54 protein-coding genes and 1 tRNA gene (2 of these 55 only partly in view) are annotated in these 56147 nt (G+C 71.6%); 14 read left to right on the top strand and 41 right to left on the bottom strand.

Annotated elements, in window-relative coordinates; translation table 11 throughout:
• Window positions 1–1405, bottom strand: the 5' portion of a protein-coding gene (locus tag LO762_RS06230; RefSeq protein WP_230613235.1) for an alkaline phosphatase. It extends 200 nt beyond the left edge of the window; 1405 of the gene's 1605 nt are visible here — the first part of the coding sequence; it begins with the start codon at window positions 1403–1405; the stop codon falls past the left edge of the window.
• A gap of 157 nt (window positions 1406–1562) precedes the next feature.
• Here LO762_RS06230 and LO762_RS06225 point away from each other — a divergent pair, with 157 nt between their 5' ends.
• Genes LO762_RS06225 through LO762_RS06210 form a run of 4 tightly spaced genes read left to right on the top strand, consistent with a single transcriptional unit; the run spans window position 1563 to window position 6310 of the window.
• Window positions 1563–2378 (top strand): hypothetical protein, encoded by an 816-nt coding sequence (locus LO762_RS06225; protein WP_230613234.1) that lies wholly within the window; start codon window positions 1563–1565, stop codon window positions 2376–2378.
• Complete coding sequence (locus LO762_RS06220; RefSeq protein ID WP_230613233.1) at window positions 2375–3484, top strand: hypothetical protein; 1110 nt, start codon at window positions 2375–2377, stop codon at window positions 3482–3484. The genes LO762_RS06225 and LO762_RS06220 overlap by 4 nt, the downstream gene beginning before the upstream one ends.
• Window positions 3481–5016 carry a hypothetical protein gene (locus LO762_RS06215; RefSeq protein WP_230613232.1) on the top strand — a complete coding sequence of 512 codons (1536 nt, stop codon included), beginning with the start codon at window positions 3481–3483 and terminating at the stop codon, window positions 5014–5016. The genes LO762_RS06220 and LO762_RS06215 overlap by 4 nt, the downstream gene beginning before the upstream one ends.
• The gene (locus tag LO762_RS06210) at window positions 4997–6310 is read left to right on the top strand and encodes an AAA domain-containing protein (RefSeq protein WP_230613231.1); all 1314 of its coding nucleotides are present in this window, start codon (window positions 4997–4999) and stop codon (window positions 6308–6310) included. Before LO762_RS06215 ends, LO762_RS06210 begins: the two co-directional genes overlap by 20 nt.
• Here LO762_RS06210 and LO762_RS06205 read toward each other — a convergent pair.
• The 4 genes from LO762_RS06205 to LO762_RS06190 form a co-directional block, all read right to left on the bottom strand.
• Entirely contained in the window at window positions 6307–7557 is a 1251-nt protein-coding gene (locus tag LO762_RS06205) for a threonine/serine exporter ThrE family protein (protein ID WP_255685136.1), read from the bottom strand. The two genes, LO762_RS06210 and LO762_RS06205, sit on opposite strands and share 4 nt — an antisense overlap.
• Before the next feature lie 230 nt (window positions 7558–7787).
• Window positions 7788–7964 carry a DUF397 domain-containing protein gene (locus LO762_RS06200; protein WP_230613230.1) on the bottom strand — a complete coding sequence of 59 codons (177 nt, stop codon included), beginning with the start codon at window positions 7962–7964 and terminating at the stop codon, window positions 7788–7790.
• An 86-nt stretch (window positions 7965–8050) separates the two neighbouring features.
• On the bottom strand, window positions 8051–8227 hold the full coding sequence (locus tag LO762_RS06195; protein WP_230613229.1) for a DUF397 domain-containing protein: 177 nt from the start codon (window positions 8225–8227) through the stop codon (window positions 8051–8053).
• Window positions 8224–8988, bottom strand: a complete 765-nt coding sequence (locus tag LO762_RS06190; RefSeq protein WP_230613228.1) for a helix-turn-helix transcriptional regulator — start codon at window positions 8986–8988, stop codon at window positions 8224–8226. Before LO762_RS06190 ends, LO762_RS06195 begins: the two co-directional genes overlap by 4 nt.
• 451 nt (window positions 8989–9439) lie before the next feature.
• On the opposite strand from LO762_RS06190, the gene LO762_RS06185 reads away from it, so the two are divergent.
• Complete coding sequence (locus LO762_RS06185) at window positions 9440–10546, top strand: hypothetical protein (protein ID WP_230613227.1); 1107 nt, start codon at window positions 9440–9442, stop codon at window positions 10544–10546.
• Here LO762_RS06185 and LO762_RS06180 read toward each other — a convergent pair.
• The 5 genes from LO762_RS06180 to LO762_RS06160 form a co-directional block, all read right to left on the bottom strand.
• Window positions 10537–11097, bottom strand: a complete 561-nt coding sequence (locus LO762_RS06180) for a hypothetical protein (protein WP_230613226.1) — start codon at window positions 11095–11097, stop codon at window positions 10537–10539. The genes LO762_RS06185 and LO762_RS06180 overlap by 10 nt on opposite strands.
• Before the next feature lie 105 nt (window positions 11098–11202).
• Window positions 11203–11415, bottom strand: a complete 213-nt coding sequence (locus LO762_RS06175) for a DUF2277 family protein (RefSeq protein WP_230613225.1) — start codon at window positions 11413–11415, stop codon at window positions 11203–11205.
• A gap of 7 nt (window positions 11416–11422) precedes the next feature.
• Window positions 11423–12475: an acyltransferase family protein gene (locus LO762_RS06170; RefSeq protein ID WP_230613224.1), complete on the bottom strand. Its 1053-nt coding sequence runs from the start codon at window positions 12473–12475 to the stop codon at window positions 11423–11425.
• Complete coding sequence (locus tag LO762_RS06165) at window positions 12472–13938, bottom strand: hypothetical protein (protein ID WP_230613223.1); 1467 nt, start codon at window positions 13936–13938, stop codon at window positions 12472–12474. Before LO762_RS06165 ends, LO762_RS06170 begins: the two co-directional genes overlap by 4 nt.
• 123 nt (window positions 13939–14061) lie before the next feature.
• The gene (locus LO762_RS06160) at window positions 14062–14784 is read right to left on the bottom strand and encodes a protein phosphatase 2C domain-containing protein (protein WP_230613222.1); all 723 of its coding nucleotides are present in this window, start codon (window positions 14782–14784) and stop codon (window positions 14062–14064) included.
• Between the two features lie 89 nt (window positions 14785–14873).
• Here LO762_RS06160 and LO762_RS06155 point away from each other — a divergent pair, with 89 nt between their 5' ends.
• Window positions 14874–15197: a PLD nuclease N-terminal domain-containing protein gene (locus tag LO762_RS06155; RefSeq protein WP_230613221.1), complete on the top strand. Its 324-nt coding sequence runs from the start codon at window positions 14874–14876 to the stop codon at window positions 15195–15197.
• 106 nt (window positions 15198–15303) lie between these two features.
• On the top strand, window positions 15304–15657 hold the full coding sequence (locus LO762_RS06150; RefSeq protein WP_230613220.1) for a hypothetical protein: 354 nt from the start codon (window positions 15304–15306) through the stop codon (window positions 15655–15657).
• Between the two features lie 44 nt (window positions 15658–15701).
• Here LO762_RS06150 and LO762_RS06145 read toward each other — a convergent pair whose 3' ends face one another.
• The 9 genes from LO762_RS06145 to LO762_RS06105 form a co-directional block, all read right to left on the bottom strand.
• A complete protein-coding gene (locus tag LO762_RS06145) occupies window positions 15702–17324 on the bottom strand; it encodes a CocE/NonD family hydrolase (protein ID WP_230613219.1) in 1623 nt (540 codons plus the stop codon).
• Between the two features lie 187 nt (window positions 17325–17511).
• Window positions 17512–18054: a hypothetical protein gene (locus tag LO762_RS06140; protein ID WP_230613218.1), complete on the bottom strand. Its 543-nt coding sequence runs from the start codon at window positions 18052–18054 to the stop codon at window positions 17512–17514.
• Between the two features lie 62 nt (window positions 18055–18116).
• Window positions 18117–18962 (bottom strand): efflux RND transporter periplasmic adaptor subunit, encoded by an 846-nt coding sequence (locus LO762_RS06135; protein ID WP_230613217.1) that lies wholly within the window; start codon window positions 18960–18962, stop codon window positions 18117–18119.
• On the bottom strand, window positions 18959–19408 hold the full coding sequence (locus LO762_RS06130; RefSeq protein WP_230613216.1) for a hypothetical protein: 450 nt from the start codon (window positions 19406–19408) through the stop codon (window positions 18959–18961). The genes LO762_RS06135 and LO762_RS06130 overlap by 4 nt, the downstream gene beginning before the upstream one ends.
• Window positions 19405–19722, bottom strand: a complete 318-nt coding sequence (locus LO762_RS06125; protein ID WP_230613215.1) for a hypothetical protein — start codon at window positions 19720–19722, stop codon at window positions 19405–19407. The genes LO762_RS06130 and LO762_RS06125 overlap by 4 nt, the downstream gene beginning before the upstream one ends.
• Window positions 19723–19729: 7 nt before the next feature.
• Window positions 19730–20971 (bottom strand): ABC transporter permease, encoded by a 1242-nt coding sequence (locus tag LO762_RS06120; RefSeq protein WP_230613214.1) that lies wholly within the window; start codon window positions 20969–20971, stop codon window positions 19730–19732.
• Window positions 20968–21702: an ABC transporter ATP-binding protein gene (locus LO762_RS06115; protein WP_230613213.1), complete on the bottom strand. Its 735-nt coding sequence runs from the start codon at window positions 21700–21702 to the stop codon at window positions 20968–20970. The genes LO762_RS06120 and LO762_RS06115 overlap by 4 nt, the downstream gene beginning before the upstream one ends.
• Entirely contained in the window at window positions 21699–22802 is a 1104-nt protein-coding gene (locus LO762_RS06110) for an efflux RND transporter periplasmic adaptor subunit (RefSeq protein ID WP_230613212.1), read from the bottom strand. The genes LO762_RS06115 and LO762_RS06110 overlap by 4 nt, the downstream gene beginning before the upstream one ends.
• Window positions 22803–22882: 80 nt before the next feature.
• On the bottom strand, window positions 22883–23230 hold the full coding sequence (locus LO762_RS06105) for a PaaI family thioesterase (RefSeq protein ID WP_230613587.1): 348 nt from the start codon (window positions 23228–23230) through the stop codon (window positions 22883–22885).
• Between the two features lie 128 nt (window positions 23231–23358).
• Between LO762_RS06105 and polA the strand changes: the two genes are divergently transcribed.
• Entirely contained in the window at window positions 23359–26040 is a 2682-nt protein-coding gene (gene polA, locus LO762_RS06100) for a DNA polymerase I (RefSeq protein ID WP_230613211.1), read from the top strand.
• Between the two features lie 270 nt (window positions 26041–26310).
• Here the strand turns inward: polA and LO762_RS06095 are convergent, their stop codons facing one another.
• The 9 genes from LO762_RS06095 to LO762_RS06055 form a co-directional block, all read right to left on the bottom strand.
• Window positions 26311–27078, bottom strand: a complete 768-nt coding sequence (locus LO762_RS06095) for an amino acid ABC transporter ATP-binding protein (protein ID WP_304523615.1) — start codon at window positions 27076–27078, stop codon at window positions 26311–26313.
• Window positions 27078–28019: an amino acid ABC transporter permease gene (locus tag LO762_RS06090; protein ID WP_230613210.1), complete on the bottom strand. Its 942-nt coding sequence runs from the start codon at window positions 28017–28019 to the stop codon at window positions 27078–27080. Before LO762_RS06090 ends, LO762_RS06095 begins: the two co-directional genes overlap by 1 nt.
• Window positions 28019–28915, bottom strand: a complete 897-nt coding sequence (locus LO762_RS06085) for an ABC transporter substrate-binding protein (RefSeq protein ID WP_230613209.1) — start codon at window positions 28913–28915, stop codon at window positions 28019–28021. The genes LO762_RS06090 and LO762_RS06085 overlap by 1 nt, the downstream gene beginning before the upstream one ends.
• Window positions 28916–28977: 62 nt before the next feature.
• A complete protein-coding gene (locus LO762_RS06080; protein WP_230613208.1) occupies window positions 28978–29739 on the bottom strand; it encodes an ABC transporter ATP-binding protein in 762 nt (253 codons plus the stop codon).
• Window positions 29729–30520: an ABC transporter ATP-binding protein gene (locus tag LO762_RS06075; RefSeq protein ID WP_230613207.1), complete on the bottom strand. Its 792-nt coding sequence runs from the start codon at window positions 30518–30520 to the stop codon at window positions 29729–29731. Before LO762_RS06075 ends, LO762_RS06080 begins: the two co-directional genes overlap by 11 nt.
• Window positions 30517–31731, bottom strand: coding sequence for a branched-chain amino acid ABC transporter permease (locus LO762_RS06070; RefSeq protein WP_230613206.1), 1215 nt, complete (start codon window positions 31729–31731; stop codon window positions 30517–30519). Before LO762_RS06070 ends, LO762_RS06075 begins: the two co-directional genes overlap by 4 nt.
• Window positions 31728–32693, bottom strand: a complete 966-nt coding sequence (locus LO762_RS06065; protein WP_230613205.1) for a branched-chain amino acid ABC transporter permease — start codon at window positions 32691–32693, stop codon at window positions 31728–31730. The genes LO762_RS06070 and LO762_RS06065 overlap by 4 nt, the downstream gene beginning before the upstream one ends.
• Window positions 32694–32772: 79 nt before the next feature.
• A complete protein-coding gene (locus LO762_RS06060) occupies window positions 32773–33945 on the bottom strand; it encodes a branched-chain amino acid ABC transporter substrate-binding protein (RefSeq protein WP_230613204.1) in 1173 nt (390 codons plus the stop codon).
• 193 nt (window positions 33946–34138) lie between these two features.
• The gene (locus LO762_RS06055; RefSeq protein ID WP_230613203.1) at window positions 34139–34747 is read right to left on the bottom strand and encodes an ANTAR domain-containing response regulator; all 609 of its coding nucleotides are present in this window, start codon (window positions 34745–34747) and stop codon (window positions 34139–34141) included.
• 93 nt (window positions 34748–34840) lie between these two features.
• On the opposite strand from LO762_RS06055, the gene LO762_RS06050 reads away from it, so the two are divergent.
• Window positions 34841–34917, top strand: a tRNA-Leu gene (locus LO762_RS06050).
• 112 nt (window positions 34918–35029) lie between these two features.
• Here LO762_RS06050 and LO762_RS06045 read toward each other — a convergent pair.
• The 8 genes from LO762_RS06045 to LO762_RS06010 all read right to left on the bottom strand — a co-directional run bounded on the left by LO762_RS06045 (window position 35030) and on the right by LO762_RS06010 (window position 46750).
• Window positions 35030–35242: a hypothetical protein gene (locus LO762_RS06045; RefSeq protein ID WP_230613202.1), complete on the bottom strand. Its 213-nt coding sequence runs from the start codon at window positions 35240–35242 to the stop codon at window positions 35030–35032.
• Between the two features lie 77 nt (window positions 35243–35319).
• On the bottom strand, window positions 35320–37692 hold the full coding sequence (locus LO762_RS06040; RefSeq protein WP_230613201.1) for a serine/threonine-protein kinase: 2373 nt from the start codon (window positions 37690–37692) through the stop codon (window positions 35320–35322).
• Between the two features lie 72 nt (window positions 37693–37764).
• On the bottom strand, window positions 37765–39192 hold the full coding sequence (gene pyk / locus LO762_RS06035; protein ID WP_230613200.1) for a pyruvate kinase: 1428 nt from the start codon (window positions 39190–39192) through the stop codon (window positions 37765–37767).
• Between the two features lie 53 nt (window positions 39193–39245).
• Window positions 39246–40460, bottom strand: a complete 1215-nt coding sequence (locus LO762_RS33380) for an MFS transporter (RefSeq protein ID WP_230613199.1) — start codon at window positions 40458–40460, stop codon at window positions 39246–39248.
• Window positions 40461–40588: 128 nt separating this feature from the next.
• Window positions 40589–43207, bottom strand: coding sequence for a PEP/pyruvate-binding domain-containing protein (locus LO762_RS33375; protein WP_230613198.1), 2619 nt, complete (start codon window positions 43205–43207; stop codon window positions 40589–40591).
• Window positions 43204–45030: an AfsA-related hotdog domain-containing protein gene (locus LO762_RS06020; RefSeq protein ID WP_230613197.1), complete on the bottom strand. Its 1827-nt coding sequence runs from the start codon at window positions 45028–45030 to the stop codon at window positions 43204–43206. Before LO762_RS06020 ends, LO762_RS33375 begins: the two co-directional genes overlap by 4 nt.
• Window positions 45031–45431: 401 nt before the next feature.
• Entirely contained in the window at window positions 45432–46328 is an 897-nt protein-coding gene (locus LO762_RS06015; protein WP_230613196.1) for a helix-turn-helix transcriptional regulator, read from the bottom strand.
• 185 nt (window positions 46329–46513) lie between these two features.
• Complete coding sequence (locus LO762_RS06010; protein WP_230613195.1) at window positions 46514–46750, bottom strand: DUF397 domain-containing protein; 237 nt, start codon at window positions 46748–46750, stop codon at window positions 46514–46516.
• 214 nt (window positions 46751–46964) lie between these two features.
• On the opposite strand from LO762_RS06010, the gene LO762_RS06005 reads away from it, so the two are divergent.
• On the top strand, window positions 46965–47420 hold the full coding sequence (locus LO762_RS06005) for an ATP-binding protein (protein ID WP_230613194.1): 456 nt from the start codon (window positions 46965–46967) through the stop codon (window positions 47418–47420).
• Between the two features lie 160 nt (window positions 47421–47580).
• The gene (locus LO762_RS06000; protein ID WP_230613193.1) at window positions 47581–48486 is read left to right on the top strand and encodes a hypothetical protein; all 906 of its coding nucleotides are present in this window, start codon (window positions 47581–47583) and stop codon (window positions 48484–48486) included.
• A gap of 74 nt (window positions 48487–48560) precedes the next feature.
• Here the strand turns inward: LO762_RS06000 and LO762_RS05995 are convergent, their stop codons facing one another.
• Together LO762_RS05995 and LO762_RS05990 are read right to left on the bottom strand one after the other, a co-directional pair.
• Entirely contained in the window at window positions 48561–49208 is a 648-nt protein-coding gene (locus tag LO762_RS05995) for a response regulator transcription factor (protein ID WP_308103418.1), read from the bottom strand.
• Window positions 49209–49210: 2 nt separating this feature from the next.
• On the bottom strand, window positions 49211–50221 hold the full coding sequence (locus LO762_RS05990; RefSeq protein ID WP_230613192.1) for a sensor histidine kinase: 1011 nt from the start codon (window positions 50219–50221) through the stop codon (window positions 49211–49213).
• 183 nt (window positions 50222–50404) lie between these two features.
• Here LO762_RS05990 and LO762_RS05985 point away from each other — a divergent pair, with 183 nt between their 5' ends.
• The 3 genes from LO762_RS05985 to LO762_RS05975 all read left to right on the top strand — a co-directional run bounded on the left by LO762_RS05985 (window position 50405) and on the right by LO762_RS05975 (window position 53433).
• Window positions 50405–50872 carry a CBS domain-containing protein gene (locus tag LO762_RS05985; RefSeq protein ID WP_230613191.1) on the top strand — a complete coding sequence of 156 codons (468 nt, stop codon included), beginning with the start codon at window positions 50405–50407 and terminating at the stop codon, window positions 50870–50872.
• 148 nt (window positions 50873–51020) lie between these two features.
• Complete coding sequence (locus LO762_RS05980; RefSeq protein WP_230613190.1) at window positions 51021–52307, top strand: SLC13 family permease; 1287 nt, start codon at window positions 51021–51023, stop codon at window positions 52305–52307.
• A 256-nt stretch (window positions 52308–52563) separates the two neighbouring features.
• Window positions 52564–53433, top strand: a complete 870-nt coding sequence (locus LO762_RS05975; protein WP_230613189.1) for a flippase-like domain-containing protein — start codon at window positions 52564–52566, stop codon at window positions 53431–53433.
• 9 nt (window positions 53434–53442) lie between these two features.
• Here LO762_RS05975 and LO762_RS05970 read toward each other — a convergent pair whose 3' ends face one another.
• From LO762_RS05970 to LO762_RS05960, 3 genes are all read right to left on the bottom strand, one after another.
• Window positions 53443–54117: a hypothetical protein gene (locus LO762_RS05970; RefSeq protein ID WP_230613188.1), complete on the bottom strand. Its 675-nt coding sequence runs from the start codon at window positions 54115–54117 to the stop codon at window positions 53443–53445.
• A gap of 163 nt (window positions 54118–54280) precedes the next feature.
• Window positions 54281–55453, bottom strand: a complete 1173-nt coding sequence (locus LO762_RS05965; RefSeq protein ID WP_230613187.1) for a CdaR family transcriptional regulator — start codon at window positions 55451–55453, stop codon at window positions 54281–54283.
• Window positions 55454–55591: 138 nt separating this feature from the next.
• Window positions 55592–56147 carry the final stretch of a cation acetate symporter gene (locus LO762_RS05960; protein WP_230613186.1) on the bottom strand. The gene runs 1079 nt beyond the window's last position, so only the last 556 of its 1635 coding nucleotides appear in the window; the start codon falls outside the window, past its right edge; its stop codon occupies window positions 55592–55594.

Here is a 56147-nt window from a genome sequence, read left to right as displayed (position 1 = left end):
CCGATTCGATGGCGAGCGAGGCGGTCCGGGGCGCGGTGCCCAGGATGTCGTCGATGTTGTCGCTCGTGACGGACGGGACGACGAACTCCGTCGCGACCGACTTGCTCACCGGGTAGGTGCCGGGCTTCAGCGGGATCTCGTTAGCCCAGCTCGTGTGGATGTCGCCGGTCAGGAACACCGTGTCGCCCGTGCCGCGCGCCTGGAGCGCGGCGTACAACTCGGCCCGGTCGGCGGTGTACCCGTCCCACTGGTCGGGGTTGAGGGTGAGGCCGTTCGCCGGGATGCCGAGCAGCTTGGCGAGCGGGCCGAGCGCCTGCGCGGAGAGCGCGCCGAGGACGAGCGGGCTGATCATCACCGACGTCCCGACGAGCCGCCAGCGCGTCGTGGACGCCGCCAGGGTGTCCTTGAGCCAGGACATCTGGGCCGCGCCCGTGATGGTCCGGGACGGGTCGTCCACGGCGAGGCCGCCCGCCTGCTGGGAGCGGTAGGAGCGCAGGTCCAGGAGGACGATCTCGGCCAGCGTGCCGAAGCGCAGCGACCTGTACAGGGTGCCTTCCGGCGAGAACCTTACGGGCATCCACTCCTGGTAAGCCTGGAGCGAGGCCGCCTTGCGCGCCGCGTAGGGGCCTTCAGTCTCCGGCGTGTGGTTCTCCGCGCCGTCCGCCCACGCGTCGTTCGCGATCTCGTGGTCGTCCCACACGATGAGCCACGGATGCCTCGCGTGGGCGGCCTGGAGGTCGGGGTCGGTCTTGTAGGACGCGTGCCGGATCCGGTAGTCGGCGAGCGTGACGATCTCGTGCTCGGGCGCGGTCTTGCGCGGCACGGTGCCGCCCGCCGCGTAGCTGCCCGTGCCGTACTCGTAGATGTAGTCGCCCAGGTGGATGACGCCGAAGACGTCGTCGCGGGCGGCCAGGTGCCGGTAGGAGGAGAACCAGCCCGCCTCCCAGTTGGAGCACGACACGACGCCGAACTTGAGGGACGACACGGAGGCGTCCGTCGCGGGCGCGGTCCGGGTCCGGCCTGTGGGCGAGTAGGTACCGGCGTAAGCGAAGCGGTAGTAGTAGCCCGTGCCAGGGGTCAGCCCGCCGACGTCCACCTTGACCGTGTGGTCGCGGTCGGGCCCGGTGGTGACGGTGCCGGAGGCCGTCACGGAGCTGAAGGACGGGTCTGTCGAGAGCTGCCAGGAGACGTCGGCCTGCGGTCCGGTCCCGCTTCCGGGGACGGCCTCGGGCACGGGCGTCACCCTGGTCCACAGGATGACGCCGTTGGGCAGGGGGTCGCCTGAGGCGACTCCGTGCGCGAAGTACGGGGTCGGGTCGGCGTGCGCGGCGGCCGGGGCCAGGACGGCCAGGGCCGCGCCCGCGCCGCCGAGCTTCAGCGCGTCACGGCGGTTCAGGTGGGTCACAAGCGCCGAAGGTAGTCAGCGGGGCGGATCTGACAACAGGGACGGCCGTAAAGGGCCATCCGCCGTTTACCGAACTTTCTTCGTGATAGCCGGGCGACACGCCTGAGGTCACTGGAAAACCCTGGAACTCCTGGGAACTTCCGGTACGCTCCGCTGCATGTCGCCTTCCCCCGGACTTCCCCCGGCCGAGGCAGCCGAGCCCGAGTCCGCCGACCTGCTGGAACAGCGCATCGCCGCGCTGCGCGCCGAGGTGCGCCGCGCCGTCGGCCGCGGCGACCGGGCGGGCGCCCGGGTCCTGCGCGCCGAGCTGCGCCGCCTGGAGCACGCCTGGGACACCGCCGTGATGGCCCCGGCCGCGCCCGCGCCGCAGCGGATGATCCCGGTGCGCGACCAGGTGCACCACGCGCTGACCCTGCTCGGCGTCCCGGCCGCGCCCAAGCTGATCCTCGGCGTGCACGAGGCGTTCTTCTCCGGCGCGCTGGGCTCCGGCCAGCTCACCAGCCTGCGCCGCGACGAGGAGCGCTCGTTCCGCTCGGGCCCGCACACCAGGCCGTTCTACCTCTGCGCGGCGCTCACGTCCGATCTGCTGGCTCCGGCGCGCGGGCTGCTCGCGGTGAGCACCTGGCCCGCCGCCACCCGCATGGTCGGCCCGCTGAGCCCCCGCGTGGACTTCCTCACGGCCGCCGTCCGGGTCACCGAGCAGCTGGAGCGGCTCGACGCCGAGCCGGGCCCCGCCGCGCGACGGCTGCTGTGGCGCTTCGCGGCGGGCATCCCGCGCGCGACGGGCGCGCAGGGCACCGTCGACCTCTCGGCCGTCAGGGCCGCCGCGCACGCCGAGTTGGACGTGCACCGCGACGCCGACGCCGAACACCGGGCGGAGGCCGCCGAGCGGGCCGCCCGGCAGCTCGACCCGGTGGCCCAGCTGTTCGGGGCCAGGCTCCAGAACACCCGCGCGCTGGGACTCGGCTCATGAGCGCGCTGGAGGCCGTGGAGGCACGGCTGGACAGGATGCGCGGCGACGCCCCGCCCCGCAACCACGACGCGCGCAGCATCGCCGCGCTCACCACCAACCCCGGATGCAGGCGGCGCGCCCTCCTGGACGCCGCGGGCGCCGACAAGGCCGAGATCGCCAGGTTCCTCGGGCATCCGCCGCGCTTCGGCCAGTCCCAGTTCGCGATCACCCGCGGCAACGCCTTCGAGGCGACGGTCAAGGCCGACGGGTGCGCCGCCCTGTACGGCCTGCTCCGCGACAAGCTGGGGCTGCCCGTGGCCGAGTCGGAGTACGCCGACCTGGAGGAGGTCGGCGGCAACGTCAGCCGCGAGGTCCGCTACGCCCGCACCAAGCAGCTACTCAAGCGGGCCGTCGAGGGTGAGGGCACGCTGTTCGACCATCCGCTGCTGCGGGTGGAGGTCGGCGGGCACCCGGTCTACCTGGAGCCCGACGTCATCGCGTTCCGCTCGCAGGGCGCCTTCCACGTCGTCGAGATCAAGTCGTTCCCGGTGGTGGACGGGCGGGCCAACCCCGAGCAGGTCGCGGCGGCGGCAAGGCAGGCGGCCGTGTACGTGCTCGCGCTACGGCTGATGATGACGGAACTGGGCTACGACGAGGAGCTGGTCGCCGACCGGGTCGTCCTGGTCTGCCCGGAGAACTTCACCAACCGGCCGACCGCGACGCTGCTGGACGTCCGGCCGCAGCTCGGGGTCATCCGCCGCCAGCTCCAGCGCATGCAGCGGATCGAGGAGCTGCTCGCCGAGCTGCCCGAGGACCTCACGCTGGAGCCCGGCGACGGCCTCGCCGAGTCCCTGCCGCGCGTCCCGGCCCGCTACATGCCGGGCTGCCGCGCGCACTGCGACCTGTCCCTGTACTGCCGGGCCGAGGCGCGCGCGTGCGCGTCCACCGACCTGCTGGGCCGCCAGCTCGGCGACCAGCTCGGCGGCATCACCGACCTGGCCCGGGCGCTGCGCATCGCCGAGGGCGAGCCGCCGCACGACCCGGCGCTCGAAGAGGTCGCCGAGGAGCTGCGCGACGCGCACCGCCTCCTCCTGGAGCAGCTTGAGCAGCGGGAGCACGTCGGATGAGCATGCTCGGCGCGGTGGCGCGGATGAAGGCGCTGCGGGACGGCCGCGCGGTGCCGCTCGCGAGCGTCCGGCACGTCCGGCTCGCCCAGGACCCGCTCGTCCTCATCCCGCTCCGGCTGGCGGGCGAGGCCGCCGCCCCGCTCGCCGCGATGGTCGGCAACCACCCCGACAAGGCGCGCGTCCTGCTCGTGCCGCAGCCGCGCAACCGCGACCTGCGGTTCGCGTTCTTCGCCGAACTCGGCCGGATCGTGCTCGGCGAGGTCGCGGCGGCCACCGAGAACGCCGAGACGATCGAGATCAAGCGCGGCGAGCGCAAGGGCGAGACCTACGAGCGGTACCTGGACGCGCCGCAGATCCTCGTGCCGAACCGGCCCGCGATCGAGTTCCTGCGGCTGGCGGGCCGGGCCACCCGGTTCCGGCAGACCGAGGGCGAGTGGCCGGTCGCGCCCGAGGTGCCGGTGCTCGGCCGCTGGCTCACCTGGTTCGCCGACAGGTCGGACTACCCGGGCGCGTCCGCCCTGTGCGCGATGACGGAGCTGCTCGCCCAGCACTGGGCGTCCGGGCAGAGCTCGATGGAGGACGGCAACCTCGCCGCCCTGCTCGGCTGGATCGACCCCGGGCCACGGCTCGCCGGGCTGATGGGCGCGCCGTCGCCCGAGCGGTACCGGACGGGTCAGGACATGGCGACGCTCGCCGAGGACCCGCTGACCGTGCCGCCCGCCGGGCCCACCACCGACCCGACGTTCGACAACGAGGTCCTCGCGCCCACGATCGCCGTCTACGACACCGCGCCCGAGGGCCCGGCCCGCGAGCACGCCGAGGAGCTGTTGCGGGCCCGGCTCACCGAGCAGATGGAGCCGACGTGGCGGCTCATGTGGCACGCGGTCGGGCTGCTGCGGGAGCTGCCCGAGGCGGCGCACGTGCCAGCGCGGTTCGAAGGCGACCGGCAGTCCTTCACCAACTTCGAGGAGTCGTTGGACGAGGGCCTGCCTCAGGCCCGGCATGACGGGGCCGTGGCGGCGGCGCGCAGGCTGGCGTCCCTGGAGGGCGCGGCCTCCCGGTACACCGTCCAGCGCGCGCTGGACGACCCCCTCGTCATGGCCGAACACCGGCTCACGGGCGAGGCGTTCAGGGGCGAGGTCGTCTGGACCGACCCGGACAACGTCAACGAGAAGGGGTTGCGCAGGCCGCTCGTCCAGCTCATCACCCCCGACAGGCTCCGGATCGAGCCCGGCATGACCGTGCACAACGCGTCCCGCACCCAGAAGGCCGCGGTGCTGGAGGTGGACGGCGACACCGTCACGCTGCGGATCGAGAACGGCATGGGCAACGCGCGCAAGCCACTGCCCGGCTCGATCCCCGAACAGGGCCAGCGGCTGTGCTTCACCACCTTCGCCGACGAGTTCCGGCCCGGCGGGTCGCTGCCCGAGCCGGAGGAGACCCCCTGGACGCACGGCGGCCCGCCCGAGGACCGGACCGAGCCGAACGAGACGGCAGCCGAGGAGATGACCCATGAGCGCGAAGACGCCTGACCTGGGGACGGCTGGCGCGCTCGCCGACGCGGCAGTCGCGGGGGTGCTCGCCGACCTCGCCGACGGGAGCCATCGCGGCGTCGTGGTGGACTCGCCGCCCGGCGCGGGCAAGTCCACGCTCGTGGTGAAGGCGGCGCTGCACCTGACGGACGCGGGCGAGCGGCTGATGATCGTCGCGCAGACCAACGAGCAGGTGGACGACCTGATCGAGCGGCTGTGCGCGAAGACGTCCGAGCTGGTCATCGGACGGCTCTCGGCGGGCGACTACCAGCCCACCGAGCGCGTCAAGCGGCCGAACGTGCTGGTCAGCCCGAAGATCGACGCGCTGGCCGGGGTGCCGCTGGTGATCGCGACCGCGGCGAAGTGGGCGACGGTCGCCGACGGCACCTGGTCGTGGGCGATCGTGGACGAGGCGTACCAGATGCGCTCGGACGCCCTGCTGCGGATCGCCGCCCGGTTCGAGCGCGCCCTTTTTGTGGGCGATCCGGGGCAGTTGGACCCGTTCTCCACGGTGGACTCCGGCCGCTGGGCCGGGCAGTCGTGGGACCCCACGCAGTCGGCCGTCTCGGTGCTGCTCGCGCACAATCCGGACCTTCCGGTGCATCGGCTTCCGGTGTCGTGGCGGCTTCCGGCTTCGGCGGCGCCCGTCGTCTCCGACGCGTTCTACCCGTACACCGGGTTCCGGGCGGGCACCGGGCACGGGGACCGGCTGCTGCGGTTCGAGGCGGCGGGCATGGGCGCGTTCGACGACGCGCTGGACATCGCCGCAGCTTCCGGCTGGAGCCTGTACGAACTCCCCCGAAGGCACACCATCCGGACGGACTCGGAGGCCGTCACCGCGACGGCCGCACTGGCGACCCGGATCCTCCAGCGCGGGGCCGTCGCCACCGCCGACGGGTCCGAGAAGGCCGTCACGGCCGAGCGGATCGCCGTCGGCGCGGCCCACCGCGACCAGGTCGCGGCGGTCAAGGCACGGCTCGCCGGCACCGGGATCACCGTGGACACCGCCAACCGGCTCCAGGGCCGCGAGTACGACGTGACGGTCGTGCTGCACCCCCTGTCGGGCCGCCGGGACGCCACCGAGTTCCACCTCCAGGCGGGCCGCCTGTGCGTGCTCACCTCACGGCACCGGCACGCCTGCGTCGTCGTCGCCCGCGCCGGGATCCCCGACCTCCTGGACGCCCACCCCTCGACCGGGCCCGTCCACCTCGGGCTCCCGATCAAGTTCCCGGACGGCTGGGAGGCCAACCAGTCCGTCCTCGCTCACCTGGACGACTACAAGGTGACGGCCTAACGTCGCCGTCGCCGGGCGATGACCTTGGCGGCGGTGACGCGGACGGGCCGGATGACGCGGAGGAACTCGCCGCCGAGGATGACGCCCGCGCCGAGCGCCAGCGCCGTCGAGACCGCCTCCACGAGGGTGACGAGGCCCGTCTCGGTGTGGTCGGTGGTGACCTCCAGGAGGCCCCGGTACATGAGCGTGCCGGGCATGAGGGGCGCGACGCACGGCACCACCGCCACGACCGGCGGGACGCCCCGGTAGCGGGCCAGCGCCGTCATGAACAGCCCTACCACGAGCGTCGCGACCAGGGCCGCCGCGGCCGCCGCGACGTCGCCGCGCAGCAGCCAGGTGAAGATCGTCCAGCTCACCATGCCGCCGAGCGCGGCGGGCGCGACCCAGGCGGGCGGCGCGATGACGTGCACCGCGAACGCCGCCGAGATCACCCCGGCGGCGAGGATCGAGCTGCGTTCGGCGAGCCGCGCCAGCGGCAGGTGCTCCAGCGAGATGGGCACGCCGAGCCGGGCCGCGACGTAGATGGTGAACCCGACGCCGCTGAGGATCGCCGCGATGATGAACAGCGCCTCGATGAGCCGGATCGAGCCCGTCACGTAGTCGCCCGCGATGCCGTCCTGCATGCTCGCGACGAGCGCGCGGCCGGGGATCAGCGCGATCACCACGCCGATGATGACGGCCCCGGCCGCGACGTCCACGTCGAGCCAGACGAGCAGGGCGGCGAGCGTCGCGGCGATGCAGGCGGCGACGGCCGTCTGGAGGAACTCCGAGACGCCTCGGGAGCCGAGCCGCGCGGCGGCCCGGTCGCCCAGCAGGGTGGCGGCGAACGCGGCGAGCGCCGACAGCGCCCCGCCCCCGACGAGCACCGCGCCCGCCCCGGCCAGCACCGCCAACGCGGGCGCGTGCGCCCACCACGGGTACGGCCCCGGATCCGCGATGATCTTCCGCAGCCGCTCGGACGCCTCCTCGATCGTCAACCTCCCCGCGACGGCCTCAGCGGTCAGCCGATCCACCTCAACCAGCCTCGTAAAGTCCGCCACCCGCCGCCGAATCGTCCGCTCCCCCGTCACCGGCGGCTTCCCATGCCCCGGCAGATACGACACCGAAATCGCCGAAAGCGTCACATTAACCTCAGACCTCACCGGCATCCCAAATGCCCGCCCAAACCCCATAACAGCCCGCTCCACACTTTCCGCCGACTCCCCACCCGCCAACATCAACTCCCCCACCCGCAACGCCAACTCCATCGCCAAATACGCCGCGTGATCCCGCTCCTGCTGCACCCGCACCCTCCCCGGCCGCGAGCGTAGCCACCGAACGCCGGGACAGCGCTCACCCCTGTCGGGACTGACGAACTCTTTGCGATAACACCCGTCCACACCCCCAAGCGACCAGCCCCTCATGGAAGGACGAACAAGGCAACAAAAAGGCCCCAGAAAGCTGGGGCCTCGCGTGCTCGGTGGGGGCGATATGGGGGCTAGGACGCCTTGAGGGCGTGGATCAGCGCGCCGAACGTCTCGGGGGCGAGCGTCTGGTGGCCGAGCTCGGGGTTCTTGGAGTCCCGGACGCCGACGCGGTTGCGGAACACGGCCAACTCCAGGCAGTGCTCACTCACGCCCTCGGTGGAGTAGCTGCTCTTGCGCCAGATAGTCATATCTTCTCCATCAGCTCGGCCGTCGACCTTCGCAAAAGGCCCCAGAAGGCTGGGGCCTCGCGTGCTCGGTAAGGGCGATTGTGGGGCTAGGACATCTTGAGGGCGTGGACCAGCGCGCCGAACGTCTCGGGGGTGAGCGTCTGGTGGCCGAGCTCGGGGTTCTTGGAGTCCCGGACGCCGACGCGGTTGCGGAACACGGCCAACTCCAGGCAGTGCTCACTCACGCCCTGTGTGGAGTAGCTGCTCTTGCGCCAGATAGTCATATCTTCTCCATGAGCTCACCGATCAGTCTTCTGGACGAGTCTACCGATAGCGCGTCCGAGCCGATGAGGTCGAACTGGTGCTTGAGCATGGCGACCTCGGCGACCTGGGTGACGAGTCGGCCGTCGACCTTCGCCTCGATGAACCCTACGTCGCCCCGGGGCCCGGCGATGATCTTGAAGGGGCCGTCCAGACCTTCGTTCGCGCCAGCGGTGTTGGGGACCACGCGAAGAATGATCTTCGGTCGATGGGACAGTTCGATGAGGTGGGCGAGTTGCTTGCGCATCACCTCGCGCCCACCGACGTGCGGGCCGAGCACCGTCTCCGCGATGAGGACCCACAGGAACGGGCTCGCGCCTCCTTCGTCAAGGATCGCCTGTCGCTTTCGCCGATCCGAGAACGTTTTCTCCGGGTCGCGGGCTCCGCCTCGGAGGACCAGCGCCCTCATGTAGTCCTCGGTCTGGAGCAGCAGTGGGACGACCTGCCCTTCATACATCCAGACACCCGTTGCGATCTGCTCAAACTGGACATAATTCTTCGCCCAGTTCGGATCTCCCCCCAAACGGGCGTACCAGACGAGATCCTGGAACAGTGTGGCCAGCTTCCACTTCGCGTCCAAGATCGCCGCGTGGCGCTCGTCAAGCTTCGCGTCGCCGGTTTCCATCCGGGAAACCGTGGCCCGCGAGCAGTTGAGCCACTTCGCGACGGTGTCGCCGGAGTGGCCGTTGTGCATCCGGAAGAACCGCAGGTAGAAGGCGCTCATGTCCCACAGATTGCCGCGCGGATCGGGTGACTCCCTGAGGTTGAACACGACACGTACCGCCCTTCTCCGTTTCCCGGTTTTACGCCAAACAAGGACAACGGTAACCGCGTCTTGCCAAGCACGCCACCAAAAGAAGGAACCAGCCAAGGGGAATCGGCGACCAATCGGACGAACAGCACGAACGATACTTACACCAACCGAACACACTGGTCCTACATCGTCAAAAGCGATATTCACCGACAAAGTAGAGCAAGGCGGCGTTCGTAAGGGCGCACGGAGGAGTCGCGCCCACGCCGTTCACGGACGCCGCGTTCGGGGTGGGGCGGGCGGGTCGGGCGGGTCGTGGGGGCCGCCGTTCGTGGCTGCATGCGGTGGCTGTGGATCGCGTTCTCCGGCGCACCGGATGTGGGGGCGTTGGGTTAAAGTCGCGGTAACCGATCAAGGAGCGCGCATGCTGACCTATGCCCTCGTCCTGCTCTGTGTGGCAGTCGGGGCTCTGGAACTGTACGCGGGCAGGCAGTCCAAGTACCAGGCGGAGGCGTTCGTCAGCCGGGTCAGGGACCTGCACGACCTCGTGCTGCGCCAGCACAACCGGCTGGAGTCCACCGGACGTGAGCTGAACGACGAGCTCGCGGAGGTCAAACAGCGCATGCTCCCCGATCTGGGGTTCCGGGTCAGCCAGCACGGCGGCAGACTGGACGAGATGTCGTCGCTGCTGCACCGGGCCGAGGAGTACATCAGGGCGCAGGCGATCCGGCTGCACGAGCTGGAGAAGCAGCGCGACGTCCTCGCCGAGCTGCGCGGCAGGCTCGCCGACATGGAAGCGACATCGGTGCCCGTCGCGGTGCCCGCGATCGCCGGAGGCAACGGAGACGCCCGCGTCGAGGCCGCCCTCACCCGCATCGCCGACCTGGAGACGGACAGAGGCCGCGTCCTCGAACTGCACCGTGACCTCTCAACGGCCTTGGAGGAGATCGAGGACGTCGTCACGGACCTCCTCCAGTACACGTCGAGCGAGCTGGAAGGCTCCCTCGCCGCCACGCTCGACGACGGCGCCGTGCCCGTCGGCACCGTCGCCGGGTCGCTCACGTCGGTGGACCCGGCGCTGCGCGAGGTCCTCGCCGACGTGTACGAGCGGGCCGTGGAGGGCAGCGGCCTCACCGTCCGGTTCAAGCAGGCCGAAGAACGGCTCACCCGCTACTACCTCACCGGGCGGATGCTCGAAGAACTCGGCGGCGGCTACACGTCCCTGCTGATCAGCATGACGATCGGCGACGGCCTGACCGCCTCGCGCGGCGGCCTGCCCGGCGACGCCGCCTCGGTGACGGCACTGCTGCGCGCCCTCCACGAGTCCGAGGGCGCCGTAGCGCGGATCGGCCCCCTGGTGGTGAGCCGGACCACCGACACGCTCGTCGCGGGCGTCCTCACGCCCGCGCAGAGCCTCGACGTGGACCGGCGCGGCCTGCTCGCCGACCCGGTGTCGGCGACGGGGCTGCTGCGCGAGCTGCCCGTGCACCAGGTGTTCGACCTGACGACCTGGGCGCTGCGTCACGGGTAGAGCTGCACCACCGTGTTCCCGTCGGCCATCCGGACCAGGAGCGGCGCGACCGGCGTCCCGGTGGCGCGGTCCAGTTCGACGCCCAGGCCGAAGCCCTTCTCGGCGTCGAGGAACACCACGTCGCTGAGCGATTTGGCGGCCCGGATCGCGGGGCCCGCCGAGTCGGCGTCGCGCGGGTCGAAGAGCGTCGCGTAGGTGAGGCGGCGCGCGTAAGCGGTGAGTGACGCCGCGTCGATCACCCGGCTGCCGACGGCCGCGCACGGGCCGCTGATCACGATGCCGGTGCGTCTGCCGCGCTCGCCCCGCACAAAGATCTCCCGCTCGGGCTCGCGCCGCACCGCCGCGCGCGGCAGTTGGAGCCCAAAACCCGTCTGACCGGCGAAGACGGGCGCCGACCCCGGCTGTGACGACACCCGTACCTGTTCCGGCACCGGCTTGCCGCCGGACAGATACAGCTCGAATCCCTTGACGAGAAGCTTCCAGACCGCCTTGCCCGTCAGTTCGGCGTACACCGCCTCCTGCGGCCGTGCGAACCCCGGCACCTGACCCATGGTCACCATCGTGGGGTCACCCGCCGCATCCGCACAAGACTAACGACACCGACCCGTTCCAGGAAATTTCCTGACGCGCCGCTTTTCCCCGGTCTTTCTCCAGGCTCAGCGCCTCCCCCGCACCTCGATCCGCTCCAGCAGCTCGGCCGTGGCCCGAGCCACGGCCTCCACCGCCTCCTCGAACGCCTCGGCGTTGTGCGCCGCCGGCTCCCTGAACCCCGAGATCTTCCGCACGTACTGGAGCGCCGCCGCCCGCACGTCGTCCTCGGTCACCTCGTCCGCGAACGGAGGCCGCAACGTCTTGATGCTCCTACACATACTCCCATCATCGCCCCTCCCCGGCCGTGCGCCGTTCGTCGTCCACGGGCGCGGCGGGTTCCGGCTTCGGGGCCGGGCGGGCGAAGAGCCAGGACGTCGGCGGCTCCATGAGCCGGTGGAAGACCTTCGCCACGGGCGGGCTGCACAGCACAGCGCCGAGCGCGAACGCCAGCACGACGACGATCAGCGCCCCGGCCAAGCCCTGCGGAAGCAGGTCGAACCAGCCGAGGCGGACGGCCACCTGGATGACCCCGTAGTGCAGCACGTACATGTACAGGGAGCGGCCGCCCAGCCGGGAGACGAGCCCCTCCCGCGTCGGGACGAGCGACAGCACCGCGGCCCCCGCCACCAGCGCGGTGACGACGAAGAACGCGCGCACCCCCATACCGACCGGAGCCGACAGCTCCGAGCCCGCGTAGGAGTTGGCGAACGCGTTGTAGAGCACGCCCTTGCCCGAGATGTAGTCGGGCAGGAGGACGAGGAACGCGGCGAACTCGGCGGCCAGCACGACCCCGGCCGCCACCCGCACCCCGCGACGGCGCAGCGGCTCCAGGTGCTCCCGACGGACGACGAGGCCGAGCACCACGAACGGGAGCATCGACACGATCCTGGTGAACGCCTGCAGCTCGACCAGGCCCGCCGCCAGCGACACAAAGACCGCGACCGCGACGGGGTGCCGCAGTTGCAGCCACAGCGGGGCGACGCCGCGCCAGACGAACATCGCGGTGAGGAACCACAGGTGGTCGTACGGGTCGAGGGGGTTGTAGCCGAAGGGCAGGTCCTTCAGGACGGCCTCAAGGATCTGGTAGAGCAGCAGGAAGATCAGGTACGCGATCGCGATCTTGGCGACGAGCCTGCGGGCCCGTCCGTGCGAGCGCAGGAAGCCCTGGGTGAAGTAGCCGACGAGGAAGGCGAACACCGGCATCCGGAACGCCGCGCAGGCCATCTCGAACGCCTCGAACGCGTGGGGCGGGTCGATGTAGTCGATCGCGTGTCCCATGACCACGAGGCCGCCGATGAGGAACTTCGCGTTGTCAAAGTAGGCTTCGCGGGAGCTCACGCGCGACATGCCAGCCCCACCCCTTGTGCGGTCGAGACGAGGGCGAACCCCGGCAGGGCGCCGGGCGCCAGCGCGGGTGACGTGAGGTCGGCGAGGACACAGCGGACACCGTGCCGGGCGGCGATCGCGGACCGGTCTGCCGCCCGCGTCCCCACCGCGAACAGGGCGGCGTTGTCGGCCTCGCGCGCGGCGGCGTCCACCCACGGGTAGGGCCAGCCGGGCACGAGCGAAAGCCCGCCGCGCGCGTTGACGGCGCGGGCGGCGAAGTCGGTCTGCGCGGCGACGACGTCACCGGGCCGGATCTCGGCGAGCAGGTGCGCGTATCCGGTGGCCGGGTCGCGCTGTTTCCACTCGGCGAGCGTCGCGGCCTCCACGGGCCGCCACAGGGGCCGTGTCAGGCCGCCCAGGTTGCCGTACAGGCCGACGGCGCAGGCGACCCCGACCGCCGCCCAGGCGAGCCGTGGCCTGGCCCTCTCGCCGCACCAGGCGGCGAGCGACAGGTGCAGGGGCAGGACGGCGACCGGCAGCGTCCTGGCGAACCCCCACGAACCGGCGGCGAACGCGGCCGCGAGCACCGCGCAGACCAGGCCGAACAGGACGAGCAGTTCCCTGCCGAGCGGCCGGTTCCGGCGCGCGACGAGCGCGGGCAGCCCGGCGAGAGCGAGGCCGTAGTGGGCGAGCCCGTGGTCGGCCCACAGGTCGTCGACGAGCGTCCAGTGGATCTCGGCCATGCCGGGGGTGGCGGCCATGAGGTCGGTGACGTCGGAGAACGGCCACAGCAGCGCGAGCCCCACGGCCGCGAGCGCGGCGGGCGCCAGGACGGGACGCCGCAGGGTCGCGCGCGGGTCGGCCAGCGCGAACGCGACGAGGCCCAGGGCCGTCCCGACGGTCGTGAACGGATGGACGAGGACGAGCACCGCCATCACGAGGGCGAGCAGCGCGGGGGCGCCGTATCCGGGACGCCCCGAGCGGATGTCAAGGAAGACGTCCCAGGCCAGGAGCATCAGGGCGGTCGCGAACAGGCTCGGGTAGGCCATGGTCCACGACAGCGAGTACAGGCCGGTGAAGCCGCTCCACGCCTGCGGGTGCAGCCCCCACAGCAGCAGGCAGAAGACGACGGCGAGGACCGTGGTGCGCGCTCCCCCGCCGAGCCTGCGGGTGAACCGGGCGAGCGCCCACAGCCACAGCGCGACGTTGAGGACCCCCGCGACCCGCAGCACCGTGATCGGGGCGAACCCTCCCGCTTTGGCTGTGAGGGCGAGCAGGTAGGCGTAAGGCGAGTAGTAGGGGCTGCCCTCGGCCAGGCCGACGAGGGGGTCGGCCGGGCTCCACGGGTCGGCGATCAGCGCGTGCAGGGTCGCGAGGTGGATCCGCGTGTCGCCCGCCCAGGGGGCGCCGAAGGACAGGACAGCGGCCCATCCGACGAGCGCGGCGGCCAGCACCGTGGGAAGTCGACGGGTCACCCAAGCCTCGCAAACGAACGGCCCAGCGGCCTTCCGCCTCCAAGACCTGCGCACTCAATGAAGTGTCAACTATAAATCAGGGCGAAGAGGATCATGTTGGAAATCCCATGACACTTGGGTAACTCAGGGGTCGAAGAGGCAGAGGGTGGCGGTGGCGTCGTCGTGGCGTTTGGTGCGGGGCCAGCGGTGGCAGTCGGGGTCGGCGTCCTCGGCGGCCCGGGTGCGGTCGATGAGGGCCTGGGGGCCGTCAGTGGCCAGCAGGGTGAGGAGATCTTGCCAACCCAGGATGTGGAACTTGTCGGCGAGGCGGGTGGCGCCGTCGGTGAGGAGGGCGGCGCGGCGGAGGGCGCCCGGCGGGCGGGCGCCGGTGATCGCGCGGGCCGCGGCGGCCGGGTCGGCGGCGGCATAGGTGCGGGCGTACTCGCGGGAGACGACCTCCACACTGTCGCCGGAGTCCAGGAGGAGGACCGAATCGGCCAGGACCAGGTACTCGACGCCCTCGGGGCGCTCGCGCAGGGCCAGGACCGTCGCGGCGGGCGTCGCCGGGTGGCGCAGGTCGCAGGTGCCCGCGTGCCGGGCCGCCACCGCCTCGATCGCGCCCGCCAGACAGGCCCGCAGGGCGTTTCCCCTATCCAGGGGGACGGGCGGGTTGTCCAGCATCCTGCCGAGCAGTTCCAGGCCGAGCGTGCGGGCGTACCAGGCGGTGCCGTGGCGGCAGCCCAGATCCGTGCCGGGCGGCAGGCTGCATCCGTCCAGCACCACCACCGCGCCCTCGGCGGCGGCGAAAAAATCCTCGTTGGGCCAGTCCCGCTCCGGAACCGCCCGCGTCGCCCACGTCACCTTCATGGCCGCCTCCTCTCCCTCCACAGACGCGCACCGGAGGCCCCGGGTTCGACTACCGTTTGCCTGACCGGTCTTTCGAAAGGACGTGAACCATGCCCCTGCTCTTCGGTGGCTTCGGGCTGATCCTGCTCGCGTTCTGGATCTTCTGCATCTTCGACGTCCTCACCACCGACGCGGGGGACGTCAGGAATCTTCCCAAATTCCTGTGGCTCGTGGTCGTCCTGCTGATCCCCGACGTCGGCTCGATCCTCTGGCTCGTCTTCGGCAGGCCCCGGCCGCCGTGGGAGGCGCTCCGCCGCCCGCCCGCGACGCCGGTCGCGCCCGACGACGACGAGGAGTTCCTGCGCGGCCTGAAGGCGCGGGTCGAGGAGCAGCGGCGCAAGGCGCGCGAGCAGCAGCAGGGCGAGGAGCCCTGACGCGCGGCGCGGACCGGCGGCCGCACGCCGCGCGTGTCCGCGCCTCCACTGCGGGGTCGCCGATGGTAGCAACTTTGCTACTTTCCGCGACTCCCAGGAGGAACCCATGCGCCTTTGGTCCGCTTTCGCCGTCTTCGCGGTGAGTGTCGGCCTACTCGCCGCCGCGCCCACCGCCGCGAGCCGCGCGCTCCCGACCGCGCCCAGCGACCTGCCCACCTACACCTGCGCCACCGACGGGCCCGTCCCGCTGATCTACCCGCCCGTCGTGCACGGCGTGAAGTGCGCGGCCTCCAACGGCGCCAAACCCACCGGCACCACCAGCGGCGCGCTCCGCATCATCATCACCCGCTCCACCGGCACCGGCGAACCCCGCATCTGGGGCTGTACCAGCACCACGGTCTACGACCGCGACAACACGGGCAAGTCCGTCGTAGGCACCAACTGCTTCCCCGAACCCTGAGGCCCCCGCGCCGTCGTCGCCGGGGCGTCCGCGCCGTCCCGGGGTCAGGCGCGGAGGACGGGGAGGAAGACCGCCGTCGGGTGGGGCGGGCCGTGCAGGACCTCGTGGTGTTGGGGGACGGTCTCGCGGGCGGTGGCCAGGGGCTCGCCGGTGCCGGGGTTGCGGGCGAACCTCGGGTGCGAGCCGCCCGCGACGTGCACGCGGATCCGGTGGCCCGCGCGGAACCGCCAGGCCGTCGGCCACAGCTCGACCGTGACCTCGCGGACGCCGTCACGGGCGGGGTGCGTGTCGGGGGTGAGGCGGACGAGACCGTCACAGACCTGGACGGAACGGCCGTCGGCGGCCACGTCGCAGACCCGGACGAGCAGGTCGCCGTGCGGGCGGGCCGAGCGCAGGTGCACCACGGCGGAGACCGGGCCCGCCACGTCGAGGTCGGCGGGCAGCGGCGGCGACGTCCAGAGCGCCACGTCAGGGCGGACCTCGACGGCCGCCTGGTCGCGCGGGCCGCCGCCGGGGCCGAGCAGCGGGCCGCCGACACCCGGGGTCGGATCGGCGGGATCGTAGGTGAAGGACGTGCTGCCCTCCTTGCCCGGGTCGTCGCGCAGCGCGCCGTCCGGATGCAGGTAGAAGGCCCGGCTGTCGGCCGGTGGAGGCCATGACGCGTAGCCGCGCCACTCGTCGGCGTTCTGGAGGTGGAGGCGGACCGGGTCGCCGTCGGGGACGCCGCCGCGCGCGAGGGTGCCGAACCAGTCGAGCGCGTCGCGGAGCGCCGCGCCGAACAGGGCCGGTGAGGTGTGCGTCCACGGGCCGATGGTGAGGCGGGTGCGGGCGCCCGCCTTCGTGAGGGCGGCGTGGTCGGCGAGCTGGGACTGGAGGAACAGGTCGTGCCAGCCCGTGACGAGCGTCGCGGGAGCGGTGACGTCGGCGACGCGGGCGCGGTGGTCGCGGGTGTCGGTCCAGTACGGGTCGCCCGGGTCGGCGTGCCTGAGCCACTCGCGGAACCACGGGATGGGCTCGCCGCGCACCGCGACGTCGGCCTCCTCCAGAGGCAGCGTCAGGTAGGCGCGCTCCAGACGGCGGGACTCGCGCAGCGCCGCGACCCGGCCGCGCACCGGGCCGAGGTCGCGCCTGGCCATCATCGCCGACCACGAGAGGCAGCCTCGCAGGGTGAACGCCTCGCCCAGGTACGTCTGGTCGCGGAACTGGGAGGCGGCGGCGAACGGGGCGATCGCCGTCAGCCGCTCCCCCGCCTCGGCGGCGACGGCCCACTGGGCGAGCCCCAGATAGCTGGGCCCGAACGTCAGTGTCCGGCCCGCCCACCACGGCTGCCGCTCCAGCCAGTCCAGCGTGGCGAGGCCGTCGGCCCGCTCCGCGAACGGGTCGAACTCGCCGCCCGACCCGCCCGTGCCCCTGACCGACTGGACGACGACCCGGTAGCCCCGGCGCGCGAACGGCACCGCGCACGCGTGCTCCACCCACCCGCGCCGCCCATACGGACTCCGCACCAACACCGTCGGCGCGTGCTTCACCCCCTGCGGCTCGTACACGTCCGCCAGCAACACCACCTCGTCGGGCATCACCACCGGCACCGCCCGCCGCACCCGCACCCGCGCCGTCAACGCGGGCGGCAACCCCCACACCCGCTCCAGAACCCGTCCCACCACCATGCCCCGACCCTAACCCGGCCCCCCGACATTCCCCGCCCCTCCACCGCCCCCCTCCCCCAACCCAACCCACCCAGCCGCGACCGCCGCGTGAGTGGCCCCGAGGGGGGCATGCCGCGTTTGTGGTGGTCTGGTGGTCTTGTGGGGTGTTGCGGGGTGTGGGGCCGGGTGGGTGGGTTGTGGTGTGGGGTCAGGGGGTGGGTTGGGTGGTGATCTGGTCGCCTCGGATGGTGACCTGGGTGCCGGGTTTGAGGTCCTTGGTGGTTCCGGGGCGGGTTGTGGTGACGGTCGTCTGGTCGGTGAGGTTGATCTTGACGGTCTGGCCGTCAGGGGTGGTGAGTTCGAGGGTGGTGGCGGAGACCTTGATGACGGTGCCGGTGGTCGGGCGGTTGCCTTGCGGGCCGCCCTGACCGTTTCCGGGGAAACCGCCCTGGCCGCCGCCCGGGAAGCCGCCCGGGACACCGCCGGGGAAGCCGCCCGGGCCGCCGCCGGGGCCGCCGCCGGGGAAGGTGCCGCGTTGCGGGGCCTGGGCGGCGGGGGTGGTGTCGGGGCCCCAGTGGCGGTCGGCCTGGATGCCGCCGAGGAAGCCCGCGACGGCGACGACGCCCGCGCCGAGCGCGAGGGTGGCGACCGGGAGACGCGCGCGGGGCGGGCGGGCCGCCAGGGCCTCTTCGAGGGTGTCCTCGTAGGGGGAGGTCTCCAGGAGGTCCTGGGGGGTGATCGGCTCGGGCATGCGTGGCAGCATCGGGCCGTCGTCTGGGCGGAACGTGAGCGCCGGGTGAGAGGACGATGAGATCAGCCCGTCGTGATCTCCACGGTGGCGGGCGTGCCGGAGCGGATGCCCTTCGGCCGGGACGAGAGCGAGACGAGCACCTCGTAGCGGACGACCGACGTCGCCGACTGCTGGAACCCTCCCCCGCCGCCCGCGCCCGTGGTGCTCGCCGCGCTGACCGGGGTCGGCGCGACGGACACGACCTCGCCCTTCACCGTCGCGTCCAGCGAGTCGAACACGACGGTCGCCTTCTGACCCGCCTTCACCAGCGCCGTGTCGGCCTCGGTGAACTCGGCGCCGACCCGTAGCCGCGTCAGATCGGCGAGCGTGACGACCGCGCCACCGGCCTGCGCCTCGGCGTCCACGGTCGCCGTCACCGAGGTGACGGTTCCGGCGAACGGCGCGTGGATCCGCGTGCCCTCCACCGCGCGCCGCGCCGCCCGGTACCCGTTGCGTGCCTTGACGAGCTGCGCGTAGGCCCGCTTCTTCTCGCCCTTCTCGGCCTCCGCGTACCCGTCCTGCGCCGCGACGTAAGCGGTGTACGCCGCATCGAGTGCCTCATTGGGCACCGTCGCGTCCACGGCGGCCAGCAGGTCCCCCTTGGCGACCTTGTCCCCGGCCTTCACCTTCACCTGGGTGACGACACCACCCGTCCCGAACGAGAGACTCCGCACCCGAGCGCTCTCCACGGTCCCGGAGGCCGAGACCGTCCCGTCAGCCCCTCCGGCGGGCTCAGCGGCCTCCGTCGCCACCGAAGTCGCCGCCGTCGAGACCCCGCCGCCCGGCTCCGCCCCTCCCGAGCACCCGGACAACCCGCCCACGAGCACAAGGGCCACGGCCAACGCCGCCACCTTCACCGACCCGTTCATGCCACCCCGCCATCGCCCGGCTCCCGCCCATCGGTGGTGTTCTGGGCAGTCGGAGCGTCCTCGGTGCCTTCGGGGGCGCTCTGACCGTTCGGCCGCCCGCCCTGACCACCGGGACCGCCGCCCTGGCCGCCGCCGGGGCCGCCGAAGCCGCCTTCGGGCCTGAGGGAGGCGCACTCCTGCATGGCCCGCTGCTGTTCGGCCGACAGGGTGGGCATCCCGCCGGGAGCGCCCGAGGGGCGGTCGGTCGGCCTGCCCGCGCCGTCCGGGGCGCCTGAGGGGCGGCCCGCGCCGTTGGGGCCGGGCAGGGTGACGCCGTGTTCCTCCAAGCATGCCTGGTAGGCGGCGAAGTCGCCGGTGCCGGTGGTTTTGTCGTCGCCGCAGGCGGTGGTGAGGGAGAGCAGGGCGGCCAGGGCGAGGCCGGTTCCGGCTCGGGTGAGGGTTCTCATCGGGGGTCTCCTGGTTCGCGGGGGGCGCCGCCGGGGAAGTCGGTCGTGGCGCCGCCCGGACGCCCCGTGGACGGCTCTGAGACGGCCGTGGGCGCGTCCGTGCCGCCGCCCCAGGTCTGGTGCGCCTGGACGCCGCCGAGGAACCCGGCGACGGCGACGAGCCCCGCCGCGAGGTACAGGGTCGGCCCGGGACGCGGCCGGGCGGGCCGCGCCGCGAGCGCGTCGTCCAGGCCGCCGGGGAAGGGGCTCTCGGCCAGGACGGCGGTGCCGTCGGCGGGCGGCGCGGAGGCGTCGCGGTGTCTTGCGTTGCTCATGGGGTTCCTACTCGTGTCGGAGGGCCTCGATGGGCCGCAGGTTGGCCGCGCGGTTGGCGGGGTAGCTGCCGAAGAACAGGCCGATCGCCACCGAGACGCCGAGCGCCAGCGCGATCGACGAAGGCACGAGCACCGGCTGCACGCCGACGATCTCGAACCGGCTGCCGACGACCCCGACGAGCACCCCGAGGACCCCGCCGAGCAGCGAGAGGATCGTCGCCTCCGCCACGAACTGGCCGAGGATGGCGCCCTTGGGCGCGCCGATGGCCTTGCGGACGCCGATCTCGCGGGTCCGCTCCGTCACCGTGACGAGCATGATGTTGGTGACGCCGATCCCGCCGACGAGCAGGCTGATCGCCGCGACGGCCGCGAGCAGCACGGTGAAGGTGCGGCTTGACTCCGCGACGGCGTCCTGCGCGGAAGCCTGGTTGTACACGGTGAAGTCCGAGGTCGATCCGGTGATCTTGTGCCGCTGGTTGAGGATCGTGGTGATCTCGGCCTGCGCGTCGTCCACGACGTCGGCGTTCTTCGCCCGCACGACGATCTGGCTGAGCGACCCGTAGCTGGTCAGGGTGCCCTGCACGGCGGTGATCGGCGCGATGGCGACGTCGTCGGCGTCCTGGAAGCCGGTGGAGGCCGACCCGGACTCCGCCAGCACCCCGACGACGGTGAAGAACGCGCCGGACACGTTGATCTTCTTGCCGACGGGTTCGACGGCGCCGAACAGCTCGGTCGCCACGGTCGGCCCGATGAGGACGACCCGGGCCCGCCCGTCCACCTGTGCGCGCGTGAACGCGGCGCCCTTGGCGACGGTCTTGTTCGCCGCCTTGAAGTAGCCGGGATACGTACCGATGAACTGGCTTACGTTATGGCTTGTCGTCGCGTAGGTGGTGGTGACGGAGTTGGCGTTCACCACCGGCGAGGCGCTCTCCACGTGCGGGGCGGCCTCCGGGTCCACGAGGGCTTCGGCGTCCTCGACCGTGAGCTGTTTCGCCTGGGTGCGCGGGCCTGTCGTCGCCTGGCCGCCGAAGCCGCCGCCGCGCCCCGTCGTGGAGGACGAGACGGTCAGCGAACCCGCGCCGAGCGAGCCGATGCTGTTCTTCACCGCCTCGGCCGACCCGTTGCCGACCGCCACGAGCAGGATCACCGAGGCGACGCCGATGAGGATGCCGAGCGTTGTCAGGCCGCTGCGCAGCTTGTTGGCGCCCAGGCCGCGCAGCGCGAACCCGAGGACCTCCCGCGCCCTCATCCGACGGCTCCCGACGCGACGGCGGGCGGCGGTCCCTGGACGGGCGCCTGCCTCCGGTCCTCGACGATCCGGCCGTCCACGAGGCGCAGCACCCGCTTGGCGCGTAGGGCGACCTCGTCCTCGTGGGTGATGAGCGCGATGGTCCGGCCTGCGGCCGACAGCCGGTCGAGGATGTCCAGCACGTCGTGGGTGGACCTCGTGTCGAGGTTGCCCGTGGGCTCGTCGGCCAGCAGGAGGGAGGGCGCGGTGGCGAGCGCGCGCGCTACGGCCACTCGCTGCTGCTGCCCTCCGGACAGCTCATTGGGCTCATGCCGTACACGGTCGGCAAGGCCGACCAGCTCCAACGCCGCCAGGGCGCGACGTCGGCGCTCGGCGGGCTTCACACCGCCGTACGCCAGCGGAAGCTCGACGTTCGCCAGCGCGCTCATGCGGGGGATGAGGTTGAACGACTGGAAGATGAACCCGATCCTTCGGTTGCGCAGGATCGAGAGCTGCGCCTCCTGGAGCGCGCCGACGTCGGTGCCGTCCAGCAGATAGTGGCCGGACGTGGGCACGTCGAGACAGCCGAGGATGTTCATCAGGGTTGACTTGCCCGAGCCGGACTGCCCCATGATCGCCACGTAGTCGCCCTGCTCGACGCGCAGGGTGACGCCGCGTAGGGCGCGCACCTCGGTGTCGCCGCGCCCGTAGACCTTGGTGACGGCGCGGACGTCGAGGACGGGCGGCGTCATCGGCCGCCTCCCGGCGCGCCGCCGCCGGGGAAACCGCCACCGCCTCCGCCGGGGAAACCGCCTCCGCCGGGGAACCCTCCGGTCGTGTTACCGGAGCCGGTAGAGGTGGCCACCTGGACGCGGTCGCCTTCCTCCAGGCCGGAGGTGATCTCCGTGCCCATCGTGCCCGCGACGCCCGTCTCGACCGTCCGCACGGTCGGCGTCCCGTTCCGCAGGACCGTGACGGTGCTCTGGCCGCCCGCCGTGCTGAGGGCCGCCGTCGGGACGTACAGCACGTCCTGCGCCTTGGCGGTGACGACGGTGACGGTGGCCGTCTGGCCGATCCGCACCTTCGCGGGACGGGACGTGAGCGTGACCGTCACCGCGAAGGAGACGACGTTGTTCGTTGTGGTCGGCTCGGTGGAGATCGCGGTGACCTCGCCTTGCGCGGTCACCCCGCTCAGCGCGGCGAACGTCACGGAAGCGGCCTGGCCGACCTTCAGCTCGGTGGTGTCCGCCTCGGTGAACGACCCCTCGACCTTGAGCCTGCTCGGGTTCGCTATCTCGATGAACCCGGAGGACGCCGCGCCCGAGCCGCTCGTAGCGCCGGACGAGGAGCCGCCGACCTCGCCGTTGACGGCCGTGACCGTCCCGTTGAACGGCGCCCGGATGACCGTCCCGTCCAGGGCGCGCTGGGCGCCGCGCACCGCGTTCTTCGCCTGCACGTAGGCGGCGTTGCCCTGGGCGGTGTCGGTGTCCCCGTCGGCCGCGACGGCGAGCTCGGCCTGGGCGGCCTCAAGGTTCTCCAGCGCCTCGGTCTGGTCGAGGACGGCGAGCCTGTCGCCCTTCTTCACCTTGTCCCCGACCGCGACGTCGATCTCGGCGACGGTCCCGGAGGCGGCGAAGCCCAACGCGCTGGTCTTCGCGCTCGCGACCGCGCCGGACGCCGACACCGAGGCCGTCAGGTCGCCCCGGGAGACGGTGACGGTCCTGGCCGCCGCGGCGGCCGGTTCCGCGCCGTCCCCCGCGAGCGAGAGGTAGGCGGCGCCGACACCGCCCGCCAACAGCACGCCCAGCGTGCCGTTGACCACGACGGCCCGGCGCTTGATGAGGGATTTCATGTCGCCAGAGCGTGGTGCCGCCGTCTGGGCCGACCCTGATCACCACATGAAAGTCACATGAGAGAACGAATCCCCAGCGATCAGGCGCTATCTCGCAGCATGCAGGAGAGGCGGGCGGTGCAGACGCGGCGGTCCCTGTCGTCGGTGATGACGATCTCGAAGGTGGCGAGGCTGCGGCCGCCGTGGACCTTGGTGGCGACGCCGGTGACGAAGCCCTCGGTGGCCGAGCGGTGGTGGGTCGCGTTGATCTCGATGCCGACGGCGATCCTGCCCTCGCCCGCGTGCAGCGCCGACCCGACCGAGCCGAGCGTCTCGGCCAGGACGCAGGAGGCGCCCCCGTGCAGCAGCCCGTAAGGCTGGGTGTTGCCCTTCACCGGCATCTTGCCGACGACGCGGTCCGGGGACGCCTCGGTGATCTCGATGCCCATCGTCCGGCCGAGGTCGCCGCCCGTCTCCCGCAGCAGCGCCAGGATCTCGTCAGAATTCACGTGTCAACTCCGCCCATCGGTTCCGTCCAGTGCCGGAAACTGTCACCGGTCGAGACTAGGCTCTGACCGTGGCTAACGCGGAACCGACCCCTCAGACCCTGCTCCTGCTCGACGGGCACTCCCTGGCCTACCGGGCGTTCTACGCCCTGCCGGTGGAGAACTTCTCCACGACGACGGGGCAGCACACCAACGCGGTGTTCGGCTTCACGTCGATGCTCGTGAACGTGCTGCGCGACGAGAAGCCGACCCACGTCGCGGTGTGCTTCGACAGATCAGAGCCGACGTTCCGCCACACCACCTACACGGAGTACAAGGCGGGCCGCGCCAAGACGCCCGACGAGTTCCGCAGCCAGGTCCAGCTGATCCACGAGATGCTGGACGCGCTGCGTATCCGGCACCTTTCGGTCTCCGGTTTTGAGGCGGACGACCTGATCGCCACCCTGGCCACGCGCGCCTCCGCCGAGGGCATGCGCACCCTGATCGTCACCGGCGACCGCGACGCGTTCCAGCTCGTGGACGACAACACCACCGTCCTGTACCCGGTGAAGGGCGTCTCGGTGCTGGCCCGGATGGATCCGGAGGCCGTCACCACGAAGTACGGGGTGTCCCCCGCGCGCTACCGGGAGCTGGCGGCGCTCGTCGGGGAGACGAGCGACAACCTGCCCGGCGTGCCCGGCGTCGGCCCGAAGACGGCCGCCAAGTGGCTGGAAGCCTACGACGGCCTGGACAACCTGATCGCCCGCGTCGACGAGATCAAGGGCAAGGCGGGCGCGTCGCTGCGCGAGCACCTGGGCGAGGTCATCCGCAACGCCCAGATCAACCGGCTGGACACCTCCGTCGAGCTGGACTGCGGCCCGGCCGAGCTCACCGTCGGCGACTGGGAGCGCGCCGAGATCCAGGCGCTGCTCGACACCCTGGAGTTCCGCGGCGAGCTGCGCGAGCGGCTGTTCAACACGATCTCCGAGAACGTGGTGGAGGCCGACGAGGGCTTCACCGTCGAGCTGGCCGAGCTGGCGCCCGGCGCGCTGGGCGACTGGCTGGCCGCCCGCGAAGGCCGCGTGGGCGTCGCGGTGGCGGGCCGCTGGGGCCGCGGCACCGGCGAGCTGACGGCCGTCGCGCTGGCCGACGGCGAGGGCGCCGCCGTGCACTTCGACCCGGCCGTGCTCCTCCCCGAGGACGAGCGGGCGTTCGCGGCCTGGCTCGCCAGCGCCGACAGGCCGAAGGCGATCCACGACGCCAAGGGCCCCGGCCTGGCGTTCGCCGCGCGCGGCCTCACCCTGGCCGGGGTCACCAGCGACACCGCGCTCGCCTCCTATCTCGTCGCCCCCGACCAGCGCTCCTACGACCTCGGCGAGCAGGTGCTCCGCTTCCTGCACCGGGAGCTGCGCGAGGAGGCCGAGCAGAACGGCCAGCTCACCCTGGACGGCTCCGACGAGGACGACGCGGCGCAGGAGCTCGCCGTCCGGGCCCGCGCCGTGGTCGATCTGGCGGACGCGCTGGACGGCGAGCTGGAGCGGCGCGGCGCGGCCCGGCTGCTGGCCGAGCTGGAGCTGCCGCTCGTGCCGATCCTGTCCGGCATGGAGCGGGCGGGCGTCGCGATCGACAACGACCATCTGGCGAACCTGTCGGCGTCGCTGGGCGGGCAGGCCAAGGAGGTCGAGCAGGGCGCGTTCGACGCGGTCGGCCACGAGTTCAACCTGGGCAGCCCCAAGCAGGTCCAGCAGGTCCTCTTCGACGAGCTGGGCCTGCCCAAGACCAAGCGCACCAAGACGGGCTACACGACCGACTCCGAGGCGCTCACGACGCTGCTGGAGAAGAGCGAGCACCCGGTGCTGGAGCGCATCCTGCGCTGGCGCGAGGTCGCCAAGCTCAAGTCGATCGTGGATTCGCTGATCCCGCTGGCGGACGAGACGGGCCGCATCCACACGACGTTCAACCAGACGGTCGCGGCGACGGGACGGCTCTCGTCCACCGACCCGAACGTCCAGAACATCCCGACCCGTACCGACGAGGGCAGGCAGATCCGCGAGGCGTTCACCGTCGGCGCGGGCTACGAGTGCCTGCTGACGGCGGACTACAGCCAGATCGAGCTGCGGATCATGGCGCACCTGTCGGGCGACGAGGCGCTCATCGAGGCGTTCGAGTCCGGCGCGGACTTCCACACGATCACCGCCGCCAAGGTGTTCTCCGTCGATCCCGGCAGTGTCACGCCGGAGCTGCGCAGCAAGATCAAGGCGATGAACTACGGCCTGGCCTACGGCCTGTCGGAGTTCGGCCTGTCCCAGCAGTTGCGGATCAGCCCGTCCGAGGCGCGCGGCCTGAAGGAGGAGTACTTCGAGGTGTTCGGCGGTGTCCGCGACTACCTGGCCTCCGTCGTCTCCGACGCCCGCAGTGACGGCTACACCGAGACGATCCTGGGCCGCCGCCGCTACCTGCCGGACCTCAACTCCGACAACCGGCAGCGCCGCGAGATGAGCGAGCGGATGGCCCTGAACGCCCCGATCCAGGGCTCGGCCGCCGACATCATCAAGGTCGCCATGATCCGGGTGGACGCCGCGCTCCGCGCTTCCTCACTCCGCTCCCGGATGCTCCTCCAGGTCCACGACGAACTCATCTTCGAGGTGGCCCCCGGCGAACTGGCCGACCTCTCCACCCTGGTCCGCACCCAGATGGACGGCGCCTACACCCTCCGCGCCCCCCTGGCCGTCTCCATGGGCACCGGCCGCACCTGGTTCGACGCCGCCCACTGACGGTGACGGCCGGCGCCCCACCCGGGCCCCGGCCGTCACCGTCCGCACCCGCCCGCCGTGTCCCACGTCACCCTTCCGCCACCGGCTTTACGCGCCGACACCCCGCTCGCTACCGTGACCCGAACGGGCCTGGAACGCCAAGTAGAAAACGCATGAACCACGCGGCCCCAACGGCGCTTCCAGGCCCCACCTGCCTCCCCGGCCCCCGACGACGCGAACGCCCGCGGTGGGAGCCTGTGCGCGGCTCCACCACGGGCGCGACGCCCCGCCTCAGAAGACCTTGGAGAGGAATTCTTGGAGGCGGGGGTGGGTGGGGTGGGTGAGGAGTTGGGTGGGGGGGCCCTGTTCTAGGATGACGCCCTCGTCCATGAAGACCAGGGTGTCGGCGACTTCGCGGGCGAAGCCCAACTCGTGGGTGACGACGACCATGGTCATGCCGTCGCGGGCCAGGGCCTTCATGACCTCCAGGACCTCGCCCACGAGTTCCGGGTCGAGGGCGCTGGTGGGCTCGTCGAAGAGCATGAGGGCCGGTTCCATGGCGAGGGCGCGGGCGATGGCGACACGCTGCTGTTGGCCGCCGGAGAGCTGCGACGGGTAGTGCGAGGCGCGGTCGGCGAGGCCGACCCGCTCCAGGAGCAGCCGGGCCGCCACCCGGGCCTTCGCGCGCGGCTGGCGCCTGACCTTGAGCGGCGCCTCCATGACGTTCTCCAGCGCCGTCATGTGCGGGAACAGGTTGAAACGCTGGAACACCATGCCGATCTGACGGCGCTGCGCCGCGATCTCCCGTTCCTTCAGCTCGTACAGCTTGCCGTTCTTCTCCCGGTATCCGATGAGTCGGCCGTCCACGGAGAGGCGGCCGCCGTTGATCTTCTCCAGGTGGTTGACACAGCGCAGGAACGTGGACTTGCCCGAGCCTGACGGCCCGATCACGCACATCACCTCGCCGCGCTCGACCGCGAGGTCGATGCCGCGCAGCACCTCGGTGCGGCCGTAGCTCTTGTGCACGTTCTCCGCGAGCACCATCGGCGGTTCGGCCATCAGTGGTCCCCTCCGAGCACGCGCAGCCTCGTCCTGGCCCGTGCGGTCCGCTGGGTGCCGCGCGAGAAGCGGCGTTCCAGGAAGTACTGGCCGACGAGCAGCACGCTGGTGAGCGCCACGTACCAGAGGCAGGCGGCGACGAGCATGGGGAACGGCCGGAAGTCGCGGGTGCCGATCGCCGTCAACTGGAAGAACAGCTCGTTGGTGACGGGCACGAACGCGACGAGCGCGGTGTCCTTGAGCATCGCGATCGTCTCGTTGCCGGTCGGCGGGATGATCACCCGCATCGCCTGCGGCAGCACGATCCGCCGCATGACGAGCGGTTTGGACATGCCGAGCGCGGACGCCGCCTCGGCCTGGCCCGGGTCCACCGACAGGATGCCCGCACGGACGATCTCGGCCATGTAGGCGGCCTCGGACAGGGCGAGAGCCAGGAGGCCCGCCATGAAGCCCGTCAGCAGCGTGTTGGCGTCGATCGAGAAGATCGTCCCGTTGATGTCGACGCCGAGCAGGTCGGCGAACTGCTCGGTGAACGGCAGCCCGACGGTGTACTGGGCGTAGAGGATGCCCATGTTGCCGAACAGCACGGCGAGCACGAGCCGGGGCACCGCGCGGAAGAACCACGTGTAGACCCACGCGACGCCGCTCAGCACGGGGTTGTCCGAGAGCCGCAGCACCGCGATGACGACGCCGAGCGCCACGCCGATCAGCATCGCGAGGACCGTCAGGACGAGGGACGTCCTGACGCCTTCGAGCACCGACGGCCGGAACGCGTTCTCGAACATGTAGGCCCACATGAACTGTTCGTTCGTGAACAGCATGTGCGCGAACTGGGCGGTGAGGACCACCAGGACGGCGACGGCGATCCAGCGTCCCGGGTGCCGGACGGGCACGGCCCTGATGGCCTCGGGCCGTGCCCGTCCGTTCTCCTGCGTCTTCATCAGGAAGCCGGGTCCACCTGCGGGTCGGTGATGCCGCCGCCCTGGACGCCCCACTCGGTGAGCACCTTGGTGTAGGTGCCGTCGGCGATGAGCGCCTTGACGGCGTCGCCGAGGACCTGCGCGAACGGCGAGTCCTTCTTCACGACGTAGCCGTAGGGGGCGGCGTCGTAGATGTCGCCGACGAGCTGGAGGCCGGGCGCCTTGGCCACCGCGTAGGCGGCGATCGGCGAGTCGGCGAGGCCCGCGTCGTTCTTGCCGGACACGACGGCGGCGGTCGCCTGGTCCTGGCCCTGGTACTGGTCGATGGTGATCTCGGGCTGCCCGGCGTCCTTGCACGCCTTGTTGCGGGCCTCGATGTCCTCGACCTGGACGGTGGCGGCCTGGACGGCGATCTTCTTGCCGCACGCCGTCTCGGGCGTGATCGTCGCGCCCTCCTTGGCGAACCACTGGGTTCCGGCGTTGAAGTAGCTCACCATCGAGGACTCGGCGAGCCGCTCGGGGTTGATCGTGAACGAGGAGACGCCGACCTCGTACTTCCCGGAGGTGACGACGCCCGGGATGATGTCGGCGAACTTGCTGGTCACCCACTCGGTCTTGAGGCCGAGTTTGGCGGCGACCGCGTCGAACAGGGCGACGTCCCAGCCGGTGACGGTCTTGCCGTCCTCGTCGAGGAACTCGTTCGGCGGGTAGGTGGAGTCCACCCCGATGACGATCTTGCCGTCGGCCTTGATGTCGGCGGGGACGGCGTCGGCGAGCGCCTGGTCCACCGCGGTCGACGGGGCCGCGTCGGGCTTGGTCGCGGGCTCGTCGTCGCCGCAGGCGGTGAGGCCGAGGGCCGCGACGAGGGCGACGGCCCCGGTGGCGACGGCGCGGCTACGGATGGTGTGGGATCTCACGGCGCGTTATCTCCCTTGATGTGTTTTCGCTGGCCTTCTTGGAACGTTCGAAGCGGGCACCGCTAGTGCGGGATGTTGCCCGCTGTCCCGTCCGCGGCGGGCTCGCCGCCGGTGGCGACGTCGCCGCCCAGGTACGCGGCACGCACCTCGGGGTCGTCCAGCAGATCGGCTGCGGGTGCGGACTTTACTACATGTCCGGTTTCCAGCACGTATGCCCGATGTGCAAGTTTCAATGCCTGCTGCGCGTTCTGCTCGACCAGCAGGACGGTCGTGCCCCGCCGGTTGATCTCCTCGATGATCGAGAAGATCTGCTGCACCAGCTTGGGCGCGAGGCCCATCGACGGCTCGTCCAGCAGCAGCACCTTGGGCTTGGCCATGAGGGCGCGGCCGATGGCGACCATCTGCTGTTCACCGCCCGACATGGTGCCGCCCATCTGCGACTTGCGCTGGGCGAGCCGCTCGAACAGCTCGTAGACGTCCGCGAGGTCCTTGGCGATGCCGCCGCCCCTGCGCGTGTAGGCGCCCATGAGGAGGTTGTCCTCGACCGTCATGCCCGGGAAGACCCCGCGGCCCTCAGGGGCCTGCCCCAGGCCCGCCAGGACCCGCTTGTGGCCCGGCATCCGGGAGATGTCGGCGCCGTCGAAGCGGATCCGGCCCGAGGTGAGCTTGCGCAGCCCCGAGATGGTCTTCAGCGTTGTGGTCTTGCCCGCCCCGTTGCCGCCGATCAGGGTGACGATCTCACCCTGGTCGACTTCGAGGGAGACGCCCTTGAGCGCCTGGACCTTGCCGTAGTGGACGTGGATGTCCTGAATCTCAAGAAGCATCGGCGGGGGCTCCCAAATACGCCTCGATGACCCTCGGGTCGTCCTGGACCGCGCGCGGCAGACCCTCGGCGATCTTGGTGCCGAAGTCCAGCACCGCGACGCGGTCGCTGATCCCCATGACCAGGCGCATGTCGTGCTCGATGAGCAGCACGGTCACGCCGGTGTCCCGGATCTTGCGGATGAGGTCCTGAAGGGCGATCTTCTCCGCGGGGTTCATGCCCGCCGCGGGCTCGTCCAGCAGCAACAGCTTCGGGTTGGTCGCCAGCGCCCGCGCGATCTCCAGCCTGCGCTGGTCGCCGTACGGGAGGTTCTTGGCGGCCTCACTGGAACGCTGCGCCACACCGACGAACTCCAGCAGCTCGGCCGCGCGCGCACGGCCCTCCCGCTCCTCCTTGCGGTGCCACGGCAGCCCGAGGCCCGCGCCCGCGAGCCCCGTCTTGTGGTGGGCGTCCGCGCCGACCATGACGTTCTCGATGGCCGTCATGTTGTGGAACAGCCGGATGTTCTGGAACGTCCGCGCCACCCCGGCCTTGGTGACCTGGTAGCGCTTCCGGCCCGTCAACACGCCGCCGTCGAACTCCACGTGGCCCTCGGTCGGCTGGTAGACGCCGGTGACGACGTTGAACACCGTCGTCTTGCCGGCGCCGTTCGGCCCGATCAGCGCGAAGATCTCGCCGGTGTTGACGGTCAGCTCCAGCTTGTTGATCGCGGTGACGCCGCCGAACCGCATGACGATCTCACGCAGGCTGATCAGCGGGGTGCCGGGCGTGCCGTCGCTCATTTCTTCACCTCGATCTCCACGTCGGAGCCGCCGGGACCGCCGACCTCGGCGCCCATCGCGCCCATGCCGCCGCTGCCCTCGGCCAGCTCGGCCTTCCGCTGCCGGGACGGCAGGATGCCCTCCGGCCGCAGCGCCATCATGATCACCAGCGCGGCGCCGAACACCATCACCCGGTACTCCTCGACGCCGCGGACCCGCTCGGGGATCCACGCGATGAGGAACGCGCCGAGCATGACGCCCGGGATGTTGCCGGAACCGCCCAGCACGACCGCGGCGAGGATCGTCGCGGACAGGATGAACGGGAAGTCCTCGGGGATGATCGACGTCGCCTGCGAGCCGTACAGCACGCCGGCGAGGCCGCCGAACGCGGCGCCGATCGCGAACGAGGCGAGCTTGAACTTGAACGTCGGGACGCCCATCAGCTCGGCCGCGTCCTCGTCCTCCCGGATCGCGGCCCAGGCGCGGCCGACCCGGCTGTGTTCCAGCCGCTTGGCCAGGACGATGGTCAGGACGATCGCGCCGACCAGCAGGTAGTAGTACGGCCGGGTGTCCAGGGCGCCGTAGGTGAACGGCTTGAGGCCGTCCAGGTCGAGCGCCTCGGTGAGCCCGTTGGCCGGGACGGCCCAGTCGGTCACGTTCGGGGGGTGCGGGATGCCCGCGATGCCGTTCGGACCGCCGATCGAGTCGGTGTTCGTCGCGGAGATCCGGATGATCTCGCCGAAGCCGAGCGTGACGATCGCCAGGTAGTCGCCGCGCAGCCGCAGCGTCGGGGCGCCCAGCAGGATGCCCGACAGCGCGGCCAGCACGATGCCGACGGCGATGATCTCCCAGAAGTTCCAGCCCCAGATCTTGCCGAGGACGGCCATCGTGTAGCCGCCGACCGCGAAGAACGCGACGTACCCGAGGTCGAGCAGGCCCGCCTGCCCGACGACGACGTTGAGGCCGATCGCCAGCAGGATGTACCCGCCGATCGGGTAGAACAGGATGCTCTGCCAGTCCGAGTGCGGCGACATGAACGAGCCGATGCCCGCGTGCGGCAGGAACAGGGCCGCGACGATGAGCGCGAGGTAGACCGACCAGCGGACGACGCCGGTCTGCACCCCCCACCAGTCGCGGGCCCGGTCGGAGGCGTCGCCGAACAGGTCGGTGACCTTGCGGAGCGGCTGCTGCTTGCCCTTGACGGCGGGCTTTGCCTTTTCGAGGGTGCTCATACGCGTGCCTGCTGAAGGGACTCACCGAGGATGCCGGTGGGACGGAACATGAGGACGAGGACCAGGACCGAGAACGCCACGACGTCCTTCCACTCCGAGCCGAAGAACGCCGACCCGTACATCTCGATCAGGCCGAGCGTCAGGCCGCCGACGAGGGCGCCGCGCAGGTTGCCGATGCCGCCGAGCACCGCCGCGGTGAACGCCTTGATGCCGAGGAGGAAGCCGACGAAGTAGTTCGTCTCCTCGAAGCGCATGAAGTACAGCGCCGCCGCCGCGCCCGCCATGGCCCCGCCGATGGCGAAGGTGGCGGTGACGATCCGGTCGATGTTGACGCCCATGAGGACCGACGTCTCGGGGTCCTGGGCGGTGGCGCGGATGCCGCGGCCCAGCTTGGTACGTGTGACGAACTGGTCGAGCGCGACCATCATGAGGATGGCCGCGAGGAAGATGATCAGTTTGTCGTTGCGCACCACGAAGTCGCCGATGGCGAAGACGTCCTCGCGGACGACGAAGTGGCCCTGGACGGGAAGCGCGCCCTTCTCCTGCGGCACGTCGAACCACCACGGGATGAGGACGCGGGCGAAGAGCTGCTGGAGGAACAGCGAGGCGCCGATGGCCGAGATGAGCGCGGCGAGCCGTCCCGCCCCGCGTTTGCGCAGCGGCCGGTACGCCAAATACTCCAGCGCCACCGCGCTCGCCCCGGAGGCGAGGCCGCCGGCGAGCGCCAGCAGCAGGACGACGCCGACGAGCGCGATGCCGCCGATCTCGGAGAAGCCGAAGGCGCCGACCACCGCGAGGGAGGTGAAGGTGCCGATCATGAAGATCTCGGAGTGCGCGAAGTTGATGAGGCGCAGCACCCCGTACACCATCGTGTAGCCCAGGGCGATGAGTGCGTAGATCGAACCGAGAGCCAGGCCGTCGACGGTCGACGGCCAGAACTGGTTCAGGAAGTTATCGAGCAAGGAAGTCACACCTTCGTGAAGAAGGGGCGGGAACCCGGGGTCACCGTGTTCCCGCCCCTCCATGTATGCGTGCGGGGACCTACTCGTCCTTGACGGTCTTGGCGTTGCCCAGCAGCGGCAGGGTCTCGCCGGTGACCTTGTAGATGTAGACGTCGTCCGCGGCGATCTCGCCGTTCTCCTGGAACTTGATCTGCTTGCTCACGCCGGCGAAGTCGGCGGTCGCGATCCAGGTGTTGATGTCCTCGGGGGTCACCTTGCCGGCCTTGATGGCGTTGATGAACACCGTGGCGGCGTCGTACGCCTCAGCGGAGTAGATCGCGGTCGAGGCGTTGAACTTCGCCTTGTAGGCCTCGGCGAACGTCTTGCTCGCGTCGCCCGCGGTGCCCTCGGGGTCGATCAGGCAGGGGCAGCCGATGAGCGCGCCGTCGGCGTTCTTGGTGCCCGCGCCCTTGGCCAGGCCCGGGTCGAGCGAGCCGTCGGCCGAGAGGAACTTGCCGGTGACGCCGGCCTCGCGGAGCTGCTTGAGCAGCTTGCCGCCCTGGGCGTAGTAGCCGGCGAAGAAGATCGCGTCGGGGGCGAACGCCTTGACCTTGTTGACGGTCGAGGAGTAGTCCGACGCCTTGATGTCGATCGAGTCGGTCTGGGTGGACGCGCCACCGGACTCCGAGCTCGCCTTGACGGTCGCGCCGAGCGGCTGGCCGTAGGTCGACTTGTCGTCGACGACGAAGACCTTCTTGGCGGCCAGGCCGGTCGTGATGAAGGCGCCGAGCCCGGCGCCCTGCACGTCGTCGTCGGCGATGACGCGGTGCCAGTACTTCCAGCCGTTCTCGGCGAGCGCGGCGTTGGTGGCCGACGCCGAGACGCTGGGGATGCCGGCCTCTTCGAGGACGGGGCCGACCTGCGCGGACTCGCCGGAGAACGCCGGGCCGACAAGACCGACGATCTTGTCTTCCTTGATGGCCTTCTTCGCGAGCGCGGTCGCCTGCTCCGGCTTGGCCTGGCTGTCGTACTCCTTGAGCACGATCTTGGTCTCGGGGCTCGTGGCGTTGTAGTTGTCGATCGCGAGCTGCACGGCGTTCTTGATCGGCAGGACGATGCCGGAGTTCTCGCCGGTGAAGTCGCCCATAACACCGATCGAGACCTCGGAGACATCACCGCCGCCGCCGGAGTCCTCTCCACCACAAGCGGTGAGCGCGAGGCTCGCGACACCGGCCATCGCGATGAGCCGGAGAGCGGACGTTCCAAGTTTCATGCCATTGGCTCCTTCACCGGGCCGGCGCGCAGGCGACGGCCCCCGTGGGACTGAATGGCGGAAACGTACTGAACGCCGCACCAAAACGCCAAGGCCAGAGCAGGTTCCCCACTGTCGTGATGCACAGTCGTGACCTGTCCGCTACCAACGGCAAATATCCGAAACCGGCATGTAACACCGCAAAAGTGGCGGATTACTGATCCTCCGCCGGTGAATCTTGCGTCGCGCTGTCCAGAACGGCTTCCGCGACCTTCCGCATCGTCAGACGGCGGTCCATGGAAGTCTTCTGGATCCAGCGGAACGCCTCGGGCTCGGTCCAGCCGTGCTGGGTCTGCAACCGGCCTTTGGCGCGATCCACGATTTTGCGGGTCTCCAGCCTGTCCTTCAGCGTCGTGACCTCGGATTCGAGCTGGCGGATCTCGTCGTAGCGGGAGACGGCCATCTCGATCGCCGGCACCAGGTCGGCCTTGGTGAACGGCTTGACCAGGTAGGCCATCGCGCCCGCGCTCCGGGCCCGCTCGACCAGCTCGCGCTGGGAGAACGCGGTCAGCATGACGACGGGCGCCAGCCGCTCCCCGGCGATCCGCTCGGCCGCCGAGATCCCGTCCAGGATGGGCATCTTGACGTCGAGGATCACCAGGTCGGGCCGCAACTCCGAGGCGAGCTTCACGGCGGTCTCCCCGTCGCCCGCCTCCCCGACCACCCGGTAGCCGTCCTCCTCCAGCATCTCCTTGAGGTCGAGCCGGATCAGGGCCTCGTCTTCGGCGATGACAACTCGCTTGGCACTCTCGCTCACGCGCACGAGACTACCGGGAACCTGTACCCTGGTGCCTGTCCCAGGTCGGCTAGACCCCGGTACGCCGGATGTCCCGAACGCCCCACCTGCGACGACAACGCCTCGGTATCCCAATCGGCAGAGGAAACGGATTCAAAACCCGTGTGTTGTGGGTTCGACTCCCACCCGAGGCACCACCTACCCCACCCCGGGCCTGGGGCGGAGCTGGATCATCTTGGCGCCGCCAGCCTCAGGCGCCCCTTGGGAGACCGTACGGAGACCGGGAGTCCCGATCTCCCCCCCTCTGCCTCACATGTCGTCCTCGTCCTCGTCGGGTGCGGGGTCGACGGGGTGGCGTGGGGGGAGCCAGCCGGTCGCCTCGCACGACCGGCACGGGCGATCGGTGCCGATCGTGTGCAGGCCCGGGTGGCGGCGCAGCATCACGCGGACGGGCTGGGTCTCGACCCGGGTCCCGTCGCAGGTGGGGCACACGATGTGGGACCCGTCCGTCGGCACGATCACTGAGGGATCATCCTGCACTCGATGAATGCCATGTGGTCATGGTAGGGCGAGCGTCACACGTGCGGGCGTTGATCGGGTCAGACGTAGGTGGTGGCGGTGGTGCCGGGGGCGGTGAAGGCGGCGAGGTCGCGGTCGTACTTGGTGATGAGGCGGTCGGGGGTGCGGAGGGCGGACCATTTGTAGGAGTCGGCGTCCGGGGTGGCGGGGTGGGACCAGGGGGCTTTCTGGCCGGTGGTGACGTCCCATGCCTGGAGGCCGGCGTCGGTGGCGATCGTGGCCAGGGTGTCGGGGCCGGGGAGGAGATGGGCCTCGCTGACCGGGGCCACCTCCGTCGTCCAGAGGGACTTGCCCGTGGTGAGGTCCAGGGCGTGGTAGGTGCCGTTGCCGTGGCAGAGGGTGGTGCCGGAGAGCAGGTGCGTCGCTGAGGCGACGGTCTTGGCCGACCAGGGGCGGCGGCCGGTGGCGGGGTCGAAGACGGCGAGGCGGTTCGGGGTGCCGGAGCTGGCCACGAGCAGGCCCGCCTCGATCGTCAGCCAGTAGGACGGCTCGTTCTCCTTGGCCCGGTACTTCGGCATGCCGGAGGGGCTCGCCCACAGTTCCTTGCCGGTGCGCGGATCCAGGGCGCGTGCCTTCAGGTCCTCGTCCAGGACGTAGAAGCGCTTGCCGTCGGTGTGGCAGGCCAGGAGCTTGCCCGAACGAATCCAAACCGGGTCGCCGTTGCTCAACGCGATGCCCGCGTAGCGGTTCCCGGTCTTGCGGAAGCGGGTGTCGGCGAGCATCACGTCGTCCACGACGACGCGGTTCACGTAGATCGGGTCGGCCTTGGTTCCGAGGGTCCAGAGCGGGTCGCCGGTCTTGGCGTCGAACGCGTGCGCCCGGATGTCCTTGCCCCGCGCGATGACGACGGACGACGTGATCGGCTGCGGGCTCTCCACGTCGACGTCGATCCCGGTCGTCCACAGCTTCTCGCCGGTCCTGGCGTCGAGCGCGGACAGTTCGTTGCCCGACAGGGTGTAGACGCTGCCGTCCAGGTACTTCGGCGGGTAGAAGGCGTTGTGGTCGCCGTTGCTCCACACCAGCCTGCCGTCACGCGGGTCGAACGCCTCGACGTCCTTGTACAGGGCGAGCACGAGGTCGCCCGTCCACTGGAGGGTCGCGTAGTCCTCGCTGAGCCGCGCCGTCCAGACCGGCTGGCCGTCCCCGGCCGCCGAAGGACCGGCCTGCGGCTTCAGCGTCTCGCCGCTCGTGTCCCTGTCGCGCGCGTACGCCGCCCACGCGCCGCCCGCGACGGCCGTCACGGCGAGCCCGACCCCGCCGAGCAGCACCCCGCGCCGCGAGACCGGCGGCGCCTGCCCCGGCGCCGTCCCCGGCACGGGCGGCGGCGCCGGAGGCAGCAGCGGCACCACGGCCGACTCCGGCGGCTGCTGGAGCGGCACCACGGGCGCGGTGAACGGCGCCGCGTCCTCCTGTGAGGTCGCGGCGGCCGGGGCCGACGGCTGCGGGAAGGCGGCGCCTGACGGCCCGGTGACGGCGACGGGCGGCGGTGGTGCCGTGGGCGGCGTGGCCGCGTGGCGAACCGACGCGTCCGTGGCGAAGGTGGCCGGGGGTCGGGCGGACGCGGGATCGGCCGGGTAAGGGAGGGGTGTGCCGTTGATGAAGAGTTCGGGGAGGGAGGCGACGGACGGGCGGCGGGACGCGTCCTTGTCGAGGCAGGCGGTGAGGAGGTCGAGGAGGCGGGGTGGGACGTCGGTGAGGTTCGGGGGTTCGTAGGCGGCGCGGAACATCAGGACCTGGAAGGGCCCCGTGCCGAAGGCGGGCGTTCCGGTGACGGCGAACACCATGACGGCGCCGAGCGCGAACACGTCGCTGGCCGGGGTCAGTTCGTGTCCGGCGACCTGTTCGGGCGACATGTACCCGGCCGAGCCGATGACGTTCCCCGTCGCGGTGAACACGGTGCCCTCGGACGCCCGGCTGATGCCGAAGTCGATGACCCGTGGCCCGTCGTCGGCCAGCAGGATGTTGGACGGTTTCAGGTCGCGGTGGATGAGCCCGGCCCGGTGGATCGCGGCGAGCGCCTCGGCGAGCCGCGCCCCGAGCGTCGCCGCCTCGGACGCGACGAGCGGCCCGGCGTCCTCGATCCGGCTCTGGAGTGAGGGGCCCGGCACGTACACGGTGGCGAGCCAGGGCAGCGGCCCTTCGGGGTCGGCGTCGACGACGGGTGTGGTGAACGCGCCGCTGACGGCCATCGCGGCCTCGACCTCGGCCCGGAACCGCCGCCGGAATCCGGGGTCGGAGGCCAGTTCCGGCCGGACCACCTTGACCGCGACCTGCCTGCCGCTGGGCGACGTGCCGAGGAACACCCGGCCCATGCCGCCCTCGCCCAGGAGCCGGACGATCCGGAACGGACCGATGGTTTCGGCCATGACACCATCGGTCCCGTAGAACGCCATTGTCGGATCCTACTGATCACAAAACCCGCAGATCCGGCGAACCCCTCTTTCCGGGCGCGGCGCGGCGGGCCGTCAGCGGTGCGCGATGGCGTCGCCGATGCGGTGCACCCGCAGCGCGTTGGTGGAGCCGACGGTTCCGGGCGGCGAGCCCGCCACGATGACGACCTTGTCGCCCTTCTGGCAGCGCCCCAGCTCCAGCAGCGCCTGCTCGACCTGCCGGACCATCTCGTCGGTGTGGTCGACGTGCGGGACGAGAAACGTCTCGACGCCCCACGTGATGGCCAGACGGCTCCGCACGCGCTCCACCTCGGTGAAGGCAAGCAGCGGGATCGGGCTGCGGTAGCGCGCCAGCCGACGTGCCGTCTCCCCCGACATGGTGAACGCGACGAGCGCCTTCGCCCCGACGATCGCGCCGACCTCGGCCGCCGCCCGCGCGATGGCGCCGCCGGTCGTCTCGGGCCGCCGGTCCAGCGAGTGGGCGGCCTCCAGGTGGGCCTCCTCGGCGGCGGCCGCGATACGGGACATCGTCTTGACCGCCTCGATCGGGTGCTGGCCGACCGCCGTCTCGCCCGAGAGCATCACCGCGTCCGCGCCGTCGAAGATGGCGTTCGCGACGTCGCTGGCCTCGGCCCGCGTCGGCCGGGGCGCGCTGATCATCGACTCCAGCATCTGGGTGGCGACGATGACCGGGTGCGCCTTGTCGCGGCACAGCTCGATCGCGCGCTTCTGCACGATCGGGACCTGCTCCAGCGGCAGCTCGACGCCCAGGTCGCCGCGCGCGACCATGATGCAGTCGAAGGCGTCCACGATCTCGGGGAGCGCGGCGACGGCCTGCGGCTTCTCGATCTTGGCGATGAGGGGGACGCGCACGCCCTCCTCGTCCATGATGCGGTAGCACTCCTGGGCGTCGGCGGCGTTGCGCACGAACGAGAGCGCGACCATGTCGACGCCGACGCGCAGCGCCCAGCGCAGGTCGGCCTCGTCCTTGGCGGTGAGCGCGGGCACGCTCACGGCGACGCCGGGGAGGTTGAGCCCCTTGTTGTCGGAGACCATGCCGCCGACGACGACCTCGGTGCGGACCCTGGAGCCGTCCACCTCCAGGACGCGTAGCGAGACCTTGCCGTCGTCGACGAGGACGAGGTCTTCGGCTACGACGTCGCCGGGCAGGCCCTTGTAGGTGGTGGACACCTCCTTGCGGGTGCCGGGCACGTCCTCGGTGGTGATGGTGAACTCGTCGCCCACGTTGAGCCGGACGGGGCCGTCGGGGAACCTGCCGATGCGGATCTTCGGGCCCTGGAGGTCGGCGAGGACGCCGATGCCCCGGCCCGTCGCCTCGGCCGCGTCACGCAGGAAGCGGTAGACCTCTTCGTGCTGCTCGTGGGATCCGTGCGACATGTTCAACCTGGCCACGTCGATCCCGGCCTCGACGAGGGCGCGGATCTGTTCGCGGCTGGAACACGCCGGTCCGATGGTGCTGACTATCTTCGCTCGACGACTCACGAGAACCACCCTAGGTAGTTACTCGTTGGTAGGTGCAAAACACCAGCTAGACATCACCGTCTGTTCATCGAGAACTTCGCGGAGTGGTCTAGACCAACGGTTTCCAGGGCGAGGCGGCGCCACAGCACGAGCAGCGCGGCCAGCGCCACCGTGACGGGCGGCACCAGGAACGCGGCGGCGGGCGAGAACCGTTCGGCGAGCTGCCCGCCGAGCGCGGACCCGGTGGCGATGCCGAGCCCGATCGCCCCGTTGAGCCACGTGAACGCCTCGGTCTTCACCGACGGCGGGACGAGCCCGTCCAGGACGGTGAACCCGGTGATGAGCGCGGGCGCGACGATGAGCCCCGCGAGCCCGGACGCGACGTACAGGGGTCCGGGCGAGGAGGCGAGCGCCGGAAGGACACACGCGATGGCGAGCGCCCACAGCAGGACCACAAGACGGATGGACGGCCTACCGGCGAGCCGGAGCGCCCCGTAGGCGACACCGCCCAGGAGGCTGCCCGCCGAGAACGTCCCGTAGATGGTGCCCGCGGAACCGGGGACGCCGAGTTCGGCGGTCAGCGCGGTGACCCCGACCTGGAGCGCGCCGAACACCGTCCCGACGCCCAGCAGCGCGACCGCGACGACACCGACCCCGCGCAGCGCGAGCACCCCCGTGCTCCCCCGCCCGGCGCCGGGCGAAGGCGGCGGCGCGCCCCGCCGGACCGCCGCGAACGCCAGCGTCCCGGCCACCACGAGGACGAGCGCGATGAGCAGCGCCCACACCGGGCTCGCCGCGGTGGCGACGGCGATGAGCAGGATCGGCGCGAGCGTGAACATGAGGTCGTCGGTGACGGCCTCGACGGCGAAGGCGGTGCCGACCCGCTCGGGCGGCAGCAGCCGCGCCCACCGGGCCCTGACCATCGCGCCGACCTGCGGCATGCTCGCGCCCGCGACGGCGGCGAGCGCGACGAGGTGGGCGGGGTCGCCGCCGGTCTGCGCGGCGACGAGCAGCGCGCCGAGCGCGACCGCGTGCACGAGGGTCTGCGGGACGAGGACGGCGCGCTGCCCACGCCGGTCGGCCAGCCGTCCGGTCTGCGGCCCCACGACGGCCTGGGCGAGGGCGGCGGAGGCGGCGGCGAGCCCACCCCACCCGTAGGAGCCGGTGGCCCACTCCACCAGGAGCAGCGTCCCGATCTGGAGCATGGCGAAGGGTAGGCGGGCGCACAGGGCGGGCAGCAGGAACCGCCAGGCGCCGGGCGTGCTGAGCACGGCGAAGTAAAGCTTCACGTTCCGGGTTCTCCGTCGTCGGCTGAAAGCGTCAGACCGGGGTAGATACCGCCCCGGAACGGGACAGCCGCCATGCGGTCACCACCGATTGTACGAAACCCCGCCGAATCCGCGTAGCTGCGGGTGCCTTAGCGCTGGTGAACCCTGACGGTTCCGGTGTCGCCGTCGACCGTGAGGCGGGCGCCGTCGGTGACGCGGGCGGTGATTCCGGAGGCCCGGACGACGGCCGGGATGCCCAGCTCCCGGGCGACGGTGGCGGCGTGGCTGAGCGGGCCGCCGCGCTCCACGACGAGGGCTGACGCGGTGACGAGCGCGCCCGTCCAGTCCGGTCCCGTCCGGTAGGCGACGATGACGCCGCGTTCGGCGTCGCGCGGGCCGTCCAGGACGCGGGCGGGCCCGCTGGCCAGGCCAGGACCGGCGGGGATGCCGCGCACCAGGTCGCCGTCGGCGTCGCCGGGGTCGGGGCTGCGCAGGCTCCAGGCGACGCTGCCGCGGGTGGTGAACCGGGGCGGCGGCGCGGGCAGGAGCCGCTGCCGCGCCTGCTGGGCGCGGCGCAGTTCGGCGAGCGGCCGCAGCTCGCGGTGGCCGAGGCCGCCCGCGTAGACGGCGCGGATCTCCTCGACCTTGAGGTGGAAGACGTCGCGGCGGTCGGCGAGCGCGCCGACGGCCTCCAGGTCGCGGCCGACCGCGCGGAACATCCGGCGGGCGAGCCCGAAGGCCCGTGCGCGGGCGTAGCGGACCCGCTCGCGCTCCCGCAGCGCCTCCCTGACCTTGGTCCGCACGAACGTGTACAGGAACCTCTTGGGGCCGCTCAGCCGCGCGTTGACGTAGGCGTCGGCGTCCTGCCGGGAGAGCGCGAGCGCGCGGAACCGCCCGGTGTCCTTGACGACGCCGTGGAGCGCCTCCTGGAGCATCGCCATGACGCGCACGGGGTCGTCGCGCAGGTCGGCGTCCTCCAGCTTGAGGCCGCCGGGCGAGAGGATCCCGTACTCCTTGACGTAGGCGTCGATCTCCGCGCGCAGCCACGCCTTGTCGTCGCCGAGCGAGTCGGGCGCGGAGTCGGTTTCGGCGAGCCAGCCGGGCAGCGCGGCGGCGTCCCGCGCGGCGATCTCCACGCTGAGCCGCTCGCGCCGGGCGACCGCGGCGGCGATCTCGCCCATCCGGCGCACCGGCGGGGACGGCTCGCCGCTGCCCGCCTCCCAGGCGAGCCACGGCGGCGCGTCGGGGAGCCAGCGGTCGTTCAGCGCGTGCAGGACGCCGAACGAGAGCAGCAGCACGTGATCGAGGACGGCGGTCGGCCCCCACCGGGACAGGAGGCGCTCCTCCAGCCGGTGCAGGGCGCGGTTCACCTCGTGGCCCGGCATCGCGTCGTAGTCGGCTTCCTCGAACTCCGCGCAGGCGCGTTCGAAGTCCTCGGCGAAGGACGACACCGAGCGGCGCACCCCGAACGCCATCCTGGCGAACCGCAGCGCGGCGCGCAGCCGCACCACCCGCAGCCGGGCGCCCGACGCGATCGGCACCTGCGCCTCGGCCAGCTCCGGGTCGGTCTCCCGGACGCCGAGCGCCCGTTCCATCGCCTTGCGGTGCAGCTTGTAGCCGGGGAGCAACCTGATGATCTTGTACCAGTTCAGGACGTTGTGGTAGACCCGGCCGTCGAAGTAGCCGAGCATCTCCCCGAACCACTGCTCCATCCGGGCGACGTCGCCTTCGGGCACGCCCAGCGCGCGCACGTAGTCCCGGTAGACGCGCTGGTAGGCGAGGCGCGCGAGGCTGAACGTCAGGGGCGCGGTCACCTCGCCGAACGCCTCGTCGATGTGCGCGCTGTCCCAGACCCGGACCTCGCCCTCGGCCTCCTTGAGCGCGGTGATGGGCCGGCTCTGCAGGACGTGGAACCTGCCGTCGCGCAGCGCCCATTCGACGTCCTGGGGGCAGCCGAACGCGGTCTCCAGCCGGGACGCCAGCTCGCCGAGTTCGCCGACCTGCTCGTTGCTGAGCGCGAACCGCTCGCGGTGGTGCGCGGACACCTCGGTGAGCGCGGGGCCGCCGGGCCCGGCGTCGAGCCGCCGCGCCTTCTCCCCGATGACGGCGTCGCCGACGACGCCCGTCACCCGGTCGAGGCTGAGCGTGTCGGGGTCCACCGCGCCGGACGCGAGGGTCTCGCCGAGCCCGTACACACAGCTGATGAGCGCCTGGTCGCGGGCGCCGGTGAGGGGGTGCGCGGTGAACATGACACCGCTGACCTCGGCGGGCACGATCCGCTGGACGATGACGGCGAGGTCGATCCGGTCGGTCGGCAGGTCGTGCAGCCACCGGTAGACGAGCGAGCGCGCCGAGTAGGCCGACGCCCAGCATTCGCGGACGTGCTCCGCGACCGCGTCGAACCCGGAGAGCCCGAGGAACGAGGAGTACTGCCCGGCGAACGACAGGTTCGGCAGGTCCTCGTCGGCGCCGGAGGAGCGGACCGCGACGACGCCCTGGCCGACCGCGTCGTAGGCGCGCCAGATCGCCGACAGGGCGGGCCCGTCGAGCGGGGTCACCGAGAACGCCTTGGCGATCCGCTCGGCGACGTCGAACGCGGTGTCGGGGGTCAGCCCGGCGAGCAGGCCCGCGATCTCGGCGTCCAGGCCGGACCGCTCGCGGAAGCCGCGCAGCACGTCCAGGCCGAGCACCGACCACGCGGGGACCGGGAATCCCGCGTCGGCGAGCCGCCGCAGTCCCGCCGCCTTGCCGCCGACACCGTCCGTCACGCCCGGACCACCTCCGCTGTCGCCGCGCACACCTCAACACCGTCCTGCGCCAGGGAGACCGCGACGGTGCCCTTGCCGCCCCGGTCGGAGGCGATCCGCGCGGCGCACGTCATCGCCGCGTCCAGCTCGCCGACCGCCTGGTGCCGGGAGTCCAGGCCGGTGACGGCGAGCAGCCCGGCCGGGACGGCGAAGTGCCGGGACATCGCCCACAGCGCCGCCTGCCGGGCCGCCTCCATGAGGGCGAGCGCGGGCACGTGGTCCTCGGGCTGGTCGAACAGGGCGGCGTTGCCCGGATCGACGACGACGCGGGCCGTCATCAGGCCGGGCTTCCACACCGGGTCGGCCAGCAGCACGTTGCCCTCGTGGGTGCGGCCGACGGTGCGGGCCGCCGGGAACGTGCCGGTCATGTCGGGCGCGCCGATCTCCGCGCCGAGGCCGTGCCTGGCTCGTCCGGCGGCGCGCCCGGCCCGCCAGGCGGCCTCGGTCATCCAGGTGAGGGACGCCCGCGCCGTCGCGAGGTCGGCGCCGTCCTGGCCCTCGTCCAGGCCGAGCAGCCGGAACGCGAGGTCCATGCCGTCAGCGCGGGCCGCGACCGTCGTCGCCTCGATCATGACCCTGCGGTGCGCGTGCGCGCCGGGCACGAGCTGGGCGCGCAGCGCGCCGAGCCGGAACCGCGCGTCGTCGGGCGCGCCCCGGTGCGCGTGCGCGAGGACGTAGCAGCTCTGCCGGCACAGCTCCAGGATCGGCGCGAGGTCGAGGCCGCCGCGCGGCAGGTCGTTGAGGAACCGGTGCGCGACGGGCAGCTCGCCCGCCAGCAGCACCGTGCCGTTCGGGACGGCCACCTGGTCGGTGAGCAGCACGCCCGCCGGGCCCGTCTTGTGCACGAGCGGGTAGGGCAGGGTCCGGTCGAAGCGCAGCGGGCGGGCCGCCCTCGCGTTGAGGTGCTCCCACTGGGCGGTCGTCACGGCCGTCACGAGCGGTGTCTTGTCCGGGACCCATCCGGGCGCCTGGGCCATGCCGAGCACCACGTCGTCCCAGGGGGCGGCGGGCTCGTCGTGTTCCCTGCGCTCACTGGCCGCCTCGTAGGAGAAGTCGTGGGAGGGGGTGCGGGCGTACAGCTCGGCGATGAGCGCGCGGGCGCGGGCCTCGCTGTCGCGTCCGGCGACGAGGTCGGCGTAGACACGGCGGCGCTCCGGGCCGTCCAGGAGGATGCCGAACTCGCGGACGAGGTCGGCCGGCTCGTCGGCGGTGTGCACGAACGTCACGAGGGCGTCCGCGCCGTCCAGGCGGTGCCGTAGCTGCCACGGCTCGCGCCGCTCGGGGTCGGCGTGGCCCTTGCGCTGGCTGATCCGCAGCGTCGCCGGGATCGGCGCGTGCGGCAGCCGGGCGACGAGGAGCAGGCTCTCCCCCGCTGTGGCGAGGGTGTCGGCGAGCGCGCGGCGCTCCCGCGTCGCGACGTTCCACTGGTACCACCACAGCGCGCGGGTGCCGTGCCGGTCGAGCCGCAGCGGTTCGGCCGCGACGACGACGGCGTCCTGGGCCAGCAGCCAGTCGAGCGCGGCCTCCAGGCGGCGTCCCGCGACGGCGTCGGGGGTCAGCAGCATCGTCGCGTGCGTGTCCAGCAGGGTCCACGGGTCGGGCGCGACGTCGAGCAGGTCGTCCCAGCCGTCCCGGAAGTAGCTGTCCACCGCGAACAGCGCCCGTTTGCCGGGCAGTGCCGACAGCGCGGCGGGGACGGGCTCGGCGTGCTCGCCCCCGATGGTCATCTCGGGCGTCTCGGCGGGCACTTCGCCAGCCCCGGCCAGTGCGGTCATCCCCGTCATTCCCGCCTCCTCGCGGTGCCCCGGTCCGGGTCGCGCAGTGCGCCGGGCCGATCACGAACCGTCCTGAATTATCCCTGCAAGGAAAGGCCATAGAAGATGATCTGATCTTTGTTGTCAAATCCGCGCGCCGCCGACTCCCGGCGTTCACACACCTTTAACACGATTCCTCGGGACGGTGTGTCGCAGGTCACTGCGCGTGCGGGAACCCTTGCCCGGTCGGCCCTCTCAGCCGGGTTACAGGAGTCAACATCTCATTTCGAACCGCGGTAAGCACCCGGGTGAATTGTGTGACGCGACCATTCCCGATTTCCCCGTGGGAGGCCGTTTCCGGGAACGTTCCCAACGCAACGGCAAACGCCCGACCCCAGGTCACAGACACAGGTCGGGCGCAACTGGCGAGTTCACAACTCGGCGAGGATCGCGGTCAGTACCGCCGGCGTCGCCGACACCGGCTCGGCCTCCACGCACAGCTGGTCCATCACCGCGAGATAGCGCTCGACGTCGTCGCGCTTGTCCAGGTACAGCGCGCTGGTGAGCTGCTCCAGGTAGACGACGTCGGGCAGGTCCGGCTCGGCGAAGCGCAGGATGCTGAACGGGCCGCCCGCCGCCGCGTGGCCGCCGCGCGCGAACGGCACGACCTGCACCGTCACGTTGGGCCGTTCGGCGAGCTCGATGAGCCGGGTGAGCTGGGCGCGCATCACCTCGCGGCCGCCGAGCGGACGGCGCATCACCGCCTCGTCCACAACGGTCCACACGTGCGGCGCGCCGTCGCCGTCGAGGAGTTCCTGGCGCTTCATCCGCATCTCGACGCGCCGCTCGATCTCCTGGCGCGGGGCGTCGAAGTGGCCGAGCAGGGTGACGGCGCGGGCGTACTCCTCGGTCTGCAGGAGGCCGGGCACGAACTGCACCTCGTAGGAGCGGATGCGGCTCGCCGCCTCCTCCAGGCCGATGTAGTTCTCGAACCACTTGGGCAGCACGTCGTTGTACTGGTGCCACCAGCCGTTGCGGCTGGCGCGCCGGGCGAGGCCGAGCGCCTTGGCGCGCTCGGCGGTGTCCTGGACCCCGTACAGGGTGAGGAGGTCCTCGACGTCGCGCTCGCGGAACGAGACGCGGCCCAGCTCCAACCTGCTGATCTTGGAGTCGGACGCGCGGATGGCGTAGCCGGCGTCCTCCCGGGAGATGCCCTTCGCCTCACGGAGCCGGCGTAGCTGCGCGCCGAGGAGGATGCGCAGAACGGTCGGACCACCGCCCGCCTTGGCCGAGATGCGCAACGCGGTCGGTGGTGCGGGTGGGACCATTCGGGGCTCCCCAAAGATCGGGTGCGGGTGTCCGAGGCGGGTGCGCAGGGCTCCCGATGCCCGTACGCCGGAACACGCGAGTATCCCACGGAGGGTCGGCGCGTACCACCGCTTCGTTTTTCGGTCCCCGAACAGCCCCGTAGCGGTCGGGCCGCAGCGCGCGCCGTGGTCGCGGCGGGGCGCGCTCAGGCGACGAGATGGTCGAAGTCACCGTCCTTCGCGCCCCCGATGAACGCCTCGATCTCGGCGCGGGTGTAGACGAGCACGGGCCCCTCCGGATGCCGGGAGTTGCGCATCGCGATCTCTCCGCTCGGCAGCTCGCTCAGCTCGACGCAGTTCCCGCTGGGGTTGCTGCGCCGGCTCTTCAGCCAGCCCCCTGACGCCGAACCGTGCGGAGCCGGCTTCGGTGCGTGTTCCCCCATGACATTGCTCCGTTCCAACAATGATCTTTCTGTGCCGCAAGGGCAGATGCACGTGCAGAAGCCCTTGCACCTGCACGCGTCGAAGGGAAAGATAGCGGACACCCACGCAGCGCATCATCCGGTCGCGACAGGACATTCCATGACCCTTCAGCGGGCTCCTCGCATGATCCACAGCCGTCGGCTCTTCTGCGCCGAAGAAGGCCGGTGGCCTGCGATGCTGCCGACTCTCGAAGCCGCCCACTGGCCCACTCCCCCGGCCTCCGGAACCGACCGGCTCGTCAGACGCCCGCTCAACAGTGATCCCGGCTCCCCCGGCGCGGCCCGCGAGTTCACCCGCGAGACCCTCAAGGGCTGGAACCTCTCCTCCGTCTTCTGCGACGCCGCCGTGGTCGTGTCCGAACTCGTCACCAACGCCGTGCGCTACGGCCTGCCCGGACGGCACCGCGTGGCACGTGCGCCGATCCAGCTGATCCTCATGGCCCAGGAGCGCCGGGTGCTGGCCATCGTCACCGACCCCAACCCCGAGCCGCCCGTGCTCGTGGAGCCCGACGACTTCGCCGAGAGCGGCCGGGGCCTGCAGGTCGTCGCCGGCATGTCCGAGGCGTGGGGCTGGGCGCCGCTCTCGACCGGCGGCAAGGCCGTCTGGTCCTCGTTCGCGCTCCAGGCGTAGCCTCCCGCGCCCCGCGCGACGGCGCCCGACACCGTGTCGTGAGACACGAACCGCCCTTTCCGGAGTCAGCCCGGCTTCCAGCGGGTAAACAGGAAAGCGGGCCAGAGTTACCGGGGCGGTGAGGCCACATGACCGACACGTCCGCCTATAGTCTCGCGCCATGAACGTCGGGGGACCGGTCACGGCGGCGCGCACCGTGCGCGGCGCGACCGCACGACGTGGGGAGAGCGGCTTCCGGCGCACGCCGGTGCCCGACCCCGGTGGCGACTTCATCCTGCACGCCGTCAGCGAGCCCTTCGCGGTCGGCGCGACCAGTGGCGGCCCGCTCGTCCTCGCGTGGAACGGGACGACCTGGGCGCCCGAGGCACTGCCGGAACGCGACCCGGCACTGCACGGCGCCGTGCTGACCGCCGTGCGCGGCGACGTCGCGGTGGGCGGCGCGTTCGACCGGCTGCGCCTCGCCGAGATCCCGCTGCTGCTGCGCCGCTCGGCCCTGTCCGAAATCCCGGTCGCCCCACGGGACGCCTCGGTCGTCGCGTGGCACGACGACGGCGCCCCCGAACTCGGCTTCCCCTACGTCCTGACGGGCGTGAGCGGGCCCTGGGCGGTCGGGCACGGGTTCCCCGGAAGCGTCGTCCTGAGGCACGACGGGGCGGTGTGGAAGCCCGTCCCGGTGCCGGGCAGGCCCGTCCGGCCGCGCGCCGTCGCCGCCACCTCCGGGGGCCTGCTGGTCGCGGGCGCGCACGACAAGGAGGGCGTCATCCTCCACCTCGACGGCTCCGCGTGGCGGCAGTGGCGCACCCGCACCGGGCCCGTCACCAGCCTCGCGCTGTGGCGCGGCGGCGCGTGGGCCGCCTCGGGCGACGAGCTGCTGCACTGGAACGGACGCCGCTGGGCGCACCGCGCCGCGCCGCTCCGGATCAACGCGCTGTCCGTGGGGCACGCCGGGCTCCAGTGCGCGGGCGCGGGCCGGGTCGCGGTCTTCGACGGCCGCCGCTGGACCGTGCGCGACCTGCCCGGCACCTGGCTGGGCGCCGACACCGACTGGTTCGTCGGCACCGCCTGAGCCCGCCCGGGGGCGGCCGCTCCCGACGAAGTCGGGGCCGCAAAAGCGGCCGCCCCCGGGCCGATTGAACACAGTCAGGGCTCTACCAGGCCGGAGCGGATCGCGTAGCGGGTCAGTTCGAGGCGGTCGCGCATGCCGAGCTTCTGCAGGATGTTCGAGCGGTGCCGGTCCACCGTCTTCACGCTGATGAAGAGGATCTCGGCGACCTCCTTGGTCGAGTTGCCCTCGGCGATCAGCTTCACGACCTCCTCCTCGCGGGGGGTGAGGATGCTGTCCGGAAGCCGCTCGCCCTGCTTCTCCCGCTGGAGGTAGTCGCGGATGAGTGCCGTCATCGCGCCGGGGTACAGGAACGGCTCGCCGCGCATCGCCGCCCGGCACGCCTCGATGAGGTCCTGGTCGGCCGCCGACTTCAGCACGTAGCCGCTGGCGCCGGACTTCAGCGCCTCGAAGAAGTACTGCTCGTTGTCGTACATCGACAGCATGAGGATGCGCACCTCGGGCGCGCGCCGGGAGATCTCCCGCGCCGCCTGGAGGCCGGTCATCCTGGGCATCGCGATGTCCAACACCGCGAGGTCGACGCCCGCGACGGCCGCCTCGACCGCCTCCGCGCCGTCCGCCGCCTCGGCCACGACCGACAGGTCGGGCTCGGAGTCCAGGATCATGCGCAGCCCCTGGCGGACGAGGGCGTGGTCGTCGGCCAGCAGGATCCGGGTCACGTCCACGGTCACTTCCGCTCGCTCAGGGCCTCGACGGCCTGTCCTGGCACGGTCAGGGTCACCCGGGTGCCTCCGCCGGGCCGTGGCTGCACGGTGAGCCTGGCCCGGATCAGCCCGGCCCGCTCGCGCATACCACGGATCCCGGCGCCCTCCACGTGCTCACCGCCCTTGCCGTCGTCGGCGATGGACAGCACAAGGTCGCCGCCGCGCCGGGTCAGGCTCATCTCGACCCGGGACGCGCCCGCGTGCCGCATCACGTTGGTGAGGCTCTCCTGGGCGACCCGGTAGAGGACCAGCTCGACGTCGCGGCCGAGGTCCTCGGGCAGGTCGGGATCGACGAGGCGGCTCACCGGCAGGCCGCTCGTCCGCGAGAAGTCGCTGATCAGCGACTTGAGGGCGGAGCGCAGCCCCAGGTCCTCCAGGACGCCGGGCCGCAGCCGGTGCGCGATCTGCCTGACCTCCTCCAGGCTGGACCGCACGTTCTCCTTGACCGTGTGCAACTCCGGGACGAGCTCCTCAGGCGCCCGGTCCACCACGTGCTTCAGCCCGAGCAGCACGACGGTCAGGCTCTGCCCGATCTCGTCGTGCAGCTCACGGGCGATCCGCATCCGCTCGGCCTCCTGCGCGGCCAGGGCCCGGCCGGCACTGCCGGTCCGCTCGGTCTCCAGCCGGTCCAGCATCCGGTTGAACGTGTCGATCAGGTGGGCGAGGTCGCCGTTGCCCTGCTCGGGCAGCCGGTCGCCGCCGCGCAGCAGGTCCACCCGCGCCATCACGTGTTCGAGGTTGTCCAGCGGGGCGAGGCTGCGGCGCAGGAGGAACCCGTTGAGGGTGAGGATCAGGGCGAGACCCACCAGCAGGACGGGTACTTCCCTCCACAGGACCGGTGCCGATACCGTGGCGGGGGACACCGCGAGGATCAGCGTCCCGGCGATGAACACCAGGCCGTTGGTCAGGAACAGCCGCCAGAACAGCGACTGGCCAGGACCCTTGTCCCGGCGGCCCCCCGTTCTCGTCGTCATCGCACCAGCGTCCTCAAGCTCCCCGGCGCGGTCAATCGGGCTCGCCCCCCATCCTGAGCCAGTATGGGGGCTAGCCCCCAACCCCGAATGAGGCCCAGCCCCAATAGCAACTTTGTCCTTTTCGCCCCACACTTAACGGGGGAAGAGGTCGGCATGACCAAAGCGATCACACGGGATGGTGCAATGCGAGCGCGTGACATCACCGCGAACCTGCCCACGGTGACGGTGCACGACTCCGTCATGCGGGCCGTACAGCTCATGGCGGTGCGGCAGTTGCCAGGGCTGATCGTGGTGGACGATCGCGGCAGGCCCTGGGCGGTGCTGCCCGGAACCCAGGTGCTGCGGCTCGCCATCCCGGGAGCCTACCGGGAGACGCCGACGCTCGCGCGAACCGTCGACGAGGCGCATGCCGACATCTTCTGGCAGGAACTCGGCGAACGCTCCGTCGGGGACTGCCTTCCCGATACCCCGGCAAAGCCGTGCACCGTCCCACCGGACACCAACCTCCTGGAGGTCGCCGCGGTGATGGCGCGCAACCGCAGCCCGCTCGCGGCGGTCGTGGACGACCGCGGCGTGCTCATGGGGGCGATCACTCTGGACCGGCTGCTCACCAGCCTCGCTGTCCTCGGGCCCGGCGACACCGGCGAATAGGACGAGGGCGGCGGCCCCCGCCGCCCTTCCCGTGCCGGGTGAGCACCGCTTTTTTCTCACGTTTGGGGAGTCTGATGTCCTACTTTGTCGATTCATCATGCCTGGAAGCCAGGACTGTTGAACGGACCGGACCGCCGGGGTACGCGCGGTGAGCGGAATCGTCGCACTCTCCATCTTCACGGCGGCGTTCGCGCTGATCGCCAGCGAGAAGATCAACAAGGTCAAGATCGTCCTCGTCGCGGCGGGCCTCATGGTGGTGCTCGGGATCATCCCGGGCGCGGAGATCTTCTTCTCCGAGCACGAGGGCATCGACTGGAACGTCATCTTCCTCCTGTTCGGCATGATGGTCATCGTCGGGATCATCAAGCAGACCGGGCTGTTCGAGTTCCTCGCCATCTGGGCCGCCAAGAAGTCCGAGGGCAGGCCCTACAAGCTGATGGTCATGCTCATGGGCCTGACCGCCGTCGCCTCCCCGTTCCTCGACAACGTCACGACCATCATGCTCGTGGCGCCCGTCACCGTCGTGGTCTGCGACCGGCTCCAGATCCCGGCGCAGCCCTACCTCATCGCGGAGATCCTCGCCTCCAACATCGGCGGCGCCGCCACCCTCATCGGCGACCCGCCGAACATCATCATCGGCAGCCGCGCGGGCCTGACGTTCAACGACTTCCTCGTGCACATGGCGCCGATCGTCATCATCATCTTCGCGGTGTTCGTGGTGCTCACGAAGTTCATGTTCCGCAAGTCCTTCGAGTACCACCCCGAGCACGTCGCCGCCGTCATGGCGCTCAACGAGAAGAAGGCGATCACCGACCGCAAGCTCCTCGTGCGCAGCCTCATCGTGCTGAGCGGCGTGATCGTCGGGTTCTCGCTGCACTCGGTGTTCCACGTCGAACCGTCGATCGTCGCGCTCGTCGGCGCCGGGGTGATGCTGCTCGTCACCAAGACCGACGTCAACGAGGTGCTGGCCGAGGTCGAATGGCCCACCCTCGTCTTCTTCATCGGCCTGTTCGCCATGGTCGCCGGCCTCGTGCACACCGGCACGATCGCCGTCATCGGCGAGTGGATCGCCGACACGTTCGCCGACAACACCTTCGCCGCGGCCACCGTGCTGCTGTGGGGCTCCGCGGTGTTCGGCGCGTTCTTCGACAACATCCCGTACGTGGCGACCGTCGCGCCGATCGTCGAACAGATGGTCGCGGCGACACCGGGCGACGGCGAGATGCTGTGGTGGGCGTTCGCGCTCGGCGCCGACTTCGGCGGCAACGGCACGGCCATCGCGGCGAGCGCCAACGTCGTCGCGATCGGCATCGCCGCCCGCACCGGGCACAAGATCAGCTTCTGGCAGTTCACCAAGTACGGCCTCCTGGTCACGGTGCTCACCACCGCCATGGCCTGGGCCTACGTCTGGCTGAGGTACTTCGTCTTCGCCTGACGCGTTTCATCTGGCCCGGAGAGCGGCCGCTTCGCGACCCCGACTTCGTCGGGAGCGGCCGCCCTCCGGGCCGTGTTCGATGGGCCCGGAGGACAGCCGCTTCACGACCCCGACTTCGTCGGGAGCGGCCGCCCTCCGGGCGTGTTCGATTCGGCCCTGGGGCGGGAACGCTCCCGGGCCGTTCCTCTCTCTCCCTCCCGCACGCCCCGGTGCGCGTCGGGCACCGCAAGCCGGGGATACTTCGGGGGTGGGGGCGATGATCGAAGCGGTCGCGGAGACACGGTGGAGCCTGATCCCGCTGCTCGGCGTCCTCGCCGTCGTGCACTACGTGCTCGAGGCGTGCGCGCTGCGCTCGGCGGCCGGTATCCACCTGCCGTTCGGGCGCACGACGCTCGTCCAGTTCACCTCGGCGGCCGTCGCCCGGATCACCCCCGGCGGGGTCGGCGGGATCGCGGTGAACGCCCGCTATCTCACGGTCAACGGGCTGGCCGCGCCCGCCTCGCTCACCGCCGCGACGGCCTGCGCGGGCGGGCTCGTCGTCGGCAGGGTGGTGGTGCTGCTCGCGACGGTCGCGGCGACCGGCGACGTCAGGGTGCTCCAACGGCTCATCGACAGGTTCGCCGACGTCTCCGCGCACGAGGCGGCCCGCAAGGCGGCGGCGGTGCTGATCCCCGGCGCGCTGCTCGTCGTGATCATCGTGGTGGCGCTGCGCCGGGCGCGCCGGGCCGAGCGGGCGCGCCGCTCCCTGCGGGAGTCCTGGGACGCGCTCCGGGCCATCGCGGCACGGCCCGCGAGCCTGCTCGGGCTGCTTCTGTCGTCGGTCGGCGTGGCGCTGGTGCTGGCCGTCGCGTTCGGGCTCGCGGTGCTCGCCGTGCCCGGCACCGGCACCACCTTCGACCAGCTCGGCGTGCTCATCGGCGCCTACCTCGTCGGCAGCGCGGCGGGCGCCGCGGTACCGGTGCCGGGCGGCGTCGGCACCGCCGAGGCGGCCTTGACCGGGACCCTCGTGCTCCTCGGGATCGGCACCCTGCCCGCGCTCCAGGCGGTGCTGGTCTTCCGGCTGATCACCTACTGGGCGCCCGTGCCGATCGGCGTCCTCGCCTCCCGGTTCGCGCTGGCCCGCTGACGTCAGCCGTCAGACGGGCAGCGCCGTGTTGACCTTGACGCCCGCCTCGGTGAGCGGGAGCAGGGTCTCCGGCTCCGGCCGCTCCACCCCGAGGAAGTCCACCCGGGACAGCTCCCTGCCGAGCGCGGCCAGCCGCCGCGTCAGCGCGACGGTGGGGGCCAGCCCCGAGAACGTCAGCGTGCCCAGGCGCGGGAGCTGGCCGAGCGCGTCCAGGGCGGCCGGGTCCAGGCGCGGCAGGCGCAGGTAGAGCATCTGGACGCCGAGCGGCAGCCAGCCGAGGCCCTCGCCGGTCGCGTTGCCCGCCGACCAGCGGACCACCCTCAGGTCGGGGTACCTGCCGGTCAGCCTGAGTGATCTGTCGCCCAGCGCGGCGCCGGTCAGCGAGAGCACCCGCAGCGGCGCGTCCGGCGGGGTGAAGTCGCCCTCGATCAGGTCGGAGTCCAGCCACAGGTCGAACAGCTCGCGCGGACCCGCCAACGCGCGCACCCCCGCGTCGGTGAATTCGCCGCGCGCCTTGAGCACCCGCAGCCACGTCATGCCCGCGATCTCGGCGAGCACCGCGTCGTCCACGTCAGCGAGGTCCAGCTCCCGGAACATGCGCTGCCCCGCCAGCCCCCGCATCCACATCCCCGTGTAAGCCAGCTCGGCGTCCGCCGCCAGCTCCACACTCCTCGTCTCCCCCATCCCCTCACCCTAGGTCACCCAAAGCCCGCCACCCGGGAACACGGAGTAACCACCACCCGAACATCTCCCCACGTCTCCCGAGCCGCCGCGTCGCGCCACGGGAATCGCCCTTCAACGCACGGGAAGGGGCGGCCTCCTCCTTCCCGTGCTTCTCGGTGGTGGGTTAGAGGGTCTGGAGGTGGTGGGCTTTGAGGGCGGTGTAGAGGGCGGCGGTGTGGGAGGGGGTGGTGAGGGAGAGGCCGGTGAGGTGTTCGATGCGGTCCAGGCGGTTGCGGACGGTGTTGCGGTGGTAGTAGAGGCGGGCGGCGACGTCGGCGGTGGAGCCGCCGGTTTCCAGCCAGGCTTCCAGGGTTTCCAGGAGGGGGGCGCTGTCGGGGTGGTCCAGGAGGGGGCGGAGGTGGGTGGTGACGAGGCGGGCGGCCAGGTCGGGGGTGGCGGCGACGAGCGCGGCGATGGGGTCGGCGTCCAGGGTGGTGGCGCCGCGTGCCTTCACCGGCAGGGCCGCCTTCGCGAGGGCGGCCAGGCGGAGCGACTGGGCGGTCTCCCGCAGCGCGTCGTAGGACGGGCTCAGCCCGGCCTGGCTGCTGACGAGCGTGTCCAGTTGCTCCAGGGCGAGTTCCGGGTCGTGCGCGCGCGGCACGGCGACGATCCCCTCAAGCCGGTCCGGGCGGGGGCGCCAGGCCGAGGAGAGGCCGTGCCGGAGGAGGGCGCGCTCCAGCCGGGTCGGGTCGTCGTCACGGGAGGCGACGACGCTCAGGTAGGGGCCGCGCGCGGGCAGGCCGAGCGCCTGGCCTGTCCCGCCGAGGAGCGCCCAGTCGGCGACCCGCCCCTCGAAGAGCGCGTCGAGGAGCAGGAGGCGCTGGCGTTCGTCGTCGCGGGAGGCGGCGACCATGGTCTCCCGGTAGACGGCGTTGACGACCTCCGACGTCAGGTCGGCGAGCGCCCACATCACCGTCGAGGCGCGGCTGAACTCGTCGAGGGAGAGGTCGGGCAGCGTCTTGGCCTCGGCGACCAGCGCCTCCCACACGACCCGGTAGCCGATCCGGTAGGCGTGCAGGAGGGCGTCTATGGGCACGCCCTGCCTGGCCCTGCGGCACGCGTTGTCGCGGGCCGTCGCGGTGCTCACCCGGACGCCGGAGGCCATACAGGTGAGCTGTTCGGTGACGGTCCGGGCGCTGAACTCCCGGACGTCCTCGCGGAGCGCCTCGTCCATGTCGGCGTACACCTGGTTGGACGTCATGATCTCGCGGTAGACCGTGGCGCCGATCTCGTCGACACGGTCCAGGAGGGTGCTCGCGCATCGGTTCATCAGAGGGGTCATCACGAGTTCCGCCATAACCGGCAGTGTGTGACATCCTTCACACTTCACACAAGAGCTGAACGGCCACGACCTGCCAACGATGCAGGCCGGGGCCCGTGCCGACGGCGGTGTCGGCGCAGGCCCCGGCGTCGAGGGCGGGGGTGGGTCGGGGCGTCAGTGGGGGTTGGCCTGCTCCGCGCCGAGCCCCGTGAGGGAGCGCACCTCCATCTCGGCGAACTTCGACTCCCGGTGCTCCTTGGACAGGATCGTCCCGAGGTAGCCGAACAGGAAGCCCAGCGGGATGGAGACGAGGCCGGGGTTCTCCAGCGGGAACCAGGAGAAGTCCACCGAGGCGGGGAACAGGGACAGGCTCTTGCCTGAGGCGTCCACGCCCTTGCCGGAGACGACGGGCGAGAAGAACACCAGGAGGACGGCCGATCCGAGTCCGCCGTAGATGGAGGCGACGGCTCCGGCCGTGTTGAACCGCTTCCAGAACAGCGAGTAGAGGATCGCCGGGAGGTTCCCGGAGGCCGCGACGGCGAAGGCGAGCGCCACGAGGAACGCCACGTTCAGCCGCTGCGCGAAGATCCCCAGCACGATCGCGACGGCGCCGATGACGAACGCCGAGATCTTGGCGACCCTGACCTCGTCCTGCTCGGTCGCCTTGCCCTTCTTGATGACGTGCGCGTACAGGTCGTGCGCCACGGACGAGGAGGAGGCGAGCGTCAGC

It is taken from the genome of Actinocorallia sp. API 0066 (assembly GCF_020991275.1).
In the GTDB taxonomy this organism is placed as follows: domain Bacteria; phylum Actinomycetota; class Actinomycetes; order Streptosporangiales; family Streptosporangiaceae; genus Actinocorallia.
Note: the sequence above shows the minus strand (reverse complement) of the source record. Positions and strands in the feature narration are given on the sequence as shown.

Bases quoted from the DNA above. Each gene is read 5' to 3' on its own strand.
- LO762_RS06135 (WP_230613217.1), bottom strand. From the start codon at position 18,962: ATGAACGGGTCGGTGAAGGTGGCGGCGTTGGCCGTGGCCCTTGTGCTC.
- LO762_RS06090 (WP_230613210.1), bottom strand. From the start codon at position 28,019: ATGAAGACGCAGGAGAACGGACGGGCACGGCCCGAGGCCATCAGGGCC.
- LO762_RS06020 (WP_230613197.1), bottom strand. From the start codon at position 45,030: ATGACGGGGATGACCGCACTGGCCGGGGCTGGCGAAGTGCCCGCCGAG.
- LO762_RS06060 (WP_230613204.1), bottom strand. From the start codon at position 33,945: ATGAAACTTGGAACGTCCGCTCTCCGGCTCATCGCGATGGCCGGTGTC.
- LO762_RS06120 (WP_230613214.1), bottom strand. From the start codon at position 20,971: ATGAGGGCGCGGGAGGTCCTCGGGTTCGCGCTGCGCGGCCTGGGCGCC.
- LO762_RS06210 (WP_230613231.1), top strand. From the start codon at position 4,997: ATGAGCGCGAAGACGCCTGACCTGGGGACGGCTGGCGCGCTCGCCGAC.
- LO762_RS05975 (WP_230613189.1), top strand. From the start codon at position 52,564: ATGATCGAAGCGGTCGCGGAGACACGGTGGAGCCTGATCCCGCTGCTC.
- LO762_RS06190 (WP_230613228.1), bottom strand. From the start codon at position 8,988: ATGAGCGCCTTCTACCTGCGGTTCTTCCGGATGCACAACGGCCACTCC.
- LO762_RS06075 (WP_230613207.1), bottom strand. From the start codon at position 30,520: ATGAGCGACGGCACGCCCGGCACCCCGCTGATCAGCCTGCGTGAGATC.
- LO762_RS06220 (WP_230613233.1), top strand. From the start codon at position 2,375: ATGAGCGCGCTGGAGGCCGTGGAGGCACGGCTGGACAGGATGCGCGGC.
- LO762_RS06015 (WP_230613196.1), bottom strand. From the start codon at position 46,328: ATGGTCCCACCCGCACCACCGACCGCGTTGCGCATCTCGGCCAAGGCG.
- LO762_RS06000 (WP_230613193.1), top strand. From the start codon at position 47,581: ATGAACGTCGGGGGACCGGTCACGGCGGCGCGCACCGTGCGCGGCGCG.
- LO762_RS06200 (WP_230613230.1), bottom strand. From the start codon at position 7,964: ATGACTATCTGGCGCAAGAGCAGCTACTCCACCGAGGGCGTGAGTGAG.
- LO762_RS06150 (WP_230613220.1), top strand. From the start codon at position 15,304: ATGCGCCTTTGGTCCGCTTTCGCCGTCTTCGCGGTGAGTGTCGGCCTA.
- LO762_RS06105 (WP_230613587.1), bottom strand. From the start codon at position 23,230: ATGGGCATCGAGATCACCGAGGCGTCCCCGGACCGCGTCGTCGGCAAG.
- LO762_RS06205 (WP_255685136.1), bottom strand. From the start codon at position 7,557: ATGGAGTTGGCGTTGCGGGTGGGGGAGTTGATGTTGGCGGGTGGGGAG.
- LO762_RS05970 (WP_230613188.1), bottom strand. From the start codon at position 54,117: ATGGGGGAGACGAGGAGTGTGGAGCTGGCGGCGGACGCCGAGCTGGCT.
- LO762_RS06040 (WP_230613201.1), bottom strand. From the start codon at position 37,692: ATGGCGTTCTACGGGACCGATGGTGTCATGGCCGAAACCATCGGTCCG.
- LO762_RS06185 (WP_230613227.1), top strand. From the start codon at position 9,440: ATGCTGACCTATGCCCTCGTCCTGCTCTGTGTGGCAGTCGGGGCTCTG.
- LO762_RS06125 (WP_230613215.1), bottom strand. From the start codon at position 19,722: ATGAGCAACGCAAGACACCGCGACGCCTCCGCGCCGCCCGCCGACGGC.
- LO762_RS06140 (WP_230613218.1), bottom strand. From the start codon at position 18,054: ATGCCCGAGCCGATCACCCCCCAGGACCTCCTGGAGACCTCCCCCTAC.
- LO762_RS06070 (WP_230613206.1), bottom strand. From the start codon at position 31,731: ATGAGCACCCTCGAAAAGGCAAAGCCCGCCGTCAAGGGCAAGCAGCAG.
- LO762_RS06095 (WP_304523615.1), bottom strand. From the start codon at position 27,078: ATGGCCGAACCGCCGATGGTGCTCGCGGAGAACGTGCACAAGAGCTAC.
- LO762_RS05965 (WP_230613187.1), bottom strand. From the start codon at position 55,453: ATGGCGGAACTCGTGATGACCCCTCTGATGAACCGATGCGCGAGCACC.
- LO762_RS06180 (WP_230613226.1), bottom strand. From the start codon at position 11,097: ATGGGTCAGGTGCCGGGGTTCGCACGGCCGCAGGAGGCGGTGTACGCC.
- LO762_RS06005 (WP_230613194.1), top strand. From the start codon at position 46,965: ATGCTGCCGACTCTCGAAGCCGCCCACTGGCCCACTCCCCCGGCCTCC.
- LO762_RS05985 (WP_230613191.1), top strand. From the start codon at position 50,405: ATGCGAGCGCGTGACATCACCGCGAACCTGCCCACGGTGACGGTGCAC.
- LO762_RS06010 (WP_230613195.1), bottom strand. From the start codon at position 46,750: ATGGGGGAACACGCACCGAAGCCGGCTCCGCACGGTTCGGCGTCAGGG.
- LO762_RS06225 (WP_230613234.1), top strand. From the start codon at position 1,563: ATGTCGCCTTCCCCCGGACTTCCCCCGGCCGAGGCAGCCGAGCCCGAG.
- LO762_RS06160 (WP_230613222.1), bottom strand. From the start codon at position 14,784: ATGAAGGTGACGTGGGCGACGCGGGCGGTTCCGGAGCGGGACTGGCCC.
- LO762_RS06145 (WP_230613219.1), bottom strand. From the start codon at position 17,324: ATGGTGGTGGGACGGGTTCTGGAGCGGGTGTGGGGGTTGCCGCCCGCG.
- LO762_RS06175 (WP_230613225.1), bottom strand. From the start codon at position 11,415: ATGTGTAGGAGCATCAAGACGTTGCGGCCTCCGTTCGCGGACGAGGTG.
- LO762_RS06215 (WP_230613232.1), top strand. From the start codon at position 3,481: ATGAGCATGCTCGGCGCGGTGGCGCGGATGAAGGCGCTGCGGGACGGC.
- LO762_RS06110 (WP_230613212.1), bottom strand. From the start codon at position 22,802: ATGAAATCCCTCATCAAGCGCCGGGCCGTCGTGGTCAACGGCACGCTG.
- LO762_RS06115 (WP_230613213.1), bottom strand. From the start codon at position 21,702: ATGACGCCGCCCGTCCTCGACGTCCGCGCCGTCACCAAGGTCTACGGG.
- LO762_RS06130 (WP_230613216.1), bottom strand. From the start codon at position 19,408: ATGAGAACCCTCACCCGAGCCGGAACCGGCCTCGCCCTGGCCGCCCTG.
- LO762_RS05990 (WP_230613192.1), bottom strand. From the start codon at position 50,221: ATGACGACGAGAACGGGGGGCCGCCGGGACAAGGGTCCTGGCCAGTCG.
- LO762_RS06195 (WP_230613229.1), bottom strand. From the start codon at position 8,227: ATGACTATCTGGCGCAAGAGCAGCTACTCCACACAGGGCGTGAGTGAG.
- LO762_RS06155 (WP_230613221.1), top strand. From the start codon at position 14,874: ATGCCCCTGCTCTTCGGTGGCTTCGGGCTGATCCTGCTCGCGTTCTGG.
- LO762_RS06080 (WP_230613208.1), bottom strand. From the start codon at position 29,739: ATGCTTCTTGAGATTCAGGACATCCACGTCCACTACGGCAAGGTCCAG.